This is a genomic window from Streptomyces sp. NPDC001070 (assembly GCF_053598835.1).
Genome location: NZ_JBSFLB010000027.1, coordinates 1 through 56,493 on the forward strand (window position 1 = coordinate 1; position 56,493 = coordinate 56,493).

Genomic DNA, 56,493 nt, shown 5'->3' on the forward strand with positions numbered 1-56,493 from the left:
TCCTCGTCCGCCCAGTCGCGGCGGGCGAAGCCGACGAGCGAGAAGCCCGGCGGCAGCAGCCCGCGGTTGGCGAGGTCGTAGACAGCGGGCATCAGCTTTTTACGTGACAAATCGCCCGTGACGCCAAAGATCACCAGGCCCGACGGTCCCGCGATACGCGGGAGCCGTCGGTCCGATGCGTCACGCAGCGGGTTGGCGCTGCTCAACGTGCTTACGCCTCCTTCGGCGCCAGGCGCTTGAGCTCGGCCTCGGTCGAGGCCAGCAGCTCGTTCCAGGACGTCGCGAACTTCTCGACGCCCTCGTCCTCCAGCAGCTGGACGACGTCGTCGTACGAGATGCCGAGCGCGGCGATCGCGTCGAGCTCGCCCTTGGCCTGCTCGTAGGTGCCGCGGATGGTGTCGCCGCTGATCTCGCCGTGGTCGGCCACCGCGTCCAGCGTGGCCTCGGGCATGGTGTTGACGATGCCCGGGGCGACCAGCTCGGTCACGTACAGGGTGTCCGGGTAGGCCGGGTCCTTCACGCCGGTCGAGGCCCACAGTGGACGCTGCTTGTGCGCGCCCTCGTGCTCCAGCGCCTTCCAGCGGTCGGAGGAGAAGACCTCCTCGTACGCCTCGTAGGCCAGCCGGGCGTTGGCGACGGCGGCCTTGCCCTTGAGGGCCCGGGCCTCGTCGGTGCCCAGCTTCTCCAGGCGCTTGTCGATCTCGGTGTCCACGCGCGACACGAAGAAGGAGGCCACCGAACGGATCAGGGACAGGTCCAGGCCCGCGGCCCGCGCCTTCTCCAGACCCGTCAGGTAGGCGTCCATGACCTCGCGGTAGCGCTCCAGCGAGAAGATCAGCGTGACGTTGACGCTGATGCCCTTGCCGATCACCTCGGCGATGGCCGGCAGGCCCGCCTTGGTCGCCGGGATCTTGATCAGGGTGTTGGGCCGGTCCACCAGCCAGGCCAGCTGCTTGGCCTCGGCGACGGTGGCGACCGTGTTGTGCGCCAGACGCGGGTCGACCTCGATGGACACCCGGCCGTCCTGGCCGCCGCTGGTCTCGTACACCGGGCGCATGATGTCGGCGGCGTCGCGCACGTCCGCGGTGGTGATCATGCGCAGCGCCTCGTCCACCGTCAGCTTCCGCGCGGCCAGGTCCGCGAGCTGCTGCTCGTAGCCGTCCCCGCTGGAGATCGCCTTCTGGAAGATCGAGGGGTTGGTGGTCACGCCGACCACGTGGCTCTGGTCCATGAGCTCGGCCAGGTTGCCGGAGGTGATCCGCTTGCGGGACAGATCGTCGAGCCAGATCGCCACGCCCTCGTCGGAGAGGCGCTTGAGTGCGTCTGTCATGGGTTCTGCATCTCCTCGGTACGTCGTATGCGTCTGTGCGTCAGCGGGCGGCGGCGGCGATCGAGTCGCGCGCGGCGGCGGCCACGGCCTCCGCAGTGATACCGAACTCGCGGTAGAGGACCTTGTAATCGGCGCTTGCCCCGAAGTGCTCCAGGGACACGATCCGGCCCGCGTCGCCGACGAAGCGGTACCAGGTCAGCGCGATGCCGGCCTCGACCGCGACGCGCGCCCGCACGTTCGGCGGCAGGATGCTGTCGCGGTAGGCCTGGTCCTGCTCCTCGAACCACTCCACGGACGGCATGGAGACCACGCGCGCCGGGATGCCCTCGGCCTGGAGCTGCTCGCGGGCCTCCACGGCCAGCTGCACCTCGGAGCCCGTCGCGATCAGGATCACCTGCGGCTGGCCGCCCTCGGCGTCCATGAGGACGTACCCGCCCTTGGCGGCGTTCTCGTTCGCCGGGTAGGTCGGCACGTTCTGCCGGGTCAGCGCCATGCCGTGCGGGGCGGGCTTGGCCGTGTGGCGCCGGTGGATCTCCGCCCACGCGATGGCGGTCTCGTTGGCGTCGGCCGGGCGGACCACATTCAGGCCCGGAATGGCGCGCAGAGCGGACAGGTGCTCGACCGGCTGGTGCGTCGGGCCGTCCTCGCCCAGGCCGATGGAGTCGTGCGTCCACACGTAGGAGACCGGCAGCTTCATCAGCGCCGCCAGGCGCACCGCCGGGCGCATGTAGTCGGAGAACACCAGGAAGGTGCCGCCGTAGACACGGGTGTTGCCGTGCAGCGCGATGCCGTTCATGGTCGAGCCCATGGCGTGCTCGCGGATGCCGAAGTGCACGGTGCGGCCGTACGGGTCCGCCTCCGGCAGCGGGTTGTCCGCGGGGAGGAAGGACGACGAGGCGTCGATGGTGGTGTTGTTCGAGCCGGCCAGGTCGGCGGAGCCGCCCCACAGCTCGGGGATCACAGCGCCGAGCGCCTTCAGCACCTCACCGGAGGCCTTGCGGGTGGCGACGTCCTTGCCCGCCGGGAACTCCGGGATGGCGTCCTCCCACCCGGCGGGGAGCTCTCCGGCGTGGATCCGGTCGAAGGTCTTGGCCCGCTCGGGGTTGGCGGAGCGCCACTCCTCGAACCGCTTGGTCCACTCCGCGTGGGCCTCGCGGCCGCGGTCGGCGACCTTGCGGGCGTGCGCCAGCACCTCGGGGGCGACCTCGAAGTGCTGCTCCGGGTCGAAGCCCAGCACCTTCTTGGTGGCGGCGACCTCGGCCTCGCCGAGCGCCGAGCCGTGGGCGGCCTCGGTGTTCTGCGCGTTCGGGGCGGGCCAGGCGATGATCGTGCGGGCCGCGATGATCGACGGGCGGTCGGTGACGGCCTTGGCCTTCTCGAAGGCGGCGTACAGGGCCCGGACGTCGAAGTCGCCCGAGGGCTCCTGCTCGATGCGCTGCACGTGCCAGCCGTAGGCCTCGTAACGCCCCAGCACGTCCTCGGAGAAGGCGGTCGCGGTGTCGCCCTCGATCGAGATGTGGTTGTCGTCGTACAGCGCGATCAGGTTGCCCAGCTTCTGGTGCCCGGCGAGCGAGGAGGCCTCCGAGGAGATGCCCTCCTCCAGGTCGCCGTCGGAGACGATCGCCCAGATGGTGTGGTCGAAGACCGACTCGCCCGGCGCGGCGTCCGGGTCGAACAGGCCGCGCTCGTAGCGGGCGGCCATCGCCATGCCCACCGCGTTGCCGACGCCCTGGCCCAGCGGACCGGTGGTGGTCTCCACACCCGTGGTGTGGCCGTGCTCGGGATGGCCGGGGGTGCGGGAGTCCCAGGTGCGGAAGGCCTTCAGGTCCTCCAGCTCCAGGCCGTACCCCGAAAGGAACAGCTGTGTGTACAGCGTCAGGGAAGTGTGGCCGGGCGAGAGGACGAAGCGGTCGCGGCCGGTCCAGGCGGCGTCCGACGGGTCGTGCCGCATCAGCTTCTGGAACAGCAGGTAGGCCGCGGGGGCGAGGCTCATCGCCGTACCCGGATGGCCGTTGCCGACCTTCTGCACGGCATCCATCGCCAGAACCCGGGCGGTGTCAACCGCACGCCCGTCCAGCTCGGTCCACTCCAGCTCGGTGGTGGTCGGCTCGGTGCTCACCTGAGAGGGCTCCTCTCCACATGTATTACGCCGGTGACGAAGTGCACACCGGGCGTTGCCGAGCCTACCCCCGCATAGGCGTGCACCTTTTCGAGTGTGGGCTCGACGCCTCGGCAACCGATCCCCGGGCAGGGGCATTCCCTCCCCGGCACCGGCAGTGTCACCAGCGTGCCCCGGTCAGCGTTTCTTCGCCTGTTGAACACAGAACACCTTCAGGTTGCACCTCGCTTGCGCTATGGAGGCCAACACGTGCCACCCCCGAGCACAGGCGGAGTATCCGCTACGTCTAAAGTGGCGTGGTACGCGCAAGCGAAGCCGCTTGCTGGACTTTTCCTCAGGGGTGTTCGTGACGGCCGTCGAATCCCGGCCCGCCGGAGCCATCGGGTCGAGCACCGGCCACCGGCCGTTCGGTGCCCGTGTGATGGCCTTCGTGGCGCTGACCAAGCCGCGCATCATCGAGCTGCTGCTCATCACGACGGTTCCGGTGATGTTCCTGGCGGCGGGCGGCGTTCCCGACCTCTGGCTGGTCGCTGCAACCATGATCGGCGGCTACATGTCGGCCGGCGGCGCGAACGCCCTCAACATGTACATCGACCGCGACATCGACGCGCTCATGCACCGCACGGAGCAGCGCCCGCTGGTCACCGGCATGGTCGCACCGTGGGAGTGCCTGGTCTTCGGCATCACGCTTTCGGTGGTTTCCACCGCGTGGTTCTGGGTGCTGGTCAACCCCCTGTCGGCGGGGCTGTCGCTCGCGGCCATCCTCTACTACGTCTTCGTCTACACCCTCGGCCTCAAGCGCCGCACCGCCCAGAACATCGTCTGGGGCGGCATCGCAGGCTGCATGCAGGTGCTCATCGGCTGGTCGGCCGTACGCAACGAGCTGGCCTGGGCGCCGTTCGTGCTCTTCCTCGTCCTCTTCTTCTGGACGCCGCCGCACTACTGGCCGCTGTCGATGAAGGTGAAGGACGACTACGAGCGGGTGGGCGTCCCCATGCTCCCGGTCGTCGCGGGCAATGTCGTGGTGGGCCGGCAGATCGTCATCTACAGCTGGGTGATGGTGCTCGTCTCGCTCACCCTGTGGTGGCCGCTGGGCGCGGCGAGCTGGTTCTACGCGGCCGTCGCCGTGCTGCTGGGCGCCTTCTGGCTGGTCGAGGCGCATGCCCTGTACGGGCGGGCGAAGGCCGGTGTGGTCGGTGCCAAGCTCAAGGAGATGCGGCTGTTCCACTGGTCCATCACCTACGCGACGCTGCTGTTCGTCGCCGTCGCCGTGGACCCCTTCCTCCGATAATTACCGGCGGGTAGCATTCCTGTCATGGCAGAGACCCAGGCAGCAGACACCCAGGCCGAGGACCGTAAGGCCGCGGCCCGCGCCGAGCGCCGCGCCGCCCGGCTGGCGAAGCAGATCACCGCGTTCGCCAAGAGCCACGGCGGCGGCGCCGAGGGCCAGATAGCGTACATCGGCGAGGTCGGCACCCGCATCGTCCTCGTCGGCGAGAACGGCGAATGGGGGGACCTGGTGGCCCCCACCTACGACATCGCCCGCAGCGCCGTCGAGCGCTCGGGCATCACCGTGCACGAGTCCTTCGACGGCGATCTCGCGGCCAAGGTGCGCACCGGCCGCTACGAGTGGTCCCGGATGGCCGGAATCCAGATCGGCGGCCCCGCCAACACCTGACGCCGGGCCCACCTGTGAGGACCATGGGGGTGGTCCGGTCGACAGGTGGCTACGAGGAGGCGTCGGTGCTGGCGGAGGAACGGGACGAACGGCGGCTCGCGGCCCGCCGGGACGCGGCACGGCTGGCCGCGGAGGGCGTGCGCGCCGTCGCCGTCAGCTGGGTCGACAACGCGGGCATCAGCAGGGCCAAGACCATCCCGACCGGCCGGCTGCCGCAGGCCGCGCACCAAGGGGTGGGCATGTCGCCGGTCTTCGACGTCTTCACCTCGGACGACTCCATCACCGCGTCCCCGTACATCGCGGGCCCCGACGGAGACCTGCGGCTCGTCCCCGACCTGGACCGGCTCACCGTGCTGGCCGCACGGCCCGGCTGGGCCTGGGCCCCGGCCGACCGCTATGACCAGGAGGGCCGCCCGCACCCCGCCTGCCAGCGGCAGTTCGCCCGGCGCATGACGGAGCGGGCCGCCGAACGAGGCCTGGAACTGCGGATGGGCTTCGAGACCGAATGGGTCGTGGTCAGGGACGACGGCAGCGGCGACTGGGCCTCCCGCGGCCCGGCCTACGGACTGACGCGGGTGACCGAACTCTCGGACTATCTGCTCGACCTCCACGACGCGCTCGCCGCGCAGCGGATCGAGGTCCTCCAGGTGCACCCCGAGTACGCGCCCGGCCAGTTCGAGGTCTCCACCGCGCCGGCGGACCCCGTCCGCGCCGCCGACGAGGTCGTCCTCGTCCGCGAGACCGTACGGGCGGTCAGCGCCGCCCACGGGCTGCGCGCATCCTTCGCCCCCACGGTCGTCGCCGGCCAGGTCGGCAACGGCTGCCACCTCCATCTGAGCCTGCGCGAGCACGGGCACAACCTGCACCGGGACCCCACCGCCCCGTACGGCCTGACCCCCGCCGCCAGCACCTTCCTGGCCGCCGTCCTGGACGCGCTGCCCGCCCTCTGCGCGATCGGCGCGCCGTCCCCGGCCAGCTACCTGCGGCTCGTCCCCACCCACTGGGCCGGCGTCCACCGCTGCTGGGGAGTGGAGAACCGCGAGGCCGCACTGCGCCTGGTCCTGGGCGAACCCGACGACCCCGACGGCGGACACGCCGAGCTCAAACCCTTCGACGCCGCCGCCAACCCCTATCTGCTGACCGGCTGCGTCATCGCGGCGGGCCTGCGCGGCCTGCGCGACGGCGGCCCCGCGCTGCCCCCGCCGGTCACCGGGGACCCGGTGGAGCGCGGCGACCAGAAGCGGCTGCCGACCTCGCTCAGCGAGGCCGTCTCCCACCTCGTGCGGAGCGAGACGCTGAAGGAGGCGCTGGGGGAGGCGCTCTTCGGGGCGGTGGTCGCCGTGCGGCGCGCCGAGTCCGAGGCACTGGCCGAGTACGGTCCCGCCGAGCTCGCGGAGGCCACCCGATGGCGGTGGTGATCGAACTGCCGCCGCTCGTCGACCACCACTGCCACGGCATCGTCCGCGGCGACCTCGGCATCGCCTCCTTCGAGGCGTACCTCACCGAGTCCGACGCGCCCGCGGCCCCCGGTACCACCTTCTTCGACACCCAGACCGGTTTCGCCGTACGCCGCTGGTGCCCGCCGCTGCTCGGCCTCGAGCCGCACTGCCCGCCCGCGCGCTACCTGGCCCGGCGCCGCGAACTCGGCGCGTACGAGACCGCGCGGCTGCTGCTGCGGGGCGCCGGCATCGGCACGTACCTCGTGGACACCGGGCTCCCCGGCGACCTCATGACGCCCGGGGAACTGGCCGCGGCCGACGGGGGCGCCGGGGCGCGCGAGATCGTACGGCTGGAGCGGCTCGCCGAGAGCGCGGCCGATGCCTGCGACACGGCCGGGGCCCTGGTCGAGGGGATCGCCGGGGCCGTCCACGACGCGGCGCGCACCGCCGCCGGCTTCAAGTCGATCGCCGCCTACCGCCACGGGCTCGGGCTGGCCCCGGAGCCCCCGGCACCCGGGCAGGTCCGGCGCGCCGCCGGGGCGTGGCTCGCCGCGCGCCGTGACGGGGGCGTCCGGCTCACCGACCCGGTCCTGCTGCGGCACCTGCTGTGGACGGCCGTCGGGACGGGGCTGCCGCTGCAACTGCACACCGGTTTCGGGGACCCGGACCTGCGGCTCGACCACGCGGATCCGGCGCTGCTCACGGACTTCGTCCGGGCCACCGCGGGCACGGGGACGGAGCTGGTGCTGCTGCACTGCTATCCGTACCACCGTCAGGCGGCCTACCTGGCGAACGTCTTCCCGCACGTGTACGCGGACGTCGGGCTCGCCCTCACCCATGTGGGGGCACGGGCGGGCGCGGTGCTGGCGGAGTTCCTGGAGTTGGCGCCGTTCGGGAAGCTGCTGTTCTCGACGGACGCGTACGGGCTGCCCGAGCTGTACGTGGCCGGTGCCGGGGCCTTCCGCGGCGCGGTGCGCGACGTCCTGGGCGGCTGGGTCGCGGACGGCGCCTGGGCGGCGGCCGACGCCCGGCGCGTCGCGGCCATGGTGGCGGCGGACAACGCCCGGCGCGTCTACCGGCTCCCGTGAGACAGGCCGCGGTCCGCGGGCCGCGCGACGCTACGCCGCCGGGGCGGGCTCCGGGGCCGACGAGGCGACCGCGGACGCGGGCGCCGCGCCGGGTTCGGTCCCGGGGCGCTCGCGCATCGAGAGCAGCACCCGCAGCACCGCGATCCACACGAGGGTGGAGCCGAGCATGTGCAGGGCCACCAGGACCTCGGGCAGCTTCGTGAAGTACTGGACGTAACCGATGACGCCCTGCGCCAGCAGCACGATCAGCAGGTCCCGCACCCGGGCCCGCGGCCCCGCGGGGGCGTCGACGGCGCGCAGCACGAACCACAGGGCGATCGTGAGCCCGCACACCACCCACGCCAGGTCGGCGTGGAGCTGCGAGATGGTCTCCCACTTCACCGGCACGCGCGGCACGTCGCTGCTGTCGCCCGCGTGCGGCCCCGCCCCCGTGACGAGCGTGCCGACCGCGATCAGCGCCGCGGAGGCGGCGACCAGCACCCACCCCAGCTGCTTGACCGGCTTGCCGACCAGCGGGCGCGGCTCCGCGTCGCCCTCGCCGGTCCTCTGCCACGTCAGCAGCGCGACCGCGATCAGCGCGCTGGAGAGCAGGAAGTGCGCGGCGACGGTGTACGGGTTGAGGCCGGTCAGGACGGTGATGCCGCCGAGCACCGCGTTGCCCATGACCACCCAGAACTGGGCCCAGCCGAGCCGGGTCAGCCCGCGCCGCCAGGGCTTCACGGCGCGCGCGGCGATGATCGCCCAGCCGACGGCCGCGCACAGCACATAGGTCAGCATGCGGTTGGTGAACTCGATCGCCCCGTGCAGGCCCATCGCGCCGGTCGCGGTGAGGCTGTCGTCGGTGCACTTGGGCCAGGTCGGGCAGCCCAGGCCCGAACCGGTCAGCCGGACGGCGCCGCCGGTCACCACGATGACGACGCTCATCACGAGCGCGGCCAGCGCGGCCCGCCGGACCGTCGCCGGGGACGGTGTCCAGCGCTGGGCGATGAAGGCCAGGGGGTTTCGCACGGCTTGGCCTGCTTGGCTGAGATTCGGCACGGCCACCATCGTAGGCGCCCCCTTGTGCATTCCTTCACGAGGGGGACGCCAAGAGCAGGGGGCGGCGGGCATGACCGACGTGGACCGGCGGAAACCGGCGCTGCCGCGGCACTCACGGGGATCGGCGCGGCCGCGCAGGCGGCGGCTGACACGCCCGCGAGCCTGGGACGTACGGCGGCCGAAGAGCCGACGGGTCCGCCGAACTGCCCACGACCATGCGCTACGGCATGTGCCTGCCGGCCGGCCACGCCCCCGAGAGCCGTTTCCCGGCCCTCGCCGAGGGCCGGGACAGCGGCTCCATCCGCTTTGTGGACTGCGTCACTCCCACTTGAACCAGCGGGCCGCCGCGCCCAGCCCCAGCACCGCCCAGACGGCGAGGACGGCGAGGTCGCCCCACGGCACGCCCGCGCCGTGCTGGAGGACGTCGCGCAGCCCGTCCGACAGCGCGGAGATCGGCAGTAGCTCCAGTACGGAACGCACCTCGTCCGGGAACCTGTCGAGCGGCACGATCACCCCGCCGCCGACGAGCAGCAGCAGGAAGACCAGGTTCGCGGCGGCCAGGGTGGCCTCCGCGCGCAGCGTGCCGGCCATCAGCAGGCCGAGACCGGAGAAGGCCGCCGTGCCCAGCGCCAGCAGCAGGAGCACGGAGAGCGGGTCGCCGTGCGGCGACCAGCCCAGCGCGAACGCGATCACCGTCAGCAGGACGACCTGCAGGATCTCGGTGACCAGCACGGAGCCGGTCTTGGCGGTCATCAGCGCCCAGCGCGGCAGCGGGGAGGCGCCGAGCCGCTTCAGCACGCCGTAGCGGCGTTCGAAGCCGGTCGCGATGGCCTGTCCGGTGAAGGCGGTGGACATCACGGCCAGGGCGAGGACGCCCGGGGCGAGGAAGTCGACGGCCTTGCCGGCGCCGGTGTCGACGATGTCGACGGCGCTGAAGAGGACCAGCACCAGCGTGGGGATGACGACGGTCAGCAGCAACTGCTCGCCGTTGCGCAGCAGCATCCGGGTCTCCAGTGCCGTCTGCGCGCCGATCATCCGGGGCAGCGGGGCCGCGCCGGGGGCCGGGGTGAAGGTGCCGGTGGCGGTCACGAACGCAGCTCCTTGCCGGTGAGCTCCAGAAAGACGTCCTCCAGGGTGCGCCGCTCGACCGCCAGGCGGTCCGGCATCACACCGTGCTGGGCGCACCAGGAGGTGACGGTGGCCAGCATCTGCGGGTCGACCTTGCCCTCGATGCGGTAGCTGCCCGGGGTGAGCTCCGCGGCGGCGGAGTCGGCGGGCAGCGCCTTGAGGAGGGAGGCCAGGTCCAGGCCGGGGCGGCCGGAGAAGCGCAGCGTGTTCTCGGCGCCGCCGCGGCACAGCTCCTCGGGGGTGCCGCCCGCTATCACCCGGCCCTTGTCGATGATCGCGACGTCGTCCGCGAGCTGTTCGGCCTCGTCCATGAAGTGCGTGGTCAGGACGACGGTGACGCCGTCCTCGCGCAGTTCGCGGACCAGCTCCCAGGTGCTGCGGCGGGCCTGCGGGTCCAGGCCCGCGGTCGGCTCGTCCAGGAACACCAGCTCGGGGCGGCCCACGACCGCCATCGCGAGCGCGAGGCGCTGCTGCTGGCCGCCGGAGAGCCGGCGGTACGGGGTGCGGCCGCAGGACTCCAGGCCGAGGCGTTCGATCAGCAGCGCCGGGTCGACGGGGTTCGCGTGCAGCTTCGCGGTGTGCCGCAGCATCTCCTCGGCACGGGCGCCCGCGTACACGCCGCCGGACTGCAGCATCACGCCGATCCGCGGCCGCAGCGCGGCGGCCTCCCGCACCGGGTCCAGCCCCAGCACCCGCACCCGCCCGTCGTCCGGACGGCGGTATCCCTCGCAGGTTTCTACGGTGGTGGTCTTCCCGGCGCCGTTCGGTCCGAGCACGGCGGTCACGGTGCCCCGCGCGACGGACAGGTCGAGCCCGTCCACCGCGGTCTTGGCGCCGTATCGCTTGACCAGTCCCGTCACCTCGACCGCGGGGTCCATTCGCATGACGGGAAGTCTACGAACCCCCGCGGGGCGCTCTGCCGGGAGGGGCGTGCCCGGATGCGGGGGGAGGGCGGGGCCGCCCGGGATGGCGGGAGGACGACGGGCCCGTCAGGGGGCGGCGTGCCTGGTGGGAGCGGTGGACGCCGGGGCCGCACCCGTACCGCGTGGAATGATCATTTCCGCAGGTCAGGTTAGGTTTCCCTAAGTGATACAGGAGACATTCACCCGGGCGGGCGCCGCTTGCCTCTCCGTGATGAATTACGCAACACTGGGCTTGTGAAAAACGTGTCCGAGGCTCAGGAGGAGCAGACGACCGGGGAGCGGAGCACCCGCAACCGGGTCGCCAGGTCCGTCCTGGTCCACGGGCCGTCCACCGCCGCCGACCTGGCGGAACGGCTCGGGCTGACGCAGGCCGCCGTACGCCGGCACCTGGACGCGCTCCTTGCCGAGGGCATGGTCGAACCCCGCGAGAAGCGGGTCTACGGGAACCGCGGCCGCGGCCGCCCCGCCAAGGTGTTCGCGCTGACCGACTGCGGCCGCGACGCCTTCGACCAGGCGTACGACCAGCTCGCCGCCGACGCCCTGCGCTGGATCGCCGAGTCCGCCGGGGGCGGGGAGCAGGGGGACGCGGCGGTGTCCGCGTTCGCGCGCGCCCGTGTCGCGGCACAGGCGGAACGCTACCGGGCCGTCGTCGAGGCGGCCGAGCCCGAGGAGCGCACGCAGGCGCTCGCCAAGGCGCTCAGTCAGGACGGGTACGCTGCGACGACACGCAGCGCGCCGGCCTCCGCCGGGAGCGCCCCCGGGCGCAGCTCCGGGGGAGAGCAGCTCTGCCAGCACCACTGCCCGGTGGCCCACATCGCCGAGCAGTTCCCGCAGCTGTGCGAGGCCGAGGCCGAGGTCTTCTCGCGCCTGCTCGGCACCCATGTACAACGGCTCGCGACCATCGCGCACGGAGACGGTGTCTGCACCACCTTCGTGCCGAAGGCCACGTCGCCGTCCGCACCATCAGCACCGAACAACACCGCAAGCAACGCCGGGAGGAACCCCGCATGACTGCCCCCCTGGAGACGGCTCACCCTGAACTCGAGGGTCTGGGCAAGTACGAGTACGGCTGGGCCGACTCGGACGTGGCCGGTGCCGCCGCCCGTCGCGGCCTCAACGAGGACGTCGTACGCGACATCTCCGCGAAGAAGAACGAGCCCGAGTGGATGCTGAAGATGCGTCTCAAGGGCCTGAAGCTCTTCGGGAAGAAGCCCATGCCCACCTGGGGCTCGGACCTGTCCGGCATCGACTTCGACAACATCAAGTACTTCGTGCGGTCGACGGAGAAGCAGGCGGAGTCCTGGGAGGACCTGCCCGAGGACATCAAGAACACCTACGACAAGCTGGGCATCCCCGAGGCGGAGAAGCAGCGGCTGGTCGCGGGCGTCGCGGCGCAGTACGAGTCGGAGGTCGTCTACCACCAGATCCGCGAGGACCTGGAGGAGCAGGGCGTCATCTTCCTGGACACCGACACGGCGCTCAAGGAGCACCCGGAGCTGTTCCAGGAGTACTTCGGCACGGTCATCCCCGCGGGTGACAACAAGTTCGCCTCCCTGAACACCGCGGTGTGGTCCGGCGGTTCCTTCATCTACGTGCCGAAGGGCGTGCACGTCGAGATCCCGCTGCAGGCCTACTTCCGGATCAACACCGAGAACATGGGCCAGTTCGAGCGGACGCTGATCATCGTCGACGAGGACGCCTACGTCCACTACGTCGAGGGCTGCACCGCCCCGATCTACAAGTCGGACTCGCTGCACAGCGCCGTGGTCGAGATCATCGTGAAGAAGGGCGGCCGCTGCCGCTACACGACGATCCAGAACTGGTCGAACAACGTGTACAACCTGGTCACCAAGCGCGCCGTGGCGTACGAGGGCGCGACCATGGAGTGGGTCGACGGAAACATCGGCTCCAAGGTGACCATGAAGTACCCGGCCGTCTACCTGATGGGCGAGCACGCCAAGGGCGAGACGCTGTCGATCGCCTTCGCGGGCGAGGGCCAGCACCAGGACGCGGGCGCCAAGATGGTGCACATGGCGCCGAACACCTCCTCCTCGATCGTCTCCAAGTCGGTGGCGCGCGGCGGTGGCCGCACCTCCTACCGCGGTCTGATCGAGATCGGCGAGGGCGCCGCCGGCTCCAAGTCCAACGTGCTGTGCGACGCGCTGCTGGTCGACACGATCTCCCGATCGGACACCTACCCGTACGTGGACGTCCGCGAGGACGACGTGTCGATGGGCCACGAGGCGACCGTCTCCAAGGTCAGCGAGGACCAGCTCTTCTACCTGATGAGCCGCGGCCTGGAGGAGACCGAGGCGATGGCCACCATCGTCCGCGGCTTCGTCGAGCCGATCGCGCGCGAGCTGCCCATGGAGTACGCGCTGGAGCTCAACCGGCTGATCGAGCTGCAGATGGAGGGCGCGGTCGGCTGACGCCGGTCCCGCCGCTCCGCCGGGTCACCCCCGGCAACCCCGTCAAGCTCGTGAGCACAGAAAGAGGCAGTAAGACAGCCATGGCTGAAACCATCCCGGCCGCCGGTGCCACCACCGAGGGCGCCATCCAGGTCGGCCAGCCCCGGGACGCCCGGGTCAGCGCGCCCGCGTCCTACGACGTGGCCGACTTCCCCGTGCCGCACGGCCGCGAGGAGGAGTGGCGCTTCACCCCGCTGGAGCGGCTGCGCGGTCTGCACGACGGCACCGCCGTCGCGACCGGTGGCGGCGTCAAGGTCGAGGTGAGCGCTCCCGAGGGTGTCACCGTCGAGACCGTCGGCCGGGACGACGCCCGGGTCGGCAAGGCGGGCAAGCCGGTGGACCGGGTCGCCGCCCAGGCGTACAGCTCCTTCGAGAAGGCCGGCGTCGTCTCCATCCCCAAGGACGCGGTGCTCACCGAGCCGGTGCGGATCTCGGTGCACGGCCAGGGCGGGGTGGCCTTCGGCCACCAGGTCGTCGAGGTCGGCGCCTTCGCCGAGGCGGTCGTGGTCATCGACCACACCGGTGACGCCGTCGTCGCGGCCAACGTCGAGTACCTGATCGGCGACGGCGCCAAGCTGACCGTCGTGTCGATCCAGGACTGGGACGACACCGCGGTCCACGCGGCCCAGCACACCGCCCTGGTCGGCCGCGACGCGACCTTCAAGTCCGTCGTCGTCACCTTCGGCGGCGACGTGGTGCGACTGCACCCGCGGGTCGTCTACGGCGCGCCGGGCGGCGAGGCCGAGCTCTACGGCCTGTACTTCACCGACGAGGGCCAGCACCAGGAGCACCGCCTCTTCATCGACCACGACACCCCGCACTGCCGGTCGAACGTGGCGTACAAGGGCGCGCTGCAGGGCCGGGACGCGCACGCGGTGTGGATCGGCGACGTGCTCATCCGCGCCGAGGCCGAGGGCACCGACACCTACGAGCTCAACCGCAACCTGGTGCTCACCGACGGCGCCCGGGTCGACTCGGTGCCGAACCTGGAGATCGAGACCGGCGAGATCGTCGGCGCCGGACACGCCTCGGCGACCGGCCGCTTCGAGGACGAGCAGCTGTTCTACCTGATGGCCCGCGGCATCCCGGCCGACGAGGCCCGCCGGCTGGTCGTCCGCGGCTTCTTCGCCGAGCTGATCCAGCAGATCGGCCTGGCCGACCTGGAGGAGCGGCTGCTGGAGAAGATCGACGCGGAGCTGGAGGCGTCCGTCGTATGACCACCGCTGAAGGCTTTGTCCGCGCCTGTGCGCTGAGCGAGCTCGAGGAGGACACGCCCAGGCGTGTCGAGCTCGGCGGCGTGCCGGTGTCGATCGTGCTCACCGAGGGCGAGGTGTTCGCGATCCACGACATCTGCTCGCACGCGAACGTCTCGCTGTCCGAGGGCGAGGTGGAGGACTGCCAGATCGAGTGCTGGCTGCACGGCTCCTCCTTCGACCTGCGGACCGGCAAGCCGTCCGGGCTGCCCGCGACGCGGCCCGTCCCCGTATACCCCGTTCAGATCCAAGGGGACGATGTGCTCGTCTCCGTCACCCAGGAGTCCTGAGACACCCATGGCAACGCTTGAGATCCACGACCTGCACGTCTCCGTCGAGGCCGAGGGCGGTCCGCGCGAGATCCTCCGCGGCGTCGACCTGACCGTGAAGCAGGGCGAGACCCACGCCATCATGGGCCCCAACGGCTCCGGCAAGTCGACCCTGGCCTACTCGCTCGCCGGGCACCCGAAGTACACCGTCACCGGTGGCACCGTGACCCTGGACGGCGAGGACGTGCTGGCCATGTCCGTCGACGAGCGGGCCCGCGCGGGTGTCTTCCTGGCCATGCAGTACCCGGTCGAGGTGCCCGGCGTCTCGGTCTCCAACTTCCTGCGCACCTCCGCCACCGCCATCCGCGGCGAGGCCCCCAAGCTGCGCACCTGGGTCAAGGAGGTCAAGGAGGCCATGGAGCGCCTGCACATGGACCCCTCCTTCGCCGAACGCAACGTCAACGAGGGCTTCTCCGGCGGTGAGAAGAAGCGCCACGAGATCCTCCAGCTCGAACTGCTCAAGCCCAAGATCGCGATCCTCGACGAGACCGACTCCGGCCTGGACGTCGACGCGCTGCGCATCGTCTCCGAGGGCGTCAACCGGGTGCGGGAGAGCGGTGAGGTCGGCACCCTGCTGATCACCCACTACACGCGCATCCTGCGCTACATCAAGCCCGACCACGTCCACGTCTTCGCCGCGGGCCGGATCGCCGAGTCCGGCGGCCCGGAGCTGGCGGACAAGCTGGAGGCCGAGGGCTACGAGGCATATGTGAAGGGAGGCGCGTCCGCATGACATTGCAGCTGCCGGGCCTGCTGGACACCGAGGCGATCCGCAAGGACTTCCCGGTGCTGGACCGGCTGGTCCACGACGGGAAGAAGCTCGTCTACCTGGACAACGCGGCGACCTCGCAGAAGCCGCGCCAGGTCATCGACGCACTCAGCGAGTACTACGAGCGCTACAACGCCAACGTCCACCGCGGTGTGCACACGCTCGCCGAGGAGGCCACGGCGCTGTACGAGGGCGCCCGTGACAAGATCGCCGCCTTCGTCAACGCCCCCAGCCGCGACGAGGTGATATTCACCAAGAACGCCTCGGAGTCGCTGAACCTGGTCGCCAACATGCTGGGCTGGGCCGACGAGCCCTACCGCGTGGACAGCGACACCGAGATCGTCATCACGGAGATGGAGCACCACTCCAACATCGTCCCGTGGCAGCTGCTCTCGCAGCGCACCGGCGCGAAGCTGAAGTGGTTCGGCCTGACCGACGACGGCCGGCTCGACCTGAGCAACATCGAGCAGGTCATCACCGAGAAGACGAAGATCGTCTCCTTTGTGCTCGTCTCCAACATCCTGGGCACGGTCAACCCGGTCGAGGCCATCGTGCGCCGCGCCCAGGAGGTCGGCGCCCTGGTGCTGATCGACGCCTCGCAGGCCGCGCCGCACATGGTGCTGGACGTGCAGGCGCTGCAGGCCGACTTCGTGGCCTTCACCGGCCACAAGATGCTCGGCCCGACCGGCATCGGCGTGCTGTGGGGCCGCCAGGAGCTGCTGGAGGACCTCCCGCCGTTCCTGGGCGGCGGCGAGATGATCGAGACCGTCTCCATGCACGAGTCGACGTACGCGCCGGCACCGCACAAGTTCGAGGCGGGTACGCCCCCGATCGCCCAGGCCGTCGGCCTCGGCGCGGCCGTGGACTACCTCAACGCCATCGGCATGGACCGGATCGCCGCGCACGAGCACGCGATCACCGAGTACGCGCTGAAGCGGCTGAAGGAGGTGCCCGAGCTGAAGATCATCGGCCCGGACACCCCCGAGGGGCGGGGCTCCGCGATCTCCTTCACCCTGGGTGACATCCACCCGCACGACGTGGGCCAGGTCCTGGACGAGCACGGCATCGCCGTGCGCGTCGGCCACCACTGCGCGCGGCCGGTCTGCCTGCGGTACGGAATTCCCGCGACCACGCGAGCGTCGTTCTATCTGTACTCCACCCCGGCCGAGGTCGACGCCTTGGTCGAGGGCCTGGAGCACGTACGGAACTTCTTCGGCTGAGGACGGACGGCGAAGCCTGTGAAGCTGGATTCGATGTACCAGGAAGTCATCCTGGACCACTACAAGAACCCGCACGGCCGCGGCCTGCGCGACGGCGATGTCGAGGTGCACCACGTCAACCCGACGTGCGGTGACGAGATCACGCTGCGCGTGAAGCTGGACGGCACGTCCATCCAGGACATCAGCTACGAGGGCCAGGGCTGCTCCATCAGCCAGGCGAGTGCCTCCGTGCTCAACGAACTGCTCGTCGGCCGCCGGGTCGACGAGGCCGTCAAGGTCCAGGAGGTCTTCCTGGAGCTGATGCAGTCCAAGGGCAAGCTGGAGCCCGACGACGCGATGGAGGACGTGCTGGAGGACGCGGTCGCGTTCGCCGGCGTCTCCAAGTACCCGGCGCGCGTCAAGTGCGCGCTGCTGAGCTGGATGGCGTGGAAGGACGCCACCGCCCAGGCTCTGGGCGATGGCGCGGTCAGGGAGTCCGCATGAGCGAGAACGCAGAAGTGACGACGACGAAGCCGGCGAGCGAGGAGGAGATCCGTGAGGCCCTCTACGACGTCGTCGACCCCGAACTGGGCATCGACGTCGTCAACCTCGGCCTGATCTACGGCATCCACATCGACGACACCAATGTCGTCACCCTCGACATGACGCTCACGTCCGCGGCCTGCCCGCTGACCGACGTCATCGAGGACCAGGCCAAGTCGGCCACCGACGGCATCGTCAACGACCTGAAGATCAACTGGGTCTGGATGCCGCCGTGGGGCCCTGACAAGATCACCGACGAGGGCCGCGAGCAGCTCCGCGCGCTCGGCTTCAACGTCTGACCCCTCGCGGGACCACGACTGCGGGACGCCGCTCCGGCGAGGAGCGGCGTCCCGCAGTCGTATTTTCGTTTGCGCTGGTTCCCGCGGGCCCGCGAGTCTTCCGCGCATGAGCAATCACTTCGCCGCCATCGGACTCGGCGTGACCGACCAGGACTCCTTCCGCGCACTCGTCTCCGGGCTCCTCGAACGCGCCGACGCGCAGCCGGTCGAGGGTGAAGTGCGGCAGCACGTGTGGACGGGCGCCGGTGGCGCCCGGGTCGTGATCGAGACGCAGGGCCGGTCGATCGCCCAGGTGCTGCCCTGCCTGGCGCCCGCCGGCGAGCCGGTGCCGGTGGCCGGTGTGTCGCTCGTGGACGAGGAGACCGCCCGGGTCGAGCTGCTGGACGGGCCCGGCGGGACGATGGTGTGCCCGCTCGCGGTGGAGCTGGAGGACCGGGCCGTCCTCCGGTCCCGGGGCGGTGCGGCCCCCGAGGGCGAACTGCGCCTCGCCGCGCTCGCGGAACGGCTCACCCTCCACACCGGGGGCAAGGCGTCGTACGAGGCCTCGCAGGAGGGCCGAGAGATCGGCTTCGCGCCCGACTACCTCATCCCGATCGGCCTGTTCAGGCCCGAGGAGGCGGGGGAGGAGTGGGTGCCCTCGGCGCACGCGGCGTTCGCCGGGGAGGTGCTGCTGGCCGAGGCCCACGCCGGCGAGTCCGGGGGCGGCCGCTTCCACCGGCTGCGGGTGCGCACCATCGCCGGCTTCGAGGTCGATGTCGCCGTGGCCGACGAGGAGTTGACGGACACCCCGGCTCAGGGGCACTGGGTCGACGGAGAGTTCTTCATGACGGGTTCGCTGGGGCTGGCCCCGGCACCGGGCGTCGCGCGGAAGCGGTGGTGGCCGCGCCGGTCGTGAGGGACCGGTCACGTGTACGGCCGTACACATCGATGTGTACGCTTGTACGCATGGCATACGCATTGCTGGGCGGGGCGATCCTCGCCGAGGTGCTGGGGACGACATCCATGAAGTACAGCGACGGTTTCACCAGGCTGTGGCCGTCGCTCGGCACCGCCACCGGCTATCTGATCGCCTTCGCGCTGCTCGCGCAGACACTGAAGTCGATGTCCGTGGGCACCGCCTACGCGATCTGGGCCGGGGTCGGCACCGCCGCGATCGCCGCCATCGGCATGGTCTTCCTCGGTGAGGCCGCCACCGCCGCCAAGCTGATCGGGATCCTTCTCGTCATCGCCGGGGTGGTCGTCCTCAACCTCGGCGGCGCCCACTGATGGCCCGCCGCTACGACCCCGAGCGGCGCCAGCGCATCATCGACGCCGCGATCCGCGTGGTCGGCGAGCGCGGCATCGCCGGGCTCGGCCACCGGGCGGTGGCCGCGGCCGCCGACGTGCCGCTCGGCTCGACCACGTATCACTTCGCCACCCTCGACGACCTGCTGGTGGCCGCGTTGCGGCAGTGCAACGAGGCCTTCTTCCGGGAGGTCGATGAGCGCGCCCTGCTCGGCTCGCCCGGCGGCGACCTCGCCGCGGAACTGGCCCGGTTCGTCGAGGAGACGGTCTCCCGGGACCGTCCCCGTGCGCACCTGGAGTACGAGCTGTATCTCGCCGCGCTCCGCCGCGAGGCCGTACGCCCGGTCGCCGCGGAATGGGTGGACCTCATGGCCGCCCTCCTCGCCCGCTGGACCGACCCGGTCACCGCCCGCGCGCTGGCCGCCCTCGTCGACGGGATGTGCCTGCAGGCCCTGCTCACCGGCCGGGACGTCGACCGGGAGGAGGCCCGCGAGGTCTTCGCCCGGATCATCGGCAAACCCGATCGAGACTGCTGACCTATACCGGCCGCGACCTGATCCGGCATCCTCACGCGCCGCATTCACGCCTTCACGTGATCGATTCTTGTAGAGCGTCGATCGGAGGGCAGTATGAAACAGGCGATGAAGGACATACCAAAGGTGGTGTGGCTCCTTGCCACCGGCATGTTCTTCGTGGCGGCGGTGAGCTTCACCTTCGTCTACCTCTTCGTCTACCTGACCGGACCGCGCGGGCTGAGCACCTCCCAGGCCGGACTCATCGCGGGTGTGGGCGGCGTCGGCATGGTCGCCGGCAACTTCACCGGCGGCTGGTACGGCGACCGCTTCGGGCACCGCCGCACCCTCATCACCGGCATGGTCGTGTCCGGTCTCGGCCTCGCGGCCCTCCCGCTGACGCCGACCGCCGCCCTCGCGGTGGTCTTCCCGGTCGCCCAGTACGCCACCGGCGTCACCCGGGCCTCCAACTCGGCACTCATCGCCTTCTCCGTGCCGGAGGGCTCCCGCCGCCAGGGCTTCGCCCTGCTGCGCTTCATGGCGAACCTCGGCGTCACCGTCGGCCCGCCGCTCGGTGCGCTGATCGCCACCACCGTCTCGTACGACTGGCTCTTCGTGGCCGACGGCCTCGGCATGCTCTTCTTCGGTGTCTACGCGCATTTCATCCTGCCCGCCAACGGCAACCACCGGCAGAAGAGCGGCCCTTCGCCCGACGCGCCGAGCCTGTGGACCGCGCTGCGCGCCCGGCCCGCCGTCCTGGTGCTGCTGGTCGCGATCCTGATAGCCGACACCATCTACCGCCAGCAGTACTCCACGCTGCCCGTGTACCTGAAGGACCACGGCATCGGCACCGGCGTCTACGGCGCCCTCATCGCCATCAACGGCGCCCTGGTCATCCTCCTCGAACTCCCGGTCACCGTCGCCCTGCGCAAGCGTCCCCCGCTGCCGATCATCGGTCTCGGGATGATCCTGGTCGGCCTCGGCTTCGCCGCGCTGTCGCCCGGCCACTGGTACATCGCCGCAGCCGTCATGATGATGGTCCTGCTGACCGTGGGCGACATCCTCTACAAGTCGCCGTCCACCGCCTACGTCGCCGACAACGCCCCCGACCATCTGCAGGGCCGCTTCCAGAGCCTGTACGCCGGCGCGTCCATCAGCGGCGTGGTGCTCGCCGCGCCGCTCGGCGGCGTGCTCTACGAGACCGTGCCGGGCGCGGTGTGGCCGCTGTGCGCGGTACTCGGCGTCGTCGCCGGCGCCGCGGTGCTCGGCGCCCGGCGGCTGTCGGGGGTGCGGGACGCGGCCGCCGAACCGGACGCGGTCAGGGCAGCGACGCAGTCCTGACGGCGGCCAGCGCCTCCGCCACGCTCGCCGTGATGTCGGTGACCGGGTAGAACACCTGCCGGATCACCCGGTCCGCGCCGACCACCAGGGTCAGCCGCTTCAGCCGCACCGTCCCGCCCGCGCGGAAGGTCGGCAGCCGCAGCGCCGCGGCCAGCGTCAGCTCCGCGTCCGACAGCAGCGGGAAGCGCAACCGCTCCCGCTCGGCGAACTCCGCCTGCTCGTCAGGACGCTGGGCGCTCACCCCGTGCACCGCCGCGCCCGCCGCGGCGAACTCCGCCAGCCGGTCGCGGTACGTGCACGACTCCAGCGTGCAGCCCGCCGCGCCAGGGATGTCGCCCCAGCCCGGCGGGTAGGAGGCGCGGTCCGCGTAGGCGCCGGCGAAGCAGTAGAGCACCGTGAAGGGGCTGTCCGCGGCCACCGGGTCGCGCGGTTCGCCGTCGGGGCCCGCGGGGAGCAGGAGTTCGGGCACGCGGGTGCCCGTCAGCGCGTGCACGCGCGCCGCCTCCCGTGATCCCTCCGCCGCGGTGCCGGTGGCCGATCCGTCGCCCAGCACCCACTGGTCGCCCCAGTCCTGCAGGGCGATCAGCACCGGCAGCAGCGCCCTGCCGCGCGGGGTCAGCCGGTACGCGTACCGGACCGGGCGCTCCTGGTAGGGCTCGCGGGCCAGCACGTCCGCGTCGACCAGCAGCCGCAGCCGCTCGGCCAGCACCTTGCGGGACATGCCGAGTTCGCGCTGCAGGTCGTCGAAGCGGTGCACGCCGCGGGCGGCGTCCCGCACGATCAGCAGCGTCCACCAGTCGCCGACCACGTCGAGGGCCTGCGCGATGGAGCAGTTCGCGTCACCGAGGTCTGTGCGGCGGGCCATGACGCTATCCTGCCAGCCGAGAGTGAGTTTCCAAAAGGAACCCACTGGAGTCCAGGAGGGGGTGCGGGCATGCGCGATGTGCCCAGGGTCGTCTGGCTGCTGGCCGCCGGGGTCTTCACGAACGCGGTCGTGAGCTTCACGTTCGTCTATCTCTTCGTCTGGCTGACCGCGGTACGGGGCCTGCCCGTCCCGGAGGCCGGACTGATCGCGGGAACGGGCGGGGTGGGCCTGGTCGTCGGCAACTTCACCGGCGGCTGGTTCGGCGACCACGTCGGGCACCGCCGCGTCCTGCTCGCCGGGTCCGTCCTCTCCGGCGCCGGACTCGTCCTGCTGCCCGCACTGCCGACCGCCGCGCTGCTGCCCGTCCTGCTGCTCACGCAGTACGCGGCGGGCACCGTGCGGGCCGCCAACTCCGCGCTCGTCGCCGTCTCCGTGCCGGAGGGCGCCCGCCGCCAGGGCTTCGCCGTGCTGCGCTTCGCGTCCAACGCGGGCTTCACCGTCGGGCCCCCGCTCGGCGCGCTCCTCGCCGCCCGCTTCTCGTACACCTGGCTCTTCGTCGCCGACGGTCTCGGCACGCTGCTTTTCGCCGCCTACGCCGCCCGTGTGCTGCCCGCCCGGGGCGCGCGCGGGGCCCGTGCCGTTCGCGCCGCCCGCGGTCACGGGTTGTGGGCGGCGCTGCGCGCCCGGCCCGCCGTCGTGGTGCTGCTGGTCGCGATCCTGGTCACGGACACCGTCTATCGCCAGCAGTACTCCACCCTGCCCGTCTGGCTCGCCGACCACGGCATCGGCACCGGCGTGTACGGCTGGCTGATCGCCGTCAACGGCGGCGTCATCCTCTGCCTGGAGATCCCCGCCACCGTCGCCCTCCGCCGGCGGCCGCCCCTGCCGATCATCGGCACCGGGCTCGTCCTCGTCGGCGCGGGCTACGCCGCCCTCGCGGGCGGGCCGTACCTGGCCACGGCGGTGACGATGATGCTGCTCCTCACGGTGGGCGAGATCCTCTACAAGACCACTGCCACCGCCTATGTCGCCGACAGCGCCCCGGACCATCTGCAGGGCCGCTTCCAGTCCCTCTACGCCGGGGCCTCCGTCAGCGGCACCGTCCTCGCCCCGCCACTCGGTGGCGCCCTGTACCACTCCGCCCCCGGCGCGCTGTGGCCGGTCTGCGCGGTGCTGGCCGGGCTCAGCGGGGCGGTCCTGCTGGTGGTCGCGCTGCGGAGGCGGCGCGGCGCGGGGGTGGGGGCGGCGGAAGGGGCGGATACCGCGGACGTGTCGGGCGTGGTGGACGTGACGGACGCGGCGGACGTGTCCGGCACTGCGGCGGGCGGGCGGCGGCGGTCCGGATGGCGGCCCGGTTGGGCAAGTGCGGGACCCAGCGACTAGCGTTCGACACATGACTGAAACGACCGCCACCTCCCGCGCCACCGGTGCCGTTGCCGCAGGCCTTGCCACGATCGCCGACGACGGCACCGTCCTCGACACCTGGTTCCCCGCGCCCGAGCTCGTGGCGGCGCCCGGCCCCGCCGGGACCGAACGGCTGACCGCCGAGCAGGCCGCCGAGCTGCTGGGCGAAGCCGCCCCCAGGGCCCTGGGCCCGGACCCGCGCCGCGGGGTCGAGGTCGTCGCCGTACGGACCGTGATCGCGTCGACCGATGACAAGCCGCTCGACGCGCACGACGCATACCTGCGCCTGCACCTGCTGAGCCACCGCCTGGTCAAGCCCAACGGCCAGAACCTGGACGGCATCTTCGGCCTCCTGGCCAACGTGGTGTGGACCTCCATCGGCCCCGTCCCCGTCGGCAACATCGAGCGCGCTCGCCTCGCCGCCCGCGCCGAGGGCCTTCACCTGGCGGTGTACGGCGTCGACAAGTTCCCGCGCATGACGGACTACGTCGTCCCCGCAGGCGTCCGCATCGCCGACGCCGACCGCGTCCGCCTCGGCGCCCACCTCGCCTCCGGCACCACCGTGATGCACGAGGGCTTCTGCAACTTCAACGCCGGCACGCTGGGCACCTCCATGGTCGAGGGCCGCATCAGCCAGGGCGTCATCGTCGGCGACGGCTCCGACATCGGCGGCGGAGCCTCGATCATGGGCACCCTCTCCGGGGGCGGCAAGGCCGTCATCTCCATCGGCGAGCGCTGCCTCCTCGGCGCCGAGGCCGGCATCGGCATCTCGCTCGGCGACGACTGCGTCGTCGAGGCGGGCCTCTACGTCACGGCGGGCACCCGGGTCAGCCTCCCCGACGAGACCATCGTCAAGGCCAAGGAGCTCTCGGGCGCCAACAACCTCCTCTTCCGCCGCAACTCCATCAGCGGCGCGGTCGAGGTCCTCCAGCGCACGGGTTCGTGGGGCGGGCTGAACGAGATCCTGCACAGCCACAACTGACCAGCGGCGGACGCGACCTGCGGCCTGCACGACCAGCGCCCTGATCTGCTGCGTAGCTGTTGGCAGTTGTCAGCGTCGGTCACCGTTGAGCGCCCTTCCACGGCCCCAGGACGGCCCGGGAGGGCGCTCGTGTGTTGAGGGACATCTGCCTCACACGTTCGATCCCGGGATGGTGCTGGTCCTGAAAGGGCGTGTTCAGCATGATCTGGCCAGGTCGTTGGAGGCTGTTGAGATATGCGGTCGTCTGCCGTCGTCGATGTCCGACTTGGATGTCAGCCGGCTCCCAAGTAGCGCTCATCATCGAGGTGATGAATGGCGGTTGAGGAGTGCGGCGCACCAGTGGAAGTGGCCGTCACTACCGTCCGAGGCGAACAGATCGTAGGTGGTCATGGCATACGCGGCCTGGTAGAGAGCCAGGGTCTCCGGATTGTGGTGGAGTTCGGCGGAGAACAGGCGTGTGAGAGTAGCAGCGTGGTGTTCTGCGTGAGGCCCGTACATGTCCCAGATGGCAGCGGTGACGGCCGCCTCGAAGGCGGGGTCGCCGGCGGTGGTGAAGAAACCGAAGTCGAGGACGGCGGTGGGGCGACCTGCCTCATCGACATGGATGTTGGGTGGCACGAGGTCCCCGTGGATGACGGTGACAGCGGTATCGGGAAGCGCTCTGAGGGCCCGAATAGCCCATTCAACCTTGGCGGAGAGACCGGGAACATGGTCGGCGAGCAACTCGTCATGGCGTTGGGTGGCACGCTCGACGAGGCCAGCGAGTGCGTCCGGAAAACGTGTGTACCCCTGCCACAACGGGCGGTCGTCGCCCTGCACCGTGAGGCACCGCATGGCCTCCGTGCCCGGGACAGTGGAGAGGCCGCGAAGGACCGTTAGGAGAGCGTCTGTTTCAAGAGCGGTCAGACCGCGTTCCGGCGGGGAGACTACGGAATCGGGACGGGGTGGCGCCCCGGTCAGCTCACGCTCATACGTGACGAGGATGCCCTCGCGCTTCTCGACGTCGAGGATCTCCGGTGTGGCGAAGGGCAGCTGGTGGCGAGCGATGTCCGCATAGACCCGGCGGGTGAGATCCAGGTGCATTGGTGTCCGTCCGCTCCACACCTTGGCGATCACGCCCTCGCCGAGCCAGTAGACGGCGCCCTCGACACCAGCGGCCAGAGGCCGGGCGGCGACGTAACCACGGTGGGCAAAGTGCTGCAGCCAGTCCGCGGTGTGTTCTTGGCGGTAGTTGACCATGAGGGAAGTACATCCACTCTCGTCGGGACATGCACGCCGATTTATGGCTAGCCACGTAGCCGGTTCGGAAGGGTGAGGCTGCGCGTCGCGCTTGAGCTGGGCGGACCCTGACCTGCGGTGTGCCTCGGTTTGGCCGTGACTCCCCGCGACAAGCTGGTCGCCGTGATCGAGGCGCAGGCGATCAACCAAATGATGGGGATCGATCCCTGCGACTTCTGCGCGACGGGCTGGGCGTGAGGCTTGCCCCCGGGGGGACCGCCGTGTCAGGACTCGTCGGCGAGGAAGTGCTCGGCGAGGGGGGTACCGGCGAACTTCTCGTTCATCTCGCGGGAGAAGAGCAGCAGCGTGTTGCGCGGCCGATGGAGCACCGCGAGTTCCTGGGCCTGTCCGGCGGCGTTGCGGGTGACCGTGACGACGACCTTCATGGGCTCGCCGAGGACCGAGGCGTCGTAGATCTCGAGGAAGCCGTTGTCGCCGAAGTCCCCGGTGAAGCTGAAGTCCTGGAACTCGTACAGTTCGCGGGCCTTGACCACGATGGAGCGAACCGCCTCCGCGCCACGCGCGGTGCCGTTCATGGCGGCGCCCTCCATGGTGACGTCGACCGCCAGGGACTCAGCCACCAGGGGTAGTGGCTGAGTCCCTGGCGGTCGTTGTCGCTGTTTTCCGGGTTCGTCATGTCATGCCTCCTTCGAAGATCCAGCCGTGGCGGCTTGTGTAGCGATCGACTGCCGGTGATCCCGACCGCAGACACGAGCATGGGCAAGCCACGACCGGCGCGGACCCGTTCCGGGCCTCCGTCGCAACCAGGATCCGAGGGGGCGGTCGCGGGATGGTGTGTTCGGGAATCGCATGCGGCCCGGCAAAGGCAAGCCGACGCGGTCCGCGGCAACCAGCACGGCATGCACACCCTCCGGCACTTCCAAGCGTTCGTGCTCCTGGACGCGATTCAGAACAGCCGCAACTGACCGCCTGCGGCCCCAGGTGGGCGAGGCAGCCGCGAGGCGGCCGAACCGCCGTCGTTCGTCAACGTTGCGGTCACCGCCTTCTGGACGTGGCCAGTTGGCTACTCCGGTCGGCTGCTATGGTGACCGCCGCGAGATTCGGGGTGAGGGGGCCGACGCCCCCTGTGTCGATGTGCGGGGGACCTGCTGTGCGGAGTCTGGTGCGCCGTTTCGTCCTCGGGGCCGTGGCGGCGACCTTGGTGATGTGCGCCGGCGCGGGTTCGCCCTGCCCGCCCCGGTCTCCCTACGCCGGGTCCAGCGGCTCCCACGGGGGCGTGCCGCGGTAGGCGCGGCCCACCATCGTGACCCAGCGGTGCACCGCGTCCTCGTTGGGGGCGAAGGGGCCCGGGCGGAAGTGCGGTGAGGTCAGGCCGCGCTGTACGGACTCGCAGGCGGCCCAGTCCTGCCGGTTCGTGCGGTCCCAGAACTCCACCGCGTACGAGGCGTCGGCCACGCCCTCGGGGACGTACCACGAGCAGGTGACCCGGGTGCGGTCCGGCGCCTGCGGGACGAGCAGGTGGGTCATCACGTAATCGGGATGGAGGGAGAGCAGCAGGTTCGGGAACAGCCCGAGGTAGAGCACCCGGCGCCGGTCGGCCCCGTCGATGAAGGCCCCCCGGGACTCGCCCGTCAGCGACATCGTCTCCGCGCCGTCGCGCAGATCCATGGCGCCGCCCACCCAGGCGCCGGGGAGCACGTAGTTGTCGCCGCTGGTGGGCGGGGACACCGCGCACAGCTCGGGGTGGATCAGGGGGCAGTGGTAACACTCGTGGTAGTTCTCGACGATCACCTTCCAGTTCGCGCGCACCGTGTACTCGTGCCGCTGGGCGGGCCTCAGCCGCTCCGGGGCGTACGGCGCGACGAGCGGCCCCATGTCGCCGAGGTGCTCGGCGAACGGCGCCGCGCCACCGGTCGCGTTCGCCATGATCCAGCCGTGCCACTCGACGGCGGGCAGTTCGACCAGACCGTGGTCCCGCCGTTCGAAGGAGGGCACGTCCTGGAAGCCGGGCGCCCTGCGCAGCGCGCCGTCCAGGCCGTACGCCCACGCGTGGTACGGACACGGGACGATCCCCCGGCTGCCCACCCCGCCCTCGGGCAGGAGTTCGTGCCCGCGGTGCCTGCAGGTGTTCGCGAAGGCGCGGACGGCGCCGCCGTCTCCCGGGCGCGTCAGCAGGACCGGGACGTCGCCCACGACCAGGGCACGTTGGGTGACGGCGGCCCCGTCGGGCCCCGTGAACAGTTCGTCGGCGCGGCCGAGGCAGCACCACGTGCCGGCGAAGAGGTGCCGCCGCTCCCAGTCGAGCACGGCGGCCGACGTGTACGCCTCGCCGGGCAGCATCGTCGACGTCCCGAACGGCCCCAGCGCGCGACCCAGTCCGCCGGACGGGACGGGGGCCTCGGGGAAGACGGCACGTGCCATGGCACACCTCCGGACAGCGCGACCTGGACCGGCGGGCATGGTATCCCGGCCACCGGCGGTCGGCGCCGTTTCCGCGGCACCGGTCTCCGCGCGGCGGGTGCGGACACCGAGGGGAGGAGCGGCTTGGGGCGCCGGGGCCGCCTGGGGCACCATGTGATGCGCGACCGGGACGAACGGGTGTCCCCTGGGGTGCGCGGGGCTTCGCAGGGGTGGGGACGGGGATCCGTCGGGGAAGGAGCGTGTCATGGCTGGTTCGGGTGGGGATCGGGAGCGCGGCGGTGCGGGGGCGGCGGCTCCCGAGGAGATGATCGCGGAGGCGCGGAAGGCGTTCTTCGTGATGTTCGGGTTCCTGATGGTCGTCTGGGTGCTGCAACTGGCCAACTACGCGGGCCACTACGCGCTCTCGCGGGACTACGGCCTGGTGTCCGGCGACGTCGGGACCCTGCCCGACGTCCTCACCGCGCCCTTCCTGCACTGGAGTTGGGAGCACATCGAGAGCAACTCGGGGCCGCTGTTCGTCTTCGGGTTCCTCGCCGCCTATCGAGGGGTGGGCCGTTTCCTCGCACTGAGCCTGCTCGTCGCGGTGAGCAGCGGGCTCGCGGTGTGGTTCCTCGAGCGGGGCAGCGTGGAGACGGTCGGCGCGAGCGGCCTGATCTTCGGGTACTTCGGCTACGTCGTGGTGCGCGGGCTCTTCGACCGGCACCTGATCGACACGCTGATCGGCATCGTGATGGCGGCCTCCTTCGCCTACATGCTCACCGTGGCCGTGCCCGGGACGCCGGGGGTGAGCTGGCTGGGGCACCTCGGAGGGCTGATCGGCGGCCTGGTCGGGGCCTGGCTCTTCCGGGACCGGCGGCCCAAGGGCGGCGCAGCCTCCCGCTCCGGGGGCGGCTCCGGACCGGCCGCTCGCGGCAACCTCCCGGTGCCGGCGGACAATCCGCGTGCCGACCTGCACAAGGAACTGGGCGACCTGGGCCTGTTGTAGCGGCGACGGCGACGCCCGGCACGGCCCCCGCGGAGGGCTCTTCCCGACCGGCGCCGCGGCAGTTCAGGGGCTGAGGGCGTCGGCCAGGAGCCGGGCCTGGCCGGGGGTGATGCCGAGGGCGAGCGGGATCCTGCGGGGGCTGTACGGGGACGAGCACACGGGGACCGGACTGTCGTCGCCGACGGACCACCGGGCTTCCTCGGACGGGTCGTGCCCGCCCAGCAGGGACGCGGCCAACGCGCCCGCTGCATCGGGGGACAGACCGCAGCGCGACAGGGCCTCCGCCACGACGCCGCATGCCTCGGCCGGCATGCCGGCGTCGCCGAGCATGGGCAGCAGGAGCAGCAGACGCTGCGCCGGGTCGGTCAGTCCCTCGGCGTCGTCCTGCCTGCTCTCGGCGAGAGTGGTGAGCTCGGCCCAGGACAGCCCGGGACCTGCCTCGTCGACGCCGCACTGCCCGAGGAAGCCGAGCCGCCCCCAGGAGGGGTGACGGACGAAGAAGTCGACATTGGCCGCGTCCTCGAAGTTGGCGTAGGCGACGTACGCCGTGTGCCCGCCGTCGAAGGGGATCCTCAGCACCGGCCAGGGCTGCTCGGGGTCGCTGAGGCGGTCCACCATCTCCTCGTAGGCGGACTCGTCCACGCCGTACCGCGCGGCCTCCTCGCCCGGGTCGCCCATCGTCAGCAGCAGGTGCGCGAGCCAGAAGGCGGGGTCCCGCGCGAGGTCCTCGCCTGCGACGAGTTCGCACTCCTCCGCGTACTCCGGGATGTGCACGGCAGCGGTCATGCCCGGAGCCTAGCGGGGGAGGGGCGGCGCGACGGAGCGGGGGAGCGCCGGGCCGCCGGGGCGCGCGCGGGCGCGACCCCGGACGCGGGGCGGTCGGCTCGCAGTGCGTCGGTGACTGAACGTGACTCCCGGGGGCTGCCCGCGCACCCCTGAAGGCGGACAGGACTCCGCGCGGCAGGGGTTCGATCAAAGTACGCCGCGAGGTGTTTATGGGCTAATTATGGAGGAATTACCACATTGGGCGTATCGGGTACCCGGCCTCATGGCGCACAGCTCCACCGACTGGTGCATGCGAGTCCCAGAACACACTCAGTGAGAAGGGTCGCCGATCATGACAGCAGAAGCCCCCGAGCGCACCCTAGGTGCCATAGCTCACGGCGAGTTCCCGGTCTTCGAGCAGATCGCCCGTATGACCATCGAAACCCTGCCGAACTCCGGTCTCGACGAACGCACGTACCACCTCGTGCGGCTGGCCGCGCTCATAGCGATGGACGCCGCACCCGCCTCGTACCTGGCCAACCTCAGTGTGGCGAAGGAAGCCGGACTGACGATCGAGGACGCCAAGGCCGTCTGCGTGGCGATCGCGCCGATCGTCGGAAGCGCACGGGTCGTCGACGCGGCGGGCAGCGTTCTGCGCGCGCTCGGTTTCGCCGAGCTGGCGGGCGAGATGGACGAGACGGAAACGTGAGTCCGGCCGCGGCCGAAGGCGGCAGGCGGTGACGCAGGCCTTGGGCGCCGAGCCCGGGGCCTGCCACAGGGGCGGGGCGGTCACGCGGTCCGCGCGGCGAAGGCGCCGGGCGCGCCGTGTGACCGCGGACGAGCCGGTCGGGGAGGGGGCGTCAAGAGGAGCAGCGATGAGCGGTCACATGTATCTGGCCTACGACTATCCGGTTCTGGGCGCCTTCTGGACCATGATGTGGATCTTCCTGTGGATCATCTGGATCTTCCTGCTGGTCCGCGTCCTCATGGACATCTTCCGCGACGACGACCTGAACGGCTGGGGCAAGGCGGGATGGTGCATCTTCGTGCTCGTCCTCCCCTTCATCGGTGTCTTCGTGTACCTGCTGGCGCGCGGCAAGGGCATGGGCATGCGCGAAGCGCAGCAGGTCCAGGCCCGGCAGCAGGCTTTCGAGAGCTACGTCCGCGAGACGGCCGGCACCCAGAGGGCGAGCCAGGCCGATGAACTGGCGAAGCTGTCGGAGATCAAGGCCAGGGGTGATCTCACCGACGAGGAGTTCCAGCGCGCCAAGGCGAAGATCCTGGGCTGACCGTTCCCGGCGAGGTCATCCTCCGGCCCGGCCCGGCCCGGCCCGCGGTTCGCCGGCTCGAAGCGCGTCAGTGAAGGCCCGGATCAGCCGGAGGTCCGTCCGGGGTCGCGGTGCCCGCGAGCCGGCCGGTGGGCAGGTGACGAGTGGACGCGAAGCCGGCGAGCGTGATGGCGGCGGCCGCGAGGACGGCGGCCTTCAGGCCCGCGAGCTGAGCGTCGGCGTAGGAGTCGGTGATCGCGTCGACCTCGGACTGCGGCACTCCGGCGCTCTCGGCGGCGGCGCGTACCTGATCGGTGCTGACGAAGCTGACGCCCGCCTCGATGGCGATGCCCGTCTGCTGCCGCACGGCGTCGGAGATCAGTGGATTGTCGGCGATCCGGGTGGTGAACGCGTTCACCAGGGCGCCGATGAGGATGGCGCCGATGAGGGCGGTGCCGAGGGAGGACCCCAGGTTCTGGGCGGTGTACTGGAGGCCGCCGGCCTCGCTGCGTTCGGATTCCCCGACGGACGACTGGACGACGTTGCCGAGCTGGGAGGCGAGCAGGCCCATGCCGAGCCCCAGAAGGGCCATCGCCAGGGCGAAGGACAGGTCGTCGATGCGGGGCTTGATGGTGGCGAGCAGCCACAGGATCGCGACGAGCAGCACCAGCAGGCCGAGCCGTACCACCGTGCGGGGTCCGGCGATCCGGCCGAGGAACGGACCGCTCATGGAGGACACCAGCATGGTGATCGAGACCGGCAGCAGACGCAGGCCGGTCTGGAAGGCGTCGAAGCCCTGGACGACCTGAAGGTACAGGGGGATGGCGAAGAACAGGCCGAGCAGGATGAGGTTCTGGTTGAGCAGCATGGCCAGGCCCGACCGCAGGGGTGGGATGCCGAACAGCGAGAACCGGACCAGCGGTTCACGCCCCCGGTCCTCCTGGCGCCGCTCCCGGACCCGGAACAGGCCCAGCGCGACGGCCCCCGCCGCGATGACGAAGAGGGTGGGGGAGAACCCGAAGACCGTGAACGGGGAGTTGCGGGGCTGCAGCCAGCCCCATGAGCTGCTCTGCAGGACGCCCAGGACCACCAGCGCCAGGCCGAGGGCGGACAGGACCGTACCGCCTGTGTCGAGCCGGGGCCTGGGCCCCGCGGGAGGGTGATCCTCGATCAGCCGGACGAAGCACAGGATGGCTGCCACGACGACCACCTCGCCGGCGAAGACCAGCCGCCATGTCAGATACGTGGTGACCCATCCACCGAGCAGAGGGCCGACGGCGATGCCCGCTCCGGCCAGGCCGCCGATGACCCCGTAGGCCACGGCCCGGTCCCGGCCGGTGTACGCCCCCGCCGCCAGGGCCGCCAGCGCCGGGAGGACCAGGGCGGCGCCCAGGCCCTCGATCACCGACCACCCGAGCGTGAGCACCCACAGCGCCGGGGCCAGCGCGGTGAGCGCGGATCCCGTGCCGTACACCACGAGCCCGAGGGCGAAGGCACGGCGGCGCCCGAACATGTCGCCGAGCTTCCCGCCGGTGATCGTGAAGGCGGCCATGACCAGGGTGTAGAGCGTGATGACGGCCTGGATGGCCGTGACCTCGGTGTCGAAGTCCTCGACCAGTTGGCTGATCGACACGTTCATCACCGAGGTGTCCAGCACCATCAGGAACTGAGCCATGCCGAGGATGACCAGAGCCCGCCAGCGCTCCACCGCGTGCACCTCCACAGGTCCCGACCTGACCACAGCATGAGCGGCACACCGTGACGTCAGCATAGGGCGGCAAAAGGTGCGTATTCCGCAGTGATGGCGGCCGGGTCACCCGGTCGGGCGCCGGACACACCCCCTCGTCCGCGGGGCGGGCGCGGGACCGCCCGAAGGCGGCACGGTGCCCCGCAGACACGTCAGAGGGGGTGCCTCCCTGTCTGGGGCACCCCCTCTGGCCTTCGCCTTTGCGGGCCATTGCGGAGAGCATGGGTGTGAACCCACGGTGACACCGCTGCCGCGACGGTTTTCGAGACTGTTGATCCTGCTCGCCGCTCGGTGGCGCGGCCGACTCCTCATCTACACGCACGACAAACGGGATTCATCCGGTCGGCGGTTCGCTCACCTGCGCAGCCGGGACGGCGACCAGCAGGTGGCCTGGTCACTGATCGCAGGAAATCTCAGCCAACCATTCCGGCGTGTAGCACTCGGTGAACGACCACTTCCGGTCCGAGTAGCGGTCGTCCGTACTGTCGGTGTACACCTCAAGCCTGCCTTGCGGCGTCAAGCGGTAGTACTCGCGAATCGGATCACCCTCGACGGTGGGATGAGTCACCTTCAGTTCTGCGCTCTCGCCGCTCGTGAGGGCTCGCCGGAGGCAGGCGATCTCCCGCACCGCCTTCTTCTCTATTTCTTCACCCTGATGCAAGCTCACCTCGCCACAGCTTGAAAACTCAGTTCTGGACGCCCAACGTTCCTTGACCGGATCGCCCAATATGCCGCAACCGGCGACCAGCAAGAACGTAGCCGCTACCGCGGCGAGCCACGGGCGGACCGAAACAGCCGCCGCACAGCGACGCCGGGCGCTGCTCTGACCTGTCACGCCGTACCCCCTTCCCGGCCGTTGGACGCGGCTCTGGAGAAACCGGTTCCGTGCGTACGCGTGCCGGATCCGTGCCAGAACGGACAGTCAGTCACGGTCAACTGCAGGACAACGGGGCAGGCCGCACCAACGGTCGAGCAGGGACTCCGCAGCGACCGTCCACGCCCATCAGCCCCGACGCATGGCAAAGGCCCAGGTAAACCGGCCCGGAAGCCTGGGCTTCCGGCAGTGAAACCTGGAGTCCACAGCTGACCAGTGCGACAGTCCCTCGGGCGTTTCCGAGGCCTCAGGGAAGCATGTCACCCCGGTTCACGCAGTCGTACTAACCATCGTCATTGCGCCCCACGCTGTCGTACGCCCAGCAGTGAAGCGCGGGCGCGAGCGTCCACATCCGCAGCGCCATGAGAGCACCGAGGCAGGCGACAGCGGCCCATCCCGCGTAGGACCGCCATCCGGAGAGCGCCAGTCCGCCGACGGCCACCAAGGCTGCGAACCCCAGCATGTAAACGATCAGCGGCCCCTCGTTCTCCCGCAGCCCGGGAAACGACTCCGTCTCGATGGTCCCCGCGAAGCTGATCAACACCACAAGCACGGCACAGGCGAAGACGAGGGCGGCTGTGCAGCCACGGGCTGCGCGCGCGTATGGCCCGGGCGCGACCTCGCCCCGTTGGACAGAGTGCTCCCCGTTCACGGCACCTCCTCGTCTGCGGGTGGGCCGCGATCGTAACGGGCCGACAGAGCACGACAGGAGGCGGGTCACCGCCGACTCGCCATCCGAAGCGAGCACTTGGTAGACCCACTGAGGGCCATTCCAGGCCCGAGGCAGCTTGTCGAATGCATGTCGGGGTCGGCAAGCAAGGCTCCGTCGGACAACACGACTGTGCAGGCCAGCCGCCTACTGCGGGCGAACGGGCGGGTTCCTTCCAAGCGCCGGCTCCGTTGTGACTTACACCCAGCGGGAACTCTCGGGGCAGGTGCCGCCCCCTGGTGGGACACAACCACCAGCGCCTGGGAACGGGCACGTGCGTTGTCATGCGCCCGTGGGACAGACGACTCCCGCGACTGGCGGCAGCCGGGAGCTGAGCCCTCATACGGAGCTCTGGGCCGTCCGTGGGCCGTGCGAGGGTGACGACGGTCTACAGATGACGACAGACGATGCCCCTTGATGACGAACTGCCCAGGAGTGGTACCGAGGCGATCGCCGCGGGTCAGACCCAGGTGTCGAGCCACATCCTGGCGTGCCAGTCGGCGTAGGGGATCGTCTGCCCGGTGTAGACCGGGAAGAAGTAGATGAAGTTCCAGACGATCAGCAGGACGAGGACCCCCGCGCCCACCGTCCCGTAGACGCGGCGGCGTTCGGTCGCACCGGGTGGGCCGAGGAGCGCGCCCAGGGCCATGGCGACGGCCAGGCACAAGTACGGGAGGAAGACGACCGCGTAGAAGGAGAAGATCGTGCGGTCCTGGTAGTTGAACCACGGCAGGTAGCCCGCGGCGACCGCGCACAGGACGGCGCCGGCGCGCCAGTCGCGGCGCAGGGCCCAGCGGTAGAGCAGGTAGGCGAGGGCGAAGCAGGCCGCCCACCACAGCAGGGGCGTGCCCAGGCCGAGGATCTCCCGCGAGCAGCCGGCTGCGGCGCGGCAGCCGTCCTTCCCGAGCTTGGGGGACTCGTAGTAGTAGGACACCGGACGCCCCAGGACCAGCCAGCTCCAGGGGTTGGACTGGTACGGGTGCGGGGAGTGCAGGCCCACGTTGAACTGGTAGACCCCGTACTCGTAGTGCCACAGGCTGCGCAGCGGTGCCGGGATCCACGACCAGGTGCCGCCGCGGCCGTCCGCCCAGTGCCGGCCGTAGCCGTTGTCGGAGAGGAACCAGCCGGTCCAGGTCACCAGGTACGTCAGCAGCGCGACCGGGACGAGGGACAGGAACGACCAGCCGAGATCCCGGCGCAGCACCGACCGGTACGGATGGCGTGCCCCGGCGAGGCGGCGGGCGCCGACGTCCCAGAGCAGGGTCATCACCAGGAAGAAGACCAGGAAGTACAGGCCGTTCCACTTGACGGCGGAGGCGAGGCCGAGGAGCGCGCCGGCCGCGAGCCGCCAGGGTCGTGGGCCGGTTCCCGCGCGGTCGCCGGTACGGCGGTCGGGCCCGGCGAAGCCGTCGCCGTCCACCGGGAGGGCCACCGCCAGCCGGGCCCGCGCGTGGTCGCGGTCGATCAGCAGGCAGCCGAAGGCCGCCAGTACGAAGAACATGACGATCAGGTCGAGCAGGGCGACGCGGCTCATCACGAAGTGCAGCCCGTCCACCGCCATCAGCCCCCCGGCCAGGCAGCCCAGCGCCGTGGAACGGAACAGCCGGCGGCCGATGCGGCACAGCATCAGCACCGACAGCGTGCCCAGCACGGCGGTCATGAAGCGCCAGCCGACCGGGTTCAGGCCGAACGTCCACTCGCCGAGGGCGATGACCCACTTGCCCAGCGGAGGGTGCGCCACGAAGTCGCCGGTGCCGGAGAGGGGGATCACCTGAGGGTGCGCCAGGATCTGCGGGTCGGCGATCTTGCGGTCCGGCCAGGTGCCCTCGTAGCCGAGGCGCAGCATGGACCAGGCGTCCTTGGCGTAGAACGTCTCGTCGAAGACGACGGCGCGCGGACTGCCGAGGTGCACGAAGCGCAGGACCCCGGCGAGGACGGCGACCAGGACGGGCCCCAGCCAGCCCATGGCCCGGGCGGCGCGTTGTGCCCGGGCCGGTCCCAGGCCCAGGGCGCGCCATGTCCGGGTGCCCGGCTCGGGGAAGGGCGGGACCAGCCGCTCGCGGGTGTCGGTACGGGGGCGTCCGCCGTAGCCGAACCGGCGCAGTCGCAGCGTCCAGTCGGTGCGGCCGGCCGCCCCACGGGCGTCGGCCGGGTCGTTGTCGGTGCGATCCGGCGTCGCGGTGTCCGTCGTCACCGGGCCATCCTAGGGACGCTGTCGGATCGTCATACTGGCCCCCGTGTTTCTCGAGAGCCTGGTCCCTGTCTCGGACGATCCTGCGGTGGAGTTGTTCGTCGCCCGGACCGCCCGCACGTCCGGGCAGCCGCTGCTGGTGATCCACGGTGGCCCCGACTGGGACCACACCTATCTGCGCCAGCCCCTCGCACGCCTCGCCGGGCACCGCCGCGTCGTCCTGCCCGACCTGCGCGGCTGCGGCCGCTCCACCCGCGGGCTGGCCGACGGCCAGTACACCCCGGACGCCGCCACGGCCGACCTCGTCCGGCTGCTGGACGTGCTGGGGATCGAGCGGACGGACGTCCTCGGCTTCTCGTACGGAGGGCTGATCGCGCAGCGCCTCGCCCTGACCGCGCCCGGGCGCGTACGGCGTCTGGTGGTCGCGTCCAGCAGCGTCCTTCCGGTGCCGCCGGACGCCTTCGACGGCTGGCGGGAGCGCGAGGAACGGATGGCGGCGGAGGCCACCGTGTGGTCCGACCCCTCGCTGTCAGGAGCGGCACTCACCCGCGCCGCGGCACTGGCCTCCGCCCCGGCCAACGTGTGGCGCGGAGACGCCCTCCCCGGCTACCTCGACATCCTCCGCGGCGTCCGCTTCACCGCGGAATGGCTGCGCCCCTGGGAGGCCGGTACGTTGCCGAGTCCCCGTCGCCCCGACGACCCCGAGCGGCTCGCGGCGCTCGGGATCCCGGTGCTCCTCCTGCACGGACGGCAGGACATGACCTTCCCGGTCGGCCTCGTCGAGCCGACCCTGCGGCTGATCCCGGCCGCGCGGGCGGCGGTCATCGAGGAAGCGGGGCACATGGCCCACATCGACCAGCCCCGCGCCTGGCTGGAGGCCCTGGAGGACTTCCTCTCCGCCGCCTGAAGCGGACGGCGACGGCGGTGACCGCGTGGACGGACTCGGCGCCGTGGCCGAGGCGGTGGGCCCGTGAGCGGCAGCCGGCGCTGACATGGGTCCGTGGTCGCCGCGAGGATCCGGTCCTGCCCCGGTGATCCGCGGACCGGGGGACCGCGCCGCGCCGTTCGTCGGCCCGGCCGCGGGACGCCGTGTCCGCGGAGGGGCCCGGGCGCTCCTTCTGCCGGCCCCGTTCCGCGGGTCGGCATGAGGGGGATCGCGCCCCGCGAGCCCCGGCTGCGCCCTTACGGGAGCGCGCGGGAGGCTGTCGCGCGCTCCGTCGAGCACCGGTGCGTCCCTGGGGCGCGTGCCCCGGGGAGCGCGCACTCCGGGTGCCGGTCCCGGTAGTGGGACGGGAGTGACGCCGCTGACGGGTGCGACCGCTGTTCGCACCACGGAAACCGGTGCGCCACCGTCAATGCCGACACGGCGCGGGTCAGTTGCGGTAACGGCGGGTGACGGTAGGCCGAAGCGCGCCCGTCGGGCGCGGACGCGTCTAGGCTGGTGCTGCGCGTTCACGCGCCCCCCGCATACAGCTGTATAGGAGACCCCGCCATGGCCGCTGACCGCCTCGACCTGCCGCCGGTGAGGCTGCTGCCCGAGGAGGAGCTGGCGCGGCTCGCACTCGCCGTACCGCTCCTCGACCGCGCGGTACGACTGGCCCGCTGGTCCGCGCCGCACGTGACCGTGGACGCGATGGGAGAGCTGACCGCGGAGGACGCCACGCGCGCGGTCCGCGAGCTGGACCTGGAAGGGCAGCCGGACGGCGCGGCCGAGACGGCGCAGGCGTGGGGTGTCGCCGTGGACGCGGGCCTGGTCGACCTCGACATCGAGGAGCCCGGCGAGGACGAGGCGGACGCGGACGAGGAGCCCGGCGCCGGGAGCGTGGCCCTGGACGAGCCCGCGGGACGCGCCGTGCCCGGTGAGGCCCTGCGGCGGCTGGAGCAGGGCGAGCCGCGCGACGTACTGGAGCTGTGGCTCGCCGCGGTGGACACGGCCCTCGCCGAGGCCGCGACCCCCGACCTCGACGGCCTGATGGAGGAGCTGGGCCCGGACGGCGAGGTCGATCTGAGCACCCTGGACTGGGACCCGGAGGAGGAGGCCGAGTTCCTCGACGGCGCCCTCGCCAACCTCTATCTCTTCACCGCCATGGAGGACTCCGGCACCGGCGACGCCAAGGACGCCGTGCCGCTGCCGGTGCTCGCGGCCTCCCTCGTCGTCCCCGAGGACGTGGAGGAGCCGAGCGACGCCCTGCTGGAGGACGTCACCGAGGTGATGATGCGCCTCGACGACCACTTCCGGCTGCTCACGACGACCGGACTGCTGGAGTACCAGCCGCTCGACGAGGCGCTGATCGAGGAGGCGGAGTCCGAGGACGCCGGGCCCGTCGAGAGCGCCGCGGCCCTCCCGCAGGAGATCGGGCCCGAGGAGGTGTCCCGCTACGGACTGGTGCGGCTGACCCCGCTGGGCGTCTACGGCGTGCGGTCCCGGATGATCGACGCCGGCATGCACGCCCCGGCCGCCGGTGACCTGGCCGGGCAGCCCGCCGCCGTCCTCCTGGAGGCGCTGTTCGAGTACCCGGACCAGATCGCCCGCCGCGAGGCCGACGCGTGGCTCGGCAACCGCAAGCCGTACGAGGCGGCCCGCGAACTGCTGGATGCGGCGCGCGGCGAGGACCGCAACGCGCCCGGCCGGCGGCTGGTCGCCCAGCAGACCCTGAGCCTGCTCGGTGACGAGGCCGAGCCGGCCCTGCGCGAGGTGCTGGCCGACCGCCAGCTCGGCGGCCTGGCCCGTGTGTGGCTGACCGAGCGCCAGGCCCCGGACGTCCCCGCGCCCGACGAGGACATGATCTTCTGGCTCACCGTCGACACGATCGCCGCCCAGCTCGACGCCGACGACGACCCGGAGTTGCTGCGCGAGCTGGTCACCGACCTCGTCGCCCGGCACGACGGATTCTTCGCCGCCGCCTGGCGGGTGGACCACCCGGCCACCGCCGACGTCCTGGAGGCGATGGGTCGCCTCCACCCCGACAAGCGGCTGGCCAAGGAGGCGCGCAAGGCCGCGTTCAAGGCCCGCTCGGCGGGACCCGCGGCGCCCTGACCGCCGGCGGCCCGCGGGCGGGGCCCGAATGTCTCGGGGAATCGGCGGCGGAACGACGCGCTCAGTTCAACTCTTGTTCGCCGTCGGGCGGCAGCGTGACTGCGGCAGAGCAGTGCCCTTGTGGCCCCAGGAGAGAACGATGTCGCTCACCCGCAGAGACTTCGCCAAGCGCACGGCCGTCACCGGTGCCGGCGTCGCGCTGGCCGGAACCGTCGACGTCCTCGCGACCGCACCGGGCGCCCTCGCCGCCGAGGCCCCGGCCACCGCCGAGGCGGCCGGCGCGTCCCGGCACCACGGCCAGCTCGGCTACGGTGAGCTGATCCCGGACCCCGAGGGCATCCTCGCCCTGCCCGAGGGCTTCTCGTACCGCGTCATCACCAGGACCGGCGTCACCACGCTGGAGTCCGGCGAGTCCACGCCCTCCAACCACGACGGCACCGCCACCTTCGAGGGGCTGCGCGGTGCCACGCTGCTCGCCAACAACCACGAGCTGGCCGGCGCCCGCGCCGACTGGCCGCACCCGGTGCCGCTGACCGAGGGCCTGGTCTACGACTCCGGCGCGGCCGGCGGCGTGACCATCGTCGAGGTCGCCAAGCACGGCGGGCACGTCGCGGAGTGGGTCGGCGTCGCCGGTACCGCCACCAACTGCGCGGGCGGCCGCACCCCCTGGGGCACCTGGCTGACCTGCGAGGAGACCGAGGACAAGGCCGGCAAGAACGGCTTCCTGAAGGACCACGGCTACGTCTTCGAGGTCGACCCCTACGACCGCAAGGCCAACCGCGACCCCAAGCCGATCAAGGCCCTGGGCCGCTACGCGCACGAGGCCGTCGTCGTCGACCCCAAGCGCGGCAACCTCTTCCTGACCGAGGACGCCTCCAACCCCAACGGCCTGTTCTTCCGCTGGACCCCGCCGGCCGGCTTCCACCACGGCCGCGGCAAGCTGCGCGACCTCCCCGAGAACGCGGGCGTGCTGCAGGCCTTCAAGTGCTTCGACTCCGGCGGCAAGTTCGTCGACGACCTGTCCCGCGCCACGAAGATCGGCACGGTCTACGGCGTGGACTGGGTGGACGTCCCGGACCGCGACGCCAGGACGACCTCCGTCCGCAAGCAGTTCGCGGCCGGCGAGGTCACCCGCGCCCGCAAGCTGGAGGGCATGTGGTGGGGTGACGGCGGCGTGTACGTCGTCTCCTCCTACGCCCGCGAGGAGAGCCCGGGCACCGCGCACGACGGCGCCGTGTGGTTCTACGACCCCAAGCGCCGCACCCTGACCCTCAAGGTCCTGCTGGGCGTCAACGCCGACCCGTCTGTCGACGGCGCCTTCGACGGCCCGGACAACATCACCGTCTCCCCCTACGGCGGTCTGGTCATCGCCGAGGACGGCGCCGGCGTCCAGCACCTGTTCGGCGCGCTCGGCGACGGCCGCACCTACCCGATCGCCCGCAACGAGCTGAACATCGGCACCGAGGAGGAGCCGGAGTACAGCGAGTTCACCGGTGTGACCTTCTCGCCCGACGGCAGGACGCTCTTCGCCAACATCCAGGAGCCGGGCATCATGCTGGCCATCACCGGCCCCTGGCGCCGTCAGGGCCACGGCGGCGCCTGCTGAGGCCCGACCGCCCGAGGGGCGTCCGGCGTTCCGTGCCCCGCACGGAACACCGGACGCCCGTGCGTTCAGAGCGCCTGCGCGGCGGGCTTGACCATGCCCTTGACGGTGCGGGAGTCGACGAACTCGCCCATCGCCGTCATCTCCCACTCGCCGGAGAACTGGCGGATCAGCTTCGCCATCATCACGCCCGTGCGCGGTTCGGCGCCGGTGAGGTCGAAGCGGACCAGCTCCTCTCCCGTCATGCCGTCGAGCAGCCGGCAGTAGGCCTTGGCCACCTGGTTGAACTTCTGGCCGGAGAAGGAGTTCACCGTGAAGACCAGGCCGGTGACCTCGGGCGGCAGGCCGCCGAGGTGGACGGTGATGGCCTCGTCGTCGCCCGCGCCCTCACCGGTGAGGTTGTCACCGGAGTGCTGGATCGCGCCGTTCAGGATCGTGAGCCGGCCGAAGTAGCAGGACTCGATGTGATTGCGCTGCGGTCCGTACGCGATGACCGAGGCGTCCAGGTCGATGTCCTTGCCGCGGTACGCGGGCTCCCAGCCGAGGCCCATGCGGACCGAGGCCAGCAGCGGCTTGCCGCCCTTGACCAGGGAGACCGTCTGGTTCTTCTGGAGGTTCACCCGGCCCTTGTCCAGGTTGATCTTGCCGGTGCCGGCCGGGGGTGCGGGCGGCGCGGGCGGGGCCGGGGGAGCGGGCGGCGAGGGCGCCACGGCGACCGGCGGAGCGGGCGGCGGGGGCGCCATGGGCGGCGCCTGGGGCGGTGCCTGCGGGACGGCGGCCGCGGGCTCGTCGACGGACACACCGAAGTCGGTGGCGATGCCCGCCAGCCCGTTGGCGTACCCCTGGCCGACCGCACGGGCCTTCCAGACGCCGGCGCGGCGGTAGATCTCGACGACGACGAGGGCGGTCTCCGTGCTCAGGGCGGGCGGGGTGAAGGTCGCGATGACGCTGCCGCTGTCGGCGTCCCGGACCGTCGCCGTCGGCTCCGTGCCGGCGAAGGTCGCCCCCGGGGCGTCGGGACTCGCCGTCACGACGATCTTCTCGATGTCCGCCGGGACGGCTACGGTGTCCACCGTGATCGCATCGGGGGCGGTGCCACCGCCGGACCGGTACGTCACACCCGGTCCCGTGGGCTGGTTGTAGAAGACGAAGTCGTCGTCGGAGCGCACCTTGCCGTTGGCGGCGATCAGCAGGCCCGACACATCCAGCCGCACGGGCGCGGATACCTCCACTGCCACGCGCGCCGCGGAGAGCGGGATGTTCGAGCCGGGTGTCATTGCGGTCATGTCCCGCTTAACGATCGTTCCGGGTTTACGGTTCCATTACTGAACGGGGTTTTGACGTGTCACGCATCGTGGTCATCAGCGGCGGCGGTACGGGGATCGGCCTGGCCGTGGCGGAGGCCTTCGTCCGCGACGGGGACCGGGTCGTGCTGATCGGGCGGCGCAAGGACGTCCTGGACGAGGCCGTGGCCCGGCTGGGCGCGGGCGCGGCCCTGGCCGTCCCGGCGGACCTGACGGACGAGGCGGAGGCGGCCGGGGTCCGCGATCTGCTCGCAGAGCGCTTCGGGCGGGTGGACGTACTCGTCAACAACGCGGGCGGCAACGTCGCGCTCGGCGGCGGCGACCTGTCGCTCGCGGAGGTGTGGACGGGCAACTTCCGGTCGAACGTCCTGACCGCCGTGCTGCTCACCGAGGCCGTGCGCGATCTGCTGGCCGACGGCGGACGGGTGCTGCTGCTCAGCTCCATCGCGGCCGTCCGGGGCGGCGGCTCCGGTTCGTACGGCGCCGCCAAGGCGGCCCTGCACCCGTACGCCTACGACCTGGCGGCGGACCTGGGCGGGCGCGGCATCACGGTCAACGTCATCGCGCCCGGTTTCATCGACGACACCGAGTTCTTCGGCGGGCGCATGACGCAGGAGCGGCGCGCGGTCCTCGTCGGGCAGACCCTGAACGGCCGGGTCGGTGTGCCCGAGGACGTCGCCTCGCTCGCCCACTGGCTCGCCTCTCCGGGCGCCGCCCACATCACCGCCCAGATCCACCAGGTCAACGGCGGCGCCGAACGCGGCCGCTGACGGCCGCCGCCGGTCAGTGGGGCCAGATGGGCGGGTGCGTGGTGAAGTGGCCGCCGAGGTGGGCGTGGTCCGGGTTGCCGGGGTCGAGCTCGCCCTGCTCGGCGACGAGCTCGGCCGCGAAGGGCTCGGAGTCGTCCTGCGGCTCGTAGCCCAGCGCCCGCGCGGAGGACAGGTCCCACCACAGCCGGGTGTTGGCGGAGCTGCCGTAGACCACGGTGTGCCGCACCTCCTCGGCGGTGAGCGCCGCGTGGAGCAGCCGCGCGCAGTCCTCGGGGCTCATCCAGACCGAGAGCATGCGCACCGACGTCGGCTCGCGGAAACAGGAGCCGATGCGGATCGAGACGGTCTCCAGGCCGTGCAGGTCCCAGTAGAGCTGGGCGAGGTCCTCGCCGAAGCACTTGGACAGGCCGTAGAAGGTGTCGGGGCGGCGCGGGGTGTCGATCGGGATGAGCGGGTCGTCCCCGACCGGGCGCGGGGTGAAGCCCACCGCGTGGTTGCTGGAGGCGAAGACGATCCGCGGCACGCCCTCCTCGCGGGCGGCCTCGTAGAGGTGGTAGGTGCCCTCGATGTTGGCGCGCAGGATCTTCTCGAAGGGGGCTTCCAGGGAGATGCCCGCGAGGTGGATGATCGCGTCGACCCCGCGCACGGCCTCGCGCAGGGCGGCGCGGTCCGCCAGATCGGCGGTGATCGCGTCCGGGGCGCCCTCGACCGGCAGCATGTCGAGGAGGCGCAGCTCGTAGCCGTACGCCGGCAGCAGCTCGCGCATCAGGGTGCCCAGGCCGCCTGCGGCGCCGGTGAGCAGGACGGTGCGGGGAGCGGGCATGCGCGGGTCTCCTCGATCGTATGTCCATGTTCATGGACATGATTCATATGTGTGGACACGCTAGGGAGTGCCTGCCCAAGCGTCAAGACTCCCCCACCTGCGGCTGTCTTCCTTGACCCTTCCTCCTGTGCTGCTTTAGCGTGATTGCGTTCATGAATATGGACATCGATCAGATGAGCGCACAGCCGCCAGTCTTCAGGGAGAACCCGATGACCGATGCCGCCTCACTCTCCGCGCGCCTCGACGGCCTGCTGTTCTTCCCCGTGACGCCCTTCGGCCCGGACGGCGCCGTCGACCTGGACGTCTTCCGCGCGCACGTCCGCCGCGGGATCGAGGCGGGGGCCGGAGCGGTCTTCGCCTGCTGCGGCACCGGGGAGTTCCACGCGCTGACACCCGAGGAGTTCCGCGCCTGCGTCGCCGCGGCGGTCGAGGAGTCCGCGGGCCGGGTCCCGGTCGTCGCGGGCGCGGGCTACGGCACCGCCCTGGCCCTGCAGTTCGCGCACCTCGCCGAAGAGGCGGGCGCCGACGGGCTGCTCGCGATGCCGCCCTACCTCGTCGTCGCCGACCAGGCCGGACTGCTGCGGCACTACGCGGCCCTCGCCGATGGCACCTCGCTCGACGTCATCGTCTACCAGCGCGACAACGCCGTGTTCACCCCCGAAACCGTCGCCGAACTCGCCCGCATCCCCCGCATCATCGGCCTCAAGGACGGCGTCGGCGACCTCGACCTGATGCAGCGCATCATCAGCGCCGTCCGCAGCTCCGTGCCCGACCGCGACTTCCGCTACTTCAACGGCCTCCCCACCGCCGAACTCACCGGCCTCGCCTACCGCGGCATCGGCGTCACGCTCTACTCCTCCGCCGTCTTCTGCTTCGCGCCCGAGATCGCCCTCGCCTTCCACCGCGCCCTCACCACCGGCGACGACACCACCGTCAACACCCTCCTCGACGGCTTCTACCGGCCCCTGGTCGAACTGCGCCGGCAGGGCCGCGGCTACGCGGTCTCCCTGGTCAAGGCCGGCGTCCGGCTGCGCGGACTGGACGTCGGCGAGGTACGCCCGCCGCTGTCCGAGCCCTCGGCCGGGCACATCAAGGAACTCGCCGAACTCGTCGACCGCGGACTCGCCCTGCTCGGCGAGGACTGACGTACGGTGGCCCGCGTCAACCCCCACCCCCAGGAGCCGCGTTGAGAGCCTCCACCTTCGTCTACCCGTGGGATGTCATCGGCGACCCGGGCGCGGCGGACCGTATCGCCGGTCTCGGCGTCCGGCAGGTCACCCTCGCCTCCGCCTACCACTCCACCCGGGCGCTCACCCCGCACCATCCCGCGCACCGGGTGGTCACCGCGCGCCACGCGGCCGTGCTCTACCCGCCCGACGACCGGCGCTGGGCGGGGCGCGCCCTGCGACCGTACACCCAGGACTGGGCCGGTGCCGCCGACGCGTACGGCGAGGCCGCCGCGGCCCTGCGGGCGGCCGGACTCGCCGTCCACTCCTGGGTCGTCCTGGCCCACAACTCCCGCATCGGGGACGAGCATCCCCGGGTGAGCGTGCGCAACGCCTACGGCGACCGCTACCCGTGGGCGCCGTGCATCGCCCAGCCGGAAGTGCGCGACTACCTGGTCACGTTGGCCGCGGAGGCCGCGGTGCGGCCGGGGACCGGGACGGGGGGTACGGAACTGGAGTCCTGCGGCTGGTACGGCTTCGCGCATCTGCACGCCCACGACAAGACCGGCGGCGTGCCGCTGCCCGGGGCCGCGCAGTACCTGATGTCCCTGTGCTTCTGCCCCGCGTGCGAGGCGGGGTACGGGGCGCTGGGCGCCGGCGCGGGCGAGGTGCGGGCAGCCGTGCGGGACGCCCTCGCGCCGGTGTGGGCGGGGGAGTGGACACCAGGGGCGGAGGAGTGGGCGGACGTCGAGAAGCTGCTGGGCGGGGATCTCGCGGGGCTCACGCTGGCGTGGCGCGGGTCTGCGGCGCGGGACGTCCAGCGGGCCGCCGTGGAGGCGGTCCGTGCGGCCGCCGCACCGGGGTTCCAGGTGCTGCTGCACGCGGATCCGCACGCGCACCGGTGCGGGGCCAACGTGGGCGTCGACCCCGCTGACGTTCTGGCCCACGCGGACGGTCTCGTGCTGCCCGGGGTGGACCCGGTGGCGGCGTGCGTGCCGCACGCGCCGGCGGGGGCCGTCCTGGCGGCGAACTTCCCCGTGGTGGGCGGGATGGGCGGCAGCCCCGGCACGTTGGCCGCGGACGCGGCACGGGCGGCGGCGGCCGGGGCGACGGAGCTCCGCCTCTACCACGCGGGCCTCGCGTCCCCGGGGGACCTGGCGTTCATCCGCGCCGCGCTTGAGGCGGTGGCCTGACCCGGGGATGCGGCGCCGTTGTCGTGTGCGGCGCCGCTGTGGTTGCCGTTGGGGATGGGGGTGTCCGGCGCGTTCAGTTGCCGCGTGTGCGCTGCGTGCGTGGTGGGCCGGGGTCGGGGCCTCCGGGGCTGCACGTCCTGGACTGGCATGTTCACGTGCATGGCGGGCACCTTCTTTTCCCGCCCCGCATGCCGCACACACATAGGCCGCAGCGTCCAGAACATCCGCCCTCCCCCGGCCGAAGGCTGGGGGAGGGCGGGGGAGAAACCGCAACCGCAACGGCGCCGCACACGGCGGAGCCGCCGGCGCGTGCGTGATCCACCCCACGACAGTTCGGGACCCGAAGGATGCACTTCGGGCCGCGAGGCCCCGAAGCGCCTGTACGTGCGGATCTGAGAAGTAGCTTCGAAGGCAGCAGTCCCGCTCTCCCGGGCGGTGAGGGGCGTATCCGTGGCCGAGACCGCGGAGCGCCCGGCTGAAGTCGAGGCCCGTGAGGTGGACGACAGGAACCTCACCGCCCGCCGCCGTCACCTTTGAAGGAGTTCCGCCGATGAAGACCGTCACCCACTGGATCGGTGGCAAGCCCTTCGGAGACGCCGCAGGCGCCTCCGGCACCTGGGGCCCCGTGACCGACCCCGCGACCGGAGAGGTCACCACGCGGGTCGCGATGGCCGGCGCCGACGAGGTCGACGCCGCGGTCGCAGCTGCGAAGGACGCCTACGCCACCTGGCGCACGTCCTCGCTCACGGAGCGGATCGCGATCCTCTTCCGCTACCGCGAGCTGCTGAACGCGCGGCGCGACGACCTCGCCGCGCTGATCACCGCCGAGCAGGGCAAGGTCCACGCGGACGCGCTGGGCGAGGTGGCCCGGGGCCTGGAGATCGTCGAACTGGCCTGCGGGCTCGGCATGGCGCTCAAGGGCGACACGTCCACGGAGGTGTCGAGCCACATCGACGTGGAGTCGGTCCGCCAGCCGCTGGGTGTGGTCGTCGGCATCTCACCGTTCAACTTCCCCGCGATGATCAGCATGTGGATGTTCCCCATGGCGATCGCCTGCGGGAACACCTTCGTCCACAAGCCGAGCAGCAAGGCCCCCTCCGCGTCCATGCTCCTCGCGGAACTCGCGGCCGAGGCCGGCGTGCCCGACGGTGTGCTCAACATCGTGCACGGCGACGAGGTCGCGGTGAACGCGCTGCTCGACCACCCGGACGTGGCGGCCGTGTCGTTCGTGGGCTCCACGCCGGTCGCCCGGCACGTCTACGCCAGGGCGGCCGCCGGCGGCAAGCGTGTCCAGGCTCTTGGCGGCGCGAAGAACCACATGCTGGTACTGCCCGACGCCGACCTCGACGCGGCCGCAGACGCTGCCGTGACCGCCGCCTACGGCTCCGCGGGCCAGCGCTGCATGGCGGTCTCCGTGGTGGTCGCGGTCGGCTCGGCGGGCGACGCGCTGGTGTCCCGGATAGCCGAGCGGGCCACGAAGGTGAAGATCGGCCCGGGCGACGACCCGACGTCCGAGATGGGCCCGCTCGTCACCAAGGCACACCGCGACGAGGTCGCGAGCTACGTCGCCGGCGCGGCCGCCCAGGGAGCCGACGTGGTGCTCGACGGCAGGGACTTCACCGTCGAGGGCCTCGAGAACGGGCACTGGATGGGCATCTCGCTCCTCGACAGGGTCAGCACCGACTCGGACGCCTACCGGAACGAGATCTTCGGCCCCGTCCTGTGCGTGCTCCGCGCGGAGACCTACGAGGAGGCCGTGCGCATCGTCAACGGTTCCCCGTTCGGCAACGCCAGCTCTATCTTCACCCGCGACGGCGGCGCGGCCCGCCGGTTCCAACTGGAGGTCGAGACCGGCATGGTCGGCGTGAACGTGCCGATGCCGGTGCCGGTGGGCTACCACTCCTTCGGTGGCTGGAAGGACTCGGCCTTCGGCGACCACCGCATGTACGGCAGCGAAGCCGTGCACTTCTACACACGCGGCAAGGTCATCACGACCCGCTGGCCGGACCCGGCCGGTTCGGACCTGGGCATCCCCGCGTCCCGCTGACCGCCCCGGGCCCGCACGCGCGGCCGCGCCGGCACCCCTGCGGTGCCGGTGCGGCCGCGGCCGTTCCCGCCGTCCTCCGGCCGGCGTTCGTGCTCGCGTCCTGCGGGCTCCTCACTCGTCGACGAGGTGTCATCCGGCCCCGGTGCCTCTGCGCTCTCGCCCCCGCACACGGACGTGCGCAACCCATTGACTCGTCCCGCGCCCCGGCCTACCTTCATCGCGTCGTACATCGTGCGTCATATGTCAGACGCCATACGCGAGATCCGAGAGAGCCGCACACATGGACCTGCTCGCCGGCACCGCGCCGACGCCGATCCCGTCCCGTACACAGGTCGTGCTGCAGACGATCAAGCACGGGATACTGACCGGGCAGCTGAAGCCCGGTCAGGCACTCGTGGAGGCCGAGCTGGCCGCGCAGTTCGGGGTGTCCAAGACGCCGGTCCGGGAGGCGCTGAAGACCCTCGCGGGCACCGGGCTGGTCGTGATGAGCCAGTACAAGGGTGTGACCGTGCGCACCGTCGGCGAGGAGATGGCGCGTCACGTCTACGACGTCCGCCTGCTGCTGGAGCCCGAGGCGCTGCGCCGCACCGTGACGCACCGGGCCCCGCTCGACGCCGCCCGTGAGGCGCTGTCGCGCGCCGACGAGGCGGGAGACCGCGCCGCCCGCTCGCTGGCCAACCGGGACTTCCACCGGGCGCTGTACATGCCGTGCGGGAACCCCCTGCTGGCCCGGATGCTCGACGACGTACGGGACCAGGCGGCCCTGGTCTCCGCCGTCGTCTGGCAGGAGACCCCCTCATGGGAACAGGAGGCCCGCGAGCACCGCGAGATCCTGGCCCGCGCCCTGGACGGTGACGCGGACGGTGCGGCGCGCCTGCTGCACGACCACATCGCGGGCTTCGTGGCCCGGGCCTTCCCGGACGGCGGCGAAGGCACCGCCCCCTGAGCCGCGGGCGCGCGGAGCGAGGGGACGGTCGTCCGCGCGCCCGAACCCCAGGGCAGAACGCAGAACCCCGAGCCGAAGGGCAACGCATGTCATTCGCGGAGCAGTCGTCGGCGCTCGCCGACGTCGTGGCGATCCCGGTCACGCCGTTCGGAGCCGACGGGGGCGTGGAGCGCGGCACCTACCGGGCGCTGTTGCGCAGGCTGCTCGACAGCGGGGTGCGGACGGTCACGCCGAACGGCAACACCGGTGAGTTCTACGCCCTCGACCCGGCCGAACGCCGCCTGGTGGTCGAGCTGACGACGGCGGAGGCGGACGCGGACACCCAGGTCGTGGTGGGCGTCGGCCACGACGTGCCGACCGCCGTCGCCGCCGCGCGGCACGCCCGTGACGCGGGGGCGCAGATGGTGATGGTGCACCAGCCGATCCACCCGTACGTGTCCCCGGACGGCTGGGTCGACTACCACCGCGCCGTCGCGGAGGCCGTCCCGGAGACCGGCGTCGTCCCGTACGTCCGCAACCCGGCGCTGAGCGGTGAGCTGATCGCCCGACTCGGCGAGCTGTGCCCGAACGTCGTCGGGGTGAAGTACGCGGTGCCCGACGCCGCCCGCTTCGCGGCGGTGGCGCGGGACGCGGGACTGGACCGCTTCACCTGGGTCGCCGGCCTCGCCGAGCTGTACGCCCCCGCCTACTGGGCGGTCGGCGCGACCGGCTTCACCTCGGGCCTGGTCAACGTCGCGCCCCGGGTGTCCCTGGAGATGCTGCGCGCGCTGCGCGACGGCGACTACGCGGCCGCGATGAAGGTGTGGGAGCAGATCAGGGAGTTCGAGGACCTGCGCGCCGAGCAGAGTTCCGCCGACAACGTGTCGGTGGTGAAGGAGGCGCTGGCGGTGCTGGGACTGTGCCGCCGCGACGTGCGCCCGCCCAGCCGCCCGCTGACCGGGGACCGGCGCGAGCGGGTGGCCGCCCTGCTCGCCGGCTGGGACCTCTGAGCCGGGACGGACGGAGGGCCGCCATGAAGAAGCCGGAAGAGCTGCGCAGCCACCAGTGGTACGGGACGGACGGCCTGCGCTCGTTCAGCCACCGTGCCCGCACCCGGCAACTGGGCTACCTGCCCGAGGAGCACCTGGGCAAGCCGGTGATCGCGATCCTCAACACCTGGAGCGACATCAACCCCTGCCACGTCCACCTCCGCGACCGCGCCCAGGCGGTCAAGCGGGGGGTGTGGCAGGCGGGCGGCTTCCCCCTGGAGTTCCCCGTCGCGACGCTCTCGGAGACGTACCAGAAGCCGACGCCCATGCTCTACCGCAACCTGCTGGCGATGGAGACCGAGGAACTGCTGCGCTCCTACCCCGTGGACGGGGCCGTCCTGATGGGCGGTTGCGACAAGTCGACGCCCGCGCTCCTCATGGGCGCCGCCAGCGCCGACCTGCCCACGGTCTTCGTGCCCGCGGGCCCGATGCTGCCCGGCCACTGGCGGGGCGAGGTGCTGGGCTCCGGCACCGACATGTGGAAGTACTGGGACGACAAGCGGGCCGGCCTCATCGGCGACTGCGAGATGGCCGAGCTGGAGAGCGGTCTGGCCCGCTCGCCGGGCCACTGCATGACGATGGGCACCGCCTCCACGCTGACCGCCGCCGCCGAGGCGCTGGGGGTCACCGTGCCGGGGGCCTCGTCCATACCGGCCGTCGACTCCGGGCACGACCGGATGGCTGCGGCCTCCGGGATGCGGATCGTCGGCCTCGTACGGGAGGACCTGAGGCTGTCGGCGATCCTGACCCGTGAGGCGTACGAGGACGCGGTGGCCACGGTGCTCGCCCTCGGCGGCTCGACCAACGCCGTGATCCACCTGATCGCGATGGCGGGACGGAGCGGTGTGCCGCTCACCCTGGACGACTTCGACCGCATCGCCCGCACGGTCCCGGTGCTGGCCAACCTCCGCCCGGGCGGCCGGTACCTGATGGAGGACTTCCACTTCGCGGGCGGCCTCCCCGGGTTCCTGACCCGGCTGCGGGACGCCGGTGTCCTGCACCTCGACCGCCCGACCGTCGCGCACCCCACCCTGCGCGAACAGCTCGCCGGGGCTCTGGTCCACGACGAGGACGTGATCCGCCCGCTGGACAACCCGCTCGCGGCCGAGGGCGGGGTCGCCGTACTGCGCGGCAACCTGTGCCCGGACGGCGCCGTCATCAAGCACATCGCCGCCGAGCCGCACCTGTTCAAGCACACCGGCCCGGCCGTCGTGTTCGACGACTACCGGACCCTGCAGCGCACCATCGACGAGCCGGACCTGGGCATCACCGAGGAGAGCGTGCTCGTGCTGCGCGGCTCCGGTCCGCTCGGCGGTCCCGGCATGCCCGAGTACGGGATGCTGCCGCTTCCCCGCCACCTGCTGAAGAAGGGGGTGCGGGACATGGTGCGGATCTCCGACGCCCGGATGAGCGGCACGAGTTACGGCGCGTGCGTGCTGCACGTGGCGCCCGAGTCGCACGTGGGCGGACCGCTCGCCCTCGTCCGCACCGGCGACCTGATCACCCTGGACGTCCGGGCGCGCACCCTGCGCCTGGAGGTCGACGACGCGGAACTGGAACGCCGGCGCGCGCGGTGGCAGGCACCGCCGCCCCGCCACGGACGCGGCTACGGCGCGCTGTACCAGGACCAGATCACCCAGGCCGACACCGGCTGCGACTTCCGCTTCCTGGCGCGCCCCGGCGAAGTGCCGGAGCCGTACGCGGGCTGACGCCGCGCCGCGCGCCACCCCGCCCCACCCGTACCGCCGCCGCGGCAGTGGCGGCCCCGCACTATTCGGCAAGCGCTTACCACGGCATCGCACCCGTACGAAGGAGTACCGGTCATGGCCGCAGCCGTGGCGAAACCACCCCGGCCCGCGCGGCTCCGGCCGTCCGGCGCGGCCCGCCGGCCATGACCGAGACCGAGCCCGCCGTCACCGACGACCTGGCGCGCCGCCTGCTCGACCGGCTCGGCGAGGCCGCCTTCGTCGAGCTCACGGCCGTCGTCGCGGTGGAGAACCCGCGCTCCCGGATCAACAGCGCGCTCGGCCCGACCGCCCAGGGCTTCTCCGACCAGTGCGCCGTCCCGCTGCGCACGTCGCGATCAGGCCCGCGCCGCGCGGACGCCGTCGCGGTGCGGGACGCCACCGGCGCCGGGTTCAGGCCGTCGCGACGCCCTCGGACGGCGCGACAGCGGCCCTCCGGCCCTCGTACCAGAGCGCCGCGCCCGTCACGACGGCGCCCACGCCCTCCCACACGCCCACGCCGACGAAACCGGACGGAGCCCTGCCGATCAGCACCGCCACGGTGAAGACCGTGAAGGTCAGCAGCCGGAACGGCACCGTCCAGCGGAAGAAGGCGCGCCAGTCGGCGAGGGCGGCCAGGACGTAGTACACGCCCATGTTGAGCGCCGCCATGGAGGAGGCGGTCAGGAAGACGAGGGTGTAGTCGCCGGCCGCGCGATGGTCCGGCCGGTGGAAGCCGAGCAGGGACAGCTGCACGGCGGGGGAGATCAGCCCGACGATGCCCAGTGCCGCGGCGAGCAGCCCGAAGACGGCCATGGTCCAGCCGGAAAGGGAGCGGGGGAGACGCACCGGTCCTCCAGAGTCCTGGGGCAGTGTGCGGAGCCCCAACTCCCTTGATACTAGGGGATGTTCAAGCCGATCCCCGACGTACCAGCTCCGTCGGGAGGATCACCCCGGACGCTTCGTCGCCGGCGATGCGGGCGAGTAGCAGCCGCACCATCTCGGCGCTGATCCGGTTCCACGGCTGGCGGATCGTGGTCAGCGGCGGCAGCGTGGCGAGCGCGGCCGGCGAGTCGTCGAAGCCGCCGACCGCGACGTCCTCGGGCACCCGCCGCCCGGCCCGCTCCAGCGCCGCCAGCGCGCCCTGCGCCATGAGGTCGGAGGCGACGAAGACCGCGTCCAGGTCCGGAGCGCGGTCCAGCAGCGCGCCCATCGCGGCCTCGCCGCCGGCCCGGCTGTAGTCGCCCTCGGCGATCAGCGTCTCGTCGGCCGGCAGCCCCGAGGCCGCCAGCTCCTCGCGGTAGCCCGCCAGCCGCTGGACACCGCCGGGGGTGTCCAGTGGTCCGGTGATCGTGGCGATCCGGCGTCGCCCGGACGCCACGAGGTGCCGCACCATCTGGTGCGCGCCGCCCCGCTCGTCGGCGGCCACATAGGCGACCCGGCCCCCCTGGCCCAGCGGCTCCCCGCAGGCGACGACCGGGACCCCGGCCTTCTCCAGCCGCTCGGCGACCGGGTTCCCGGAGTGGCTGGACACCAGCAGCACACCGTCGACGTGCCCGGCGGTGATGTAGCGGGTTATCCGCCGCCGCTCGGGCTCGTCGCCGGCGATCATCAGCAGCAGAGGTATGTCGTGCGCGGCCAGCGCCTGGGTGCAGCCGCTGAGCAGCACGTTGAAGTTCGGGTCCTCGAAGAAGCGCTCCTGCGGCTCGGTGAGCAGGAAGCCCACCGAGTCCGACCGCCCGGTGATCAGGCTGCGGGCGTGCCGGTTCACCACGTAGCCGGTCCGGCGGATCGCGGCGTTGACCGCCTCCATCGCGGCCGGGCTCACGTTGTGCCCGCCGTTGAGGACGCGCGACACCGTGCCCCGTGACACTCCCGCCTCGCGGGCCACGTCGTGGATCGTCGGGGGACGACGTCGTTCTGGGCGGCTCATACCGTTCTTCCTCCGGGGGCTGGTCAGGACTTTACGGCCCCGGACAGCAGATCCAGGCTCCAGAACCTCTGGATGACCAGGAACAGCGCGATCAGCGGCATTATCGCCAGCATCGCACCGGTGATCACCAGGGTGTAGAGGGCGGGCGCCGAGGCGCCCTGCTGGAGCAGGGTGTAGAGGCCCAGGGTGACCGGGAACTTCTCGTCGTCACCGAGCATGATGAACGGCAGCAGGAAGTTGTTCCAGATCGCCACGAACTGGAAGAGGAAGACCGTCACCAGTCCCGGCACCATCACCGGCAGCGCGATCGTCCGGAAGATCCGCCACTCCCGCGCCCCGTCCACCCGCGCCGCCTCCACCACCTCGTCCGGCACGGCGGCGGACGCGTAGATCCGCGCCAGGTAGATCCCGTACGGCGCCAGGACGCTCGGCAGCAGCACCGACAGGTAGCTGTCGGCGAGACCCGCCTCGGCCATCAGCAGGTACTGCGGGATCGCCAGGATGACCGGCGGCATCAGCACCCCCGTCAGCAGGACGTTGAAGATCGCCTCGCGCCCCCGGAAGCGGTACTTCGCCAGCGCGTAACCGCTCACCGCGGACACCGCCGTGGACAGCAGCGCGCCGAGGCCCGCGTAGAGGAGGGAGTTGAGCATCCACCGCCAGTAGACGCCGTCGCGGTACGCCGACAGCTGCGAGACGTTGTCCGCCAGGCCGGTGCCGGGCAGGAAGGTGAACGTCGAGAACAGCTCGCGGCTGCTCTTCGTCGACGCCACCAGCACCCATGCCACCGGCAGCAGGCAGTACGCCGCGCCGAGCAGCAGGACGACGGTCGGGACGAGACCGATCCGGCGGCGGCGCCGCGGCGCGGTGGCGGTGGCCGCCGCACGGGCGCCGGTCCGGCGGGTGAGGGGGGTTGCCGTGACGCTCATCAGGACGCTCCCTGCCGGGTACGGGAGTTGGCCGCCCGCAGGAAGCCGAAGGACAGGAGGAGGGTGGCGACGGCGATGACGACGGACGTCGCGGCCGCCGAGTGGATGTCGCCGCGCACGAAGGCGTCCTGGTAGACCTTCATCAGCGGGCTCCAGGTCGTGGAGATCGAGTTCGTCATCCCCTTGAGGGTCATCGGCTCACCGAAGACCTGGAAGGTCGCGATCATCGAGAAGAAGAAGGTCAGCACGAGCGCCGGCGCCACCGTGGGGATTTTGATCCGCAGCGCGATCTGCAGCTCCGAGCAGCCGTCGATCCGCGCGGCCTCGTAGATCTCGGTGGGCACCGCCCGCAGCGACGTGTAGATCACGATCATGTTGAAGCCCGTGCCGCCCCACACGGCGATGTTCGCCAGCGCGCCGAACAGGGCGCCGCCGGTGAGCAGGTCGGGCTGGGACAGGCCCAGCGTGCCCAGCGCGGAGTGGATCGGGCTGAGCGAGGGCAGGTAGAGGAAGCCCCACAGCAGCGCGGCGACCACCCCGGGCACCGCGTACGGCAGGAAGATCGCCAACCGCGAGAAGCCGCGCAGCCGAGTGCGCTCGGCGTCCAGCATCAGGGCGAACAGCAGGGCGAGGCCCAGCATCACCGGCACCACGATCGCGCCGTAGCCGAGGATGCGGGCGGCACCGTGCAGCAACTCGGTGTCGGACAGGACCGAGGTGTAGTTGGACAGCCCCGCCCAAGCCTCACCGCGGGCGTTGCGGCCCAGCCCCAGGCCCTTGACCTCGATCTTGCGGAAGCTGAGATAGACGGCGTAACCGATGGGGAGCGCGAAGGTGAGGGCGAACAGGACGACGGCGGGGACGAGGAATCCGTAGGGAGCGAGGCGCTGGGTGCGCCGGGCGGCGGGCGGGGTGGGCGGCATGAGGGGCTCGTTTCGGACGGGGGGTGGATGGGCGGAGACCAGGGGCGCGTGGTGCCCCTGGTCTCCCGGAGGGACTGCTCCGCGCGGAGGGGCTGCCTGCGCCCTACTCCGAGACCGAGAAGCCCTGCTTCCTCATGTCGGCGACCGTCGTCGACTGCACCGTGCCCAGCGCCGCGCCGAAGCCCGCCTTGTCCTGCGCCGCCTTGCCGAAGGCGTCCTTGAAGGCGCTGTAGGCCACGTTCACGTTCGGTCCCCACGCCCCCGGCGCCGTGGTCTTCGCGATCTCCGCGGCCTTGGTGTAGAAGTCCGGCTGGTTCGCGAAGAACTCCGGGGCCTGCGCGAGCGCGTCCCCGGTCTGCGCGGCCGTCGCTGCCGGGTAGATACCGCCGTTCTTCACCAGGGCCGTCACGGCCTCCGGGTCGGTGTTGAGCCAGGTCGCGAACTTCACCGCCGCGTCCTTGTGCTGGGAGTCGTTGCTGATGCCGGTCGTGGAGCCGCCCCAGCTGCCCGTGAGGTTGTCACCCGCGTTCCACTGCGGCAGCGGCGCCATGGCCCACTTGCCCTTGGTGTCGGGGGCGGCCGTCGTCAGCACACCCGGTGCCCACACGGCGCTGACCCAGGCGATCTGGGTGCCGGTGTTGAGTGCCTTGTTCCAGGCGGGGGTGTACATCGGCTGGTTGTCGATGACGCCCTCCTTGACCAGACCGCCCCAGAAGTCGGCGACCTTCGTGGAGGCGGCGTCGTCGATGGCGACGTCCCACGTGTCCCCGCTGGTGGTCCACCACTTCGCGCCGGCCTGCTGCGACAGGCCCGCGAACAGGCCGGGGTCGGTCGCCGAGAAGGTGGTCAGGGACTTCTCGGCGTCCTTCTTCTTCAG

General features: G+C 71.7%; 52 protein-coding genes and 1 pseudogene (1 of these 53 only partly in view). 31 read left to right on the plus strand and 22 right to left on the minus strand.

What is annotated here, in order from left to right; genetic code table 11:
- From ACWDAS_RS29160 to tkt, 3 genes and pseudogenes are all read right to left on the minus strand, one after another.
- A pseudogene (locus ACWDAS_RS29160) lies at positions 1-206 on the minus strand (glucose-6-phosphate dehydrogenase); the annotation flags it as partial.
- Positions 207-211: 5 nt separating this feature from the next.
- The gene (gene tal, locus ACWDAS_RS29165; RefSeq protein ID WP_450396855.1) at positions 212-1,330 is read right to left on the minus strand and encodes a transaldolase; all 1,119 of its coding nucleotides are present in this window, start codon (positions 1,328-1,330) and stop codon (positions 212-214) included.
- Between the two features lie 40 nt (positions 1,331-1,370).
- Positions 1,371-3,449, minus strand: a complete 2,079-nt coding sequence (gene tkt, locus ACWDAS_RS29170; RefSeq protein ID WP_450396858.1) for a transketolase — start codon at positions 3,447-3,449, stop codon at positions 1,371-1,373.
- A 346-nt stretch (positions 3,450-3,795) separates the two neighbouring features.
- On the opposite strand from tkt, the gene ACWDAS_RS29175 reads away from it, so the two are divergent.
- The 4 genes from ACWDAS_RS29175 to ACWDAS_RS29190 all read left to right on the plus strand — a co-directional run bounded on the left by ACWDAS_RS29175 (position 3,796) and on the right by ACWDAS_RS29190 (position 7,654).
- Positions 3,796-4,740 carry a heme o synthase gene (locus tag ACWDAS_RS29175; protein ID WP_450396861.1) on the plus strand — a complete coding sequence of 315 codons (945 nt, stop codon included), beginning with the start codon at positions 3,796-3,798 and terminating at the stop codon, positions 4,738-4,740.
- Positions 4,741-4,764: 24 nt separating this feature from the next.
- On the plus strand, positions 4,765-5,127 hold the full coding sequence (locus ACWDAS_RS29180; protein ID WP_450396864.1) for a hypothetical protein: 363 nt from the start codon (positions 4,765-4,767) through the stop codon (positions 5,125-5,127).
- A gap of 65 nt (positions 5,128-5,192) precedes the next feature.
- Positions 5,193-6,545, plus strand: a complete 1,353-nt coding sequence (locus ACWDAS_RS29185) for a glutamine synthetase family protein (protein WP_450397167.1) — start codon at positions 5,193-5,195, stop codon at positions 6,543-6,545.
- On the plus strand, positions 6,542-7,654 hold the full coding sequence (locus ACWDAS_RS29190) for an amidohydrolase family protein (RefSeq protein ID WP_450397170.1): 1,113 nt from the start codon (positions 6,542-6,544) through the stop codon (positions 7,652-7,654). Before ACWDAS_RS29185 ends, ACWDAS_RS29190 begins: the two co-directional genes overlap by 4 nt.
- A 30-nt stretch (positions 7,655-7,684) precedes the next feature.
- On the opposite strand, the gene ACWDAS_RS29195 is transcribed toward ACWDAS_RS29190, so the two are convergent.
- The 3 genes from ACWDAS_RS29195 to ACWDAS_RS29205 form a co-directional block, all read right to left on the minus strand.
- A complete protein-coding gene (locus ACWDAS_RS29195) occupies positions 7,685-8,701 on the minus strand; it encodes a COX15/CtaA family protein (protein ID WP_450396867.1) in 1,017 nt (338 codons plus the stop codon).
- 309 nt (positions 8,702-9,010) lie between these two features.
- On the minus strand, positions 9,011-9,727 hold the full coding sequence (locus ACWDAS_RS29200; RefSeq protein ID WP_450397173.1) for an ABC transporter permease: 717 nt from the start codon (positions 9,725-9,727) through the stop codon (positions 9,011-9,013).
- Between the two features lie 50 nt (positions 9,728-9,777).
- On the minus strand, positions 9,778-10,704 hold the full coding sequence (locus ACWDAS_RS29205; RefSeq protein WP_450396869.1) for an ABC transporter ATP-binding protein: 927 nt from the start codon (positions 10,702-10,704) through the stop codon (positions 9,778-9,780).
- 273 nt (positions 10,705-10,977) lie between these two features.
- Between ACWDAS_RS29205 and ACWDAS_RS29210 the strand changes: the two genes are divergently transcribed.
- From ACWDAS_RS29210 to ACWDAS_RS29265, 12 genes are all read left to right on the plus strand, one after another.
- On the plus strand, positions 10,978-11,754 hold the full coding sequence (locus ACWDAS_RS29210) for a helix-turn-helix transcriptional regulator (RefSeq protein WP_450396871.1): 777 nt from the start codon (positions 10,978-10,980) through the stop codon (positions 11,752-11,754).
- Positions 11,751-13,172, plus strand: a complete 1,422-nt coding sequence (gene sufB, locus ACWDAS_RS29215; protein WP_450396873.1) for a Fe-S cluster assembly protein SufB — start codon at positions 11,751-11,753, stop codon at positions 13,170-13,172. Before ACWDAS_RS29210 ends, sufB begins: the two co-directional genes overlap by 4 nt.
- Before the next feature lie 80 nt (positions 13,173-13,252).
- Positions 13,253-14,428, plus strand: coding sequence for a Fe-S cluster assembly protein SufD (gene sufD, locus ACWDAS_RS29220; RefSeq protein ID WP_450396876.1), 1,176 nt, complete (start codon positions 13,253-13,255; stop codon positions 14,426-14,428).
- Positions 14,425-14,754, plus strand: a complete 330-nt coding sequence (locus ACWDAS_RS29225) for a non-heme iron oxygenase ferredoxin subunit (protein ID WP_450396879.1) — start codon at positions 14,425-14,427, stop codon at positions 14,752-14,754. Before sufD ends, ACWDAS_RS29225 begins: the two co-directional genes overlap by 4 nt.
- 7 nt (positions 14,755-14,761) lie before the next feature.
- A complete protein-coding gene (sufC, locus tag ACWDAS_RS29230) occupies positions 14,762-15,526 on the plus strand; it encodes a Fe-S cluster assembly ATPase SufC (protein WP_450396882.1) in 765 nt (254 codons plus the stop codon).
- Positions 15,523-16,782, plus strand: coding sequence for a cysteine desulfurase (locus ACWDAS_RS29235; RefSeq protein WP_450396884.1), 1,260 nt, complete (start codon positions 15,523-15,525; stop codon positions 16,780-16,782). Before sufC ends, ACWDAS_RS29235 begins: the two co-directional genes overlap by 4 nt.
- A gap of 18 nt (positions 16,783-16,800) precedes the next feature.
- Positions 16,801-17,265 (plus strand): Fe-S cluster assembly sulfur transfer protein SufU, encoded by a 465-nt coding sequence (sufU, locus tag ACWDAS_RS29240; RefSeq protein ID WP_450396886.1) that lies wholly within the window; start codon positions 16,801-16,803, stop codon positions 17,263-17,265.
- Positions 17,262-17,603: a metal-sulfur cluster assembly factor gene (locus ACWDAS_RS29245; RefSeq protein WP_361796044.1), complete on the plus strand. Its 342-nt coding sequence runs from the start codon at positions 17,262-17,264 to the stop codon at positions 17,601-17,603. The genes sufU and ACWDAS_RS29245 overlap by 4 nt, the downstream gene beginning before the upstream one ends.
- Positions 17,604-17,709: 106 nt before the next feature.
- Positions 17,710-18,498 carry a hypothetical protein gene (locus ACWDAS_RS29250; protein WP_450396890.1) on the plus strand — a complete coding sequence of 263 codons (789 nt, stop codon included), beginning with the start codon at positions 17,710-17,712 and terminating at the stop codon, positions 18,496-18,498.
- Positions 18,499-18,548: 50 nt separating this feature from the next.
- Positions 18,549-18,869: a DMT family transporter gene (locus ACWDAS_RS29255; RefSeq protein WP_450396892.1), complete on the plus strand. Its 321-nt coding sequence runs from the start codon at positions 18,549-18,551 to the stop codon at positions 18,867-18,869.
- Positions 18,869-19,423: a TetR/AcrR family transcriptional regulator gene (locus ACWDAS_RS29260; protein WP_450396895.1), complete on the plus strand. Its 555-nt coding sequence runs from the start codon at positions 18,869-18,871 to the stop codon at positions 19,421-19,423. Before ACWDAS_RS29255 ends, ACWDAS_RS29260 begins: the two co-directional genes overlap by 1 nt.
- 105 nt (positions 19,424-19,528) lie before the next feature.
- Positions 19,529-20,740 (plus strand): MFS transporter, encoded by a 1,212-nt coding sequence (locus ACWDAS_RS29265; protein WP_450396898.1) that lies wholly within the window; start codon positions 19,529-19,531, stop codon positions 20,738-20,740.
- Here ACWDAS_RS29265 and ACWDAS_RS29270 read toward each other — a convergent pair.
- On the minus strand, positions 20,718-21,605 hold the full coding sequence (locus tag ACWDAS_RS29270) for a winged helix-turn-helix transcriptional regulator (protein WP_450396901.1): 888 nt from the start codon (positions 21,603-21,605) through the stop codon (positions 20,718-20,720). The two genes, ACWDAS_RS29265 and ACWDAS_RS29270, sit on opposite strands and share 23 nt — an antisense overlap.
- A gap of 69 nt (positions 21,606-21,674) precedes the next feature.
- Between ACWDAS_RS29270 and ACWDAS_RS29275 the strand changes: the two genes are divergently transcribed.
- Entirely contained in the window at positions 21,675-22,988 is a 1,314-nt protein-coding gene (locus tag ACWDAS_RS29275) for an MFS transporter (RefSeq protein WP_450396904.1), read from the plus strand.
- Between the two features lie 10 nt (positions 22,989-22,998).
- Positions 22,999-23,991 carry a 2,3,4,5-tetrahydropyridine-2,6-dicarboxylate N-succinyltransferase gene (dapD, locus tag ACWDAS_RS29280; RefSeq protein WP_450396907.1) on the plus strand — a complete coding sequence of 331 codons (993 nt, stop codon included), beginning with the start codon at positions 22,999-23,001 and terminating at the stop codon, positions 23,989-23,991.
- Positions 23,992-24,288: 297 nt separating this feature from the next.
- On the opposite strand, the gene ACWDAS_RS29285 is transcribed toward dapD, so the two are convergent.
- The 3 genes from ACWDAS_RS29285 to ACWDAS_RS29295 form a co-directional block, all read right to left on the minus strand.
- Positions 24,289-25,230 (minus strand): phosphotransferase family protein, encoded by a 942-nt coding sequence (locus tag ACWDAS_RS29285; RefSeq protein WP_450396910.1) that lies wholly within the window; start codon positions 25,228-25,230, stop codon positions 24,289-24,291.
- Positions 25,231-25,493: 263 nt separating this feature from the next.
- Entirely contained in the window at positions 25,494-25,850 is a 357-nt protein-coding gene (locus ACWDAS_RS29290) for a hypothetical protein (protein ID WP_450396913.1), read from the minus strand.
- 625 nt (positions 25,851-26,475) lie between these two features.
- Positions 26,476-27,651 carry an aromatic ring-hydroxylating oxygenase subunit alpha gene (locus ACWDAS_RS29295; protein ID WP_450396916.1) on the minus strand — a complete coding sequence of 392 codons (1,176 nt, stop codon included), beginning with the start codon at positions 27,649-27,651 and terminating at the stop codon, positions 26,476-26,478.
- A 244-nt stretch (positions 27,652-27,895) separates the two neighbouring features.
- Here ACWDAS_RS29295 and ACWDAS_RS29300 point away from each other — a divergent pair, with 244 nt between their 5' ends.
- Complete coding sequence (locus tag ACWDAS_RS29300) at positions 27,896-28,636, plus strand: rhomboid family intramembrane serine protease (RefSeq protein ID WP_450396919.1); 741 nt, start codon at positions 27,896-27,898, stop codon at positions 28,634-28,636.
- 63 nt (positions 28,637-28,699) lie between these two features.
- On the opposite strand, the gene ACWDAS_RS29305 is transcribed toward ACWDAS_RS29300, so the two are convergent.
- Positions 28,700-29,422, minus strand: coding sequence for a hypothetical protein (locus ACWDAS_RS29305; RefSeq protein WP_450396922.1), 723 nt, complete (start codon positions 29,420-29,422; stop codon positions 28,700-28,702).
- Positions 29,423-29,753: 331 nt separating this feature from the next.
- Here ACWDAS_RS29305 and ACWDAS_RS29310 point away from each other — a divergent pair, with 331 nt between their 5' ends.
- Positions 29,754-30,110 carry a carboxymuconolactone decarboxylase family protein gene (locus ACWDAS_RS29310; protein ID WP_450396925.1) on the plus strand — a complete coding sequence of 119 codons (357 nt, stop codon included), beginning with the start codon at positions 29,754-29,756 and terminating at the stop codon, positions 30,108-30,110.
- Between the two features lie 166 nt (positions 30,111-30,276).
- Positions 30,277-30,690 (plus strand): SHOCT domain-containing protein, encoded by a 414-nt coding sequence (locus ACWDAS_RS29315; protein ID WP_450396928.1) that lies wholly within the window; start codon positions 30,277-30,279, stop codon positions 30,688-30,690.
- A 67-nt stretch (positions 30,691-30,757) separates the two neighbouring features.
- Here the strand turns inward: ACWDAS_RS29315 and ACWDAS_RS29320 are convergent, their stop codons facing one another.
- From ACWDAS_RS29320 to ACWDAS_RS29335, 4 genes are all read right to left on the minus strand, one after another.
- Positions 30,758-32,377: an MFS transporter gene (locus ACWDAS_RS29320; protein ID WP_450397176.1), complete on the minus strand. Its 1,620-nt coding sequence runs from the start codon at positions 32,375-32,377 to the stop codon at positions 30,758-30,760.
- A gap of 433 nt (positions 32,378-32,810) precedes the next feature.
- Entirely contained in the window at positions 32,811-33,251 is a 441-nt protein-coding gene (locus ACWDAS_RS29325; RefSeq protein WP_450396931.1) for a hypothetical protein, read from the minus strand.
- A 322-nt stretch (positions 33,252-33,573) separates the two neighbouring features.
- Positions 33,574-33,834 carry a hypothetical protein gene (locus ACWDAS_RS29330; protein WP_450396933.1) on the minus strand — a complete coding sequence of 87 codons (261 nt, stop codon included), beginning with the start codon at positions 33,832-33,834 and terminating at the stop codon, positions 33,574-33,576.
- Between the two features lie 625 nt (positions 33,835-34,459).
- The gene (locus ACWDAS_RS29335; RefSeq protein ID WP_450396936.1) at positions 34,460-36,193 is read right to left on the minus strand and encodes a dolichyl-phosphate-mannose--protein mannosyltransferase; all 1,734 of its coding nucleotides are present in this window, start codon (positions 36,191-36,193) and stop codon (positions 34,460-34,462) included.
- Between the two features lie 43 nt (positions 36,194-36,236).
- Here ACWDAS_RS29335 and ACWDAS_RS29340 point away from each other — a divergent pair, with 43 nt between their 5' ends.
- From ACWDAS_RS29340 to ACWDAS_RS29350, 3 genes are all read left to right on the plus strand, one after another.
- A complete protein-coding gene (locus ACWDAS_RS29340; RefSeq protein ID WP_450396939.1) occupies positions 36,237-37,097 on the plus strand; it encodes an alpha/beta fold hydrolase in 861 nt (286 codons plus the stop codon).
- Between the two features lie 585 nt (positions 37,098-37,682).
- A complete protein-coding gene (locus ACWDAS_RS29345; RefSeq protein WP_450396941.1) occupies positions 37,683-39,227 on the plus strand; it encodes a hypothetical protein in 1,545 nt (514 codons plus the stop codon).
- Between the two features lie 139 nt (positions 39,228-39,366).
- Positions 39,367-40,833 carry an alkaline phosphatase PhoX gene (locus ACWDAS_RS29350; RefSeq protein ID WP_450396944.1) on the plus strand — a complete coding sequence of 489 codons (1,467 nt, stop codon included), beginning with the start codon at positions 39,367-39,369 and terminating at the stop codon, positions 40,831-40,833.
- A 65-nt stretch (positions 40,834-40,898) separates the two neighbouring features.
- Here ACWDAS_RS29350 and ACWDAS_RS29355 read toward each other — a convergent pair whose 3' ends face one another.
- Positions 40,899-42,116: a TerD family protein gene (locus ACWDAS_RS29355; RefSeq protein WP_450396947.1), complete on the minus strand. Its 1,218-nt coding sequence runs from the start codon at positions 42,114-42,116 to the stop codon at positions 40,899-40,901.
- A 56-nt stretch (positions 42,117-42,172) separates the two neighbouring features.
- On the opposite strand from ACWDAS_RS29355, the gene ACWDAS_RS29360 reads away from it, so the two are divergent.
- Positions 42,173-42,904 carry an SDR family NAD(P)-dependent oxidoreductase gene (locus ACWDAS_RS29360; protein WP_450396950.1) on the plus strand — a complete coding sequence of 244 codons (732 nt, stop codon included), beginning with the start codon at positions 42,173-42,175 and terminating at the stop codon, positions 42,902-42,904.
- Between the two features lie 13 nt (positions 42,905-42,917).
- Here the strand turns inward: ACWDAS_RS29360 and ACWDAS_RS29365 are convergent, their stop codons facing one another.
- The gene (locus ACWDAS_RS29365; protein WP_450396952.1) at positions 42,918-43,727 is read right to left on the minus strand and encodes an NAD-dependent epimerase/dehydratase family protein; all 810 of its coding nucleotides are present in this window, start codon (positions 43,725-43,727) and stop codon (positions 42,918-42,920) included.
- Between the two features lie 209 nt (positions 43,728-43,936).
- Between ACWDAS_RS29365 and ACWDAS_RS29370 the strand changes: the two genes are divergently transcribed.
- The 6 genes from ACWDAS_RS29370 to araD all read left to right on the plus strand — a co-directional run bounded on the left by ACWDAS_RS29370 (position 43,937) and on the right by araD (position 51,816).
- The gene (locus ACWDAS_RS29370) at positions 43,937-44,872 is read left to right on the plus strand and encodes a 5-dehydro-4-deoxyglucarate dehydratase (RefSeq protein WP_450396955.1); all 936 of its coding nucleotides are present in this window, start codon (positions 43,937-43,939) and stop codon (positions 44,870-44,872) included.
- A 41-nt stretch (positions 44,873-44,913) separates the two neighbouring features.
- Positions 44,914-46,086 carry a hypothetical protein gene (locus tag ACWDAS_RS29375; protein WP_450396957.1) on the plus strand — a complete coding sequence of 391 codons (1,173 nt, stop codon included), beginning with the start codon at positions 44,914-44,916 and terminating at the stop codon, positions 46,084-46,086.
- A gap of 550 nt (positions 46,087-46,636) precedes the next feature.
- A complete protein-coding gene (locus tag ACWDAS_RS29380; RefSeq protein WP_450396960.1) occupies positions 46,637-48,133 on the plus strand; it encodes a CoA-acylating methylmalonate-semialdehyde dehydrogenase in 1,497 nt (498 codons plus the stop codon).
- A gap of 280 nt (positions 48,134-48,413) precedes the next feature.
- Positions 48,414-49,079, plus strand: coding sequence for a GntR family transcriptional regulator (locus ACWDAS_RS29385; RefSeq protein ID WP_450396963.1), 666 nt, complete (start codon positions 48,414-48,416; stop codon positions 49,077-49,079).
- A gap of 86 nt (positions 49,080-49,165) precedes the next feature.
- The gene (locus ACWDAS_RS29390; RefSeq protein WP_450396965.1) at positions 49,166-50,068 is read left to right on the plus strand and encodes a dihydrodipicolinate synthase family protein; all 903 of its coding nucleotides are present in this window, start codon (positions 49,166-49,168) and stop codon (positions 50,066-50,068) included.
- Positions 50,069-50,091: 23 nt separating this feature from the next.
- Complete coding sequence (gene araD, locus ACWDAS_RS29395) at positions 50,092-51,816, plus strand: L-arabinonate dehydratase (protein WP_450396968.1); 1,725 nt, start codon at positions 50,092-50,094, stop codon at positions 51,814-51,816.
- Between the two features lie 429 nt (positions 51,817-52,245).
- Here araD and ACWDAS_RS29400 read toward each other — a convergent pair whose 3' ends face one another.
- The 5 genes from ACWDAS_RS29400 to ACWDAS_RS29420 all read right to left on the minus strand — a co-directional run.
- Positions 52,246-52,647, minus strand: coding sequence for a hypothetical protein (locus tag ACWDAS_RS29400; RefSeq protein WP_450397178.1), 402 nt, complete (start codon positions 52,645-52,647; stop codon positions 52,246-52,248).
- Between the two features lie 94 nt (positions 52,648-52,741).
- Positions 52,742-53,764 carry a LacI family DNA-binding transcriptional regulator gene (locus ACWDAS_RS29405; protein ID WP_450396971.1) on the minus strand — a complete coding sequence of 341 codons (1,023 nt, stop codon included), beginning with the start codon at positions 53,762-53,764 and terminating at the stop codon, positions 52,742-52,744.
- Positions 53,765-53,787: 23 nt separating this feature from the next.
- Complete coding sequence (locus ACWDAS_RS29410) at positions 53,788-54,693, minus strand: carbohydrate ABC transporter permease (protein WP_450396974.1); 906 nt, start codon at positions 54,691-54,693, stop codon at positions 53,788-53,790.
- Positions 54,693-55,616 (minus strand): carbohydrate ABC transporter permease, encoded by a 924-nt coding sequence (locus tag ACWDAS_RS29415; RefSeq protein WP_450396977.1) that lies wholly within the window; start codon positions 55,614-55,616, stop codon positions 54,693-54,695. Before ACWDAS_RS29415 ends, ACWDAS_RS29410 begins: the two co-directional genes overlap by 1 nt.
- A 103-nt stretch (positions 55,617-55,719) precedes the next feature.
- On the minus strand, positions 55,720-56,493 hold the 3' portion of the coding sequence (locus ACWDAS_RS29420; protein WP_450396979.1) for an ABC transporter substrate-binding protein. Its footprint extends 546 nt past the window's final position; 774 of the gene's 1,320 nt are visible here — the last part of the coding sequence; its start codon lies beyond the right edge, outside the window — the gene reads right to left on this strand; it ends in the stop codon at positions 55,720-55,722.

Bases quoted from the DNA above. Each gene is read 5' to 3' on its own strand.
- tal (WP_450396855.1), bottom strand. From the start codon at position 1,330: ATGACAGACGCACTCAAGCGCCTCTCCGACGAGGGCGTGGCGATCTGG.
- ACWDAS_RS29180 (WP_450396864.1), top strand. From the start codon at position 4,765: ATGGCAGAGACCCAGGCAGCAGACACCCAGGCCGAGGACCGTAAGGCC.
- ACWDAS_RS29195 (WP_450396867.1), bottom strand. From the start codon at position 8,701: ATGGTGGCCGTGCCGAATCTCAGCCAAGCAGGCCAAGCCGTGCGAAAC.
- ACWDAS_RS29200 (WP_450397173.1), bottom strand. From the start codon at position 9,727: ATGATCGGCGCGCAGACGGCACTGGAGACCCGGATGCTGCTGCGCAAC.
- ACWDAS_RS29205 (WP_450396869.1), bottom strand. From the start codon at position 10,704: ATGCGAATGGACCCCGCGGTCGAGGTGACGGGACTGGTCAAGCGATAC.
- sufB (WP_450396873.1), top strand. From the start codon at position 11,751: ATGACTGCCCCCCTGGAGACGGCTCACCCTGAACTCGAGGGTCTGGGC.
- sufD (WP_450396876.1), top strand. From the start codon at position 13,253: ATGGCTGAAACCATCCCGGCCGCCGGTGCCACCACCGAGGGCGCCATC.
- ACWDAS_RS29225 (WP_450396879.1), top strand. From the start codon at position 14,425: ATGACCACCGCTGAAGGCTTTGTCCGCGCCTGTGCGCTGAGCGAGCTC.
- sufC (WP_450396882.1), top strand. From the start codon at position 14,762: ATGGCAACGCTTGAGATCCACGACCTGCACGTCTCCGTCGAGGCCGAG.
- ACWDAS_RS29235 (WP_450396884.1), top strand. From the start codon at position 15,523: ATGACATTGCAGCTGCCGGGCCTGCTGGACACCGAGGCGATCCGCAAG.
- ACWDAS_RS29245 (WP_361796044.1), top strand. From the start codon at position 17,262: ATGAGCGAGAACGCAGAAGTGACGACGACGAAGCCGGCGAGCGAGGAG.
- ACWDAS_RS29250 (WP_450396890.1), top strand. From the start codon at position 17,710: ATGAGCAATCACTTCGCCGCCATCGGACTCGGCGTGACCGACCAGGAC.
- ACWDAS_RS29255 (WP_450396892.1), top strand. From the start codon at position 18,549: ATGGCATACGCATTGCTGGGCGGGGCGATCCTCGCCGAGGTGCTGGGG.
- ACWDAS_RS29260 (WP_450396895.1), top strand. From the start codon at position 18,869: ATGGCCCGCCGCTACGACCCCGAGCGGCGCCAGCGCATCATCGACGCC.
- ACWDAS_RS29265 (WP_450396898.1), top strand. From the start codon at position 19,529: ATGAAGGACATACCAAAGGTGGTGTGGCTCCTTGCCACCGGCATGTTC.
- ACWDAS_RS29270 (WP_450396901.1), bottom strand. From the start codon at position 21,605: ATGGCCCGCCGCACAGACCTCGGTGACGCGAACTGCTCCATCGCGCAG.
- ACWDAS_RS29275 (WP_450396904.1), top strand. From the start codon at position 21,675: ATGCGCGATGTGCCCAGGGTCGTCTGGCTGCTGGCCGCCGGGGTCTTC.
- dapD (WP_450396907.1), top strand. From the start codon at position 22,999: ATGACTGAAACGACCGCCACCTCCCGCGCCACCGGTGCCGTTGCCGCA.
- ACWDAS_RS29285 (WP_450396910.1), bottom strand. From the start codon at position 25,230: ATGGTCAACTACCGCCAAGAACACACCGCGGACTGGCTGCAGCACTTT.
- ACWDAS_RS29295 (WP_450396916.1), bottom strand. From the start codon at position 27,651: ATGGCACGTGCCGTCTTCCCCGAGGCCCCCGTCCCGTCCGGCGGACTG.
- ACWDAS_RS29300 (WP_450396919.1), top strand. From the start codon at position 27,896: ATGGCTGGTTCGGGTGGGGATCGGGAGCGCGGCGGTGCGGGGGCGGCG.
- ACWDAS_RS29305 (WP_450396922.1), bottom strand. From the start codon at position 29,422: ATGACCGCTGCCGTGCACATCCCGGAGTACGCGGAGGAGTGCGAACTC.
- ACWDAS_RS29310 (WP_450396925.1), top strand. From the start codon at position 29,754: ATGACAGCAGAAGCCCCCGAGCGCACCCTAGGTGCCATAGCTCACGGC.
- ACWDAS_RS29315 (WP_450396928.1), top strand. From the start codon at position 30,277: ATGAGCGGTCACATGTATCTGGCCTACGACTATCCGGTTCTGGGCGCC.
- ACWDAS_RS29345 (WP_450396941.1), top strand. From the start codon at position 37,683: ATGGCCGCTGACCGCCTCGACCTGCCGCCGGTGAGGCTGCTGCCCGAG.
- ACWDAS_RS29350 (WP_450396944.1), top strand. From the start codon at position 39,367: ATGTCGCTCACCCGCAGAGACTTCGCCAAGCGCACGGCCGTCACCGGT.
- ACWDAS_RS29355 (WP_450396947.1), bottom strand. From the start codon at position 42,116: ATGACCGCAATGACACCCGGCTCGAACATCCCGCTCTCCGCGGCGCGC.
- ACWDAS_RS29365 (WP_450396952.1), bottom strand. From the start codon at position 43,727: ATGCCCGCTCCCCGCACCGTCCTGCTCACCGGCGCCGCAGGCGGCCTG.
- ACWDAS_RS29370 (WP_450396955.1), top strand. From the start codon at position 43,937: ATGACCGATGCCGCCTCACTCTCCGCGCGCCTCGACGGCCTGCTGTTC.
- ACWDAS_RS29380 (WP_450396960.1), top strand. From the start codon at position 46,637: ATGAAGACCGTCACCCACTGGATCGGTGGCAAGCCCTTCGGAGACGCC.
- ACWDAS_RS29385 (WP_450396963.1), top strand. From the start codon at position 48,414: ATGGACCTGCTCGCCGGCACCGCGCCGACGCCGATCCCGTCCCGTACA.
- ACWDAS_RS29390 (WP_450396965.1), top strand. From the start codon at position 49,166: ATGTCATTCGCGGAGCAGTCGTCGGCGCTCGCCGACGTCGTGGCGATC.
- araD (WP_450396968.1), top strand. From the start codon at position 50,092: ATGAAGAAGCCGGAAGAGCTGCGCAGCCACCAGTGGTACGGGACGGAC.
- ACWDAS_RS29400 (WP_450397178.1), bottom strand. From the start codon at position 52,647: ATGGCCGTCTTCGGGCTGCTCGCCGCGGCACTGGGCATCGTCGGGCTG.
- ACWDAS_RS29405 (WP_450396971.1), bottom strand. From the start codon at position 53,764: ATGAGCCGCCCAGAACGACGTCGTCCCCCGACGATCCACGACGTGGCC.
- ACWDAS_RS29410 (WP_450396974.1), bottom strand. From the start codon at position 54,693: ATGAGCGTCACGGCAACCCCCCTCACCCGCCGGACCGGCGCCCGTGCG.
- ACWDAS_RS29415 (WP_450396977.1), bottom strand. From the start codon at position 55,616: ATGCCGCCCACCCCGCCCGCCGCCCGGCGCACCCAGCGCCTCGCTCCC.